This window comes from Embleya sp. NPDC005575 (genome assembly GCF_040605455.1).
Classification (GTDB): domain Bacteria; phylum Actinomycetota; class Actinomycetes; order Streptomycetales; family Streptomycetaceae; genus Embleya.
The window spans coordinates 1-57,671 of record NZ_JBEXCV010000027.1 but is presented as its reverse complement, the minus strand read 5'-3'; the positions used below and the strand labels follow the sequence as shown (position 1 = coordinate 57,671).

The window sequence follows — 57,671 nt, the reverse complement described above, 5'->3', positions numbered from 1 at the left end:
GGTCGGCCGGCATCCGGGTGCTCTCGCCCGACGTCAACGAGTCCGTGGCCGACTTCACCGCCGTCGGCTCCGATGTGCGGTTCGGCCTGCGGGCGATCCGCAACGTGGGCGACAACGTCATCAACGACATCGTCGAAGCACGCACGAGCAAGGGGAAGTTCAACTCCTTCGCCGACTTCCTGACCAAGATCGGTCTGCCCGCCTGCAACAAGCGCGCGGTCGAATCGCTGGTCAAGGCCGGGTCGTTCGACGCGCTCGGGCACACCCGCCGGGCCCTGGTCGACGTGCACGAGCAGGCCCTGGACGCCGTGGTGGGCCTGAAGAAGCAGGAGGCGGCGGGTCAGTACGACCTGTTCGGCGGTGGCGACGAGGCCGCTGCGGAACCGGCCGTCGGCCTCGACTTCACGCTCACCGACCAGGAGTGGCCGCGCAAGCTCAAGCTGGCCACCGAGCGCGAGATGCTCGGCCTGTACGTCTCGGCGCACCCCCTCGACGGCGCCGAGCACATCCTGTCCCGGCATCGCGACACCTCGATCACCGAGCTGAAGAACTCCGGCCGCACCGAGGGCCAGGTGCAGCTCGCGGGCCTGATCACCGGCATTCAGCGCAAGGTCAACAAGAGCGGTTCGCCGTGGGCGATGATCAACCTCGCCGACCACGACGGCGAGATCGAGGTGCTGTTCTTCCCGCAGTCGTACACGCTGGTCGCGCACGCGCTGGAGGAGGACGTCGCGGTCAGCATCAAGGGCCGGCTCAACGAACGCGACGGCGCGCTGAGCGTGTTCGGCTCGGAGCTGGTGCCGTTGGACATCGGTTCGGCCGAACACGGCGGCAAGGCTCCGGTGTGCCTGCGGCTGCCCACCACCAAGGTCAACGAGAAGCTGGTGAAGGACATCAAGCGGGTGCTCTCCTCGCACCCGGGGGACAACCCGGTGCACCTGATCCTGGAGAGCGCGCGCATGCGAACCCGTTACAACCTCGACTTCCGGGTCAACCCGGAGGGTGGCCTCGCGGGCGAGATCAAGTCGATGCTGGGCGCGGGGGTCTGGAGCATCTGAGCCGGGCCACGGACCCGCCGGATCGGATGCTCCGGACCGCCGACGAGGGGTCGGGCCACGAGAGTGCGTCTCGTGACCCCGACCCCTCGGTCGCTTCCAGTGCCGTCCACCGGGCGGGCGGCACTCGGGCGGGCGGCGCCCAAGCACGCGGCTCTCAAGCGCGCCGCGCTCAGGCGTGCGCCCGGTCGTACTCCTCGCGCGCAGCCAGCACCTGTGCCATGTGGCCCTCCAGGTGCTTGATCAGATCGAGCAGCTTGGCCGCCGTCGCGGTGCCCAGCCCGGTGAGCGTGTACTCGACCCGGGGCGGGATCGCGCTGTGCACCTCGCGAAGCACGAATCCGTCCCGCTCCAGGGCCTGAAGGGTCTGCGACAGCATCTTCTCGCTGACCCCGTCGATCCGACGGCGCAGCGCGTTGAAACGCATCGGGCCGTCGTGCAGCCCGCCCAGGACCAGCACGCCCCAGCGGCCGGTGATGTGCTCCATGGCCGCCCGCGAGACGCACGCCTTCGCGAACACGTCGAACTCGAACTCCGGGGTCGGGTCCGGCCCGGTCTCGGTCACGGTTTCCATCGCTGCCCCCTTCGTCGTCTGCGTCTGCGGCTGCATCTGCATGCATCGAGGCTACCTCCGAGTCAGCACTTTCGAAAGTACTGCACTCTCCAAAAGCTTGCGCTTTCGAAAAGTTAGTGCCATCGTTTGGGTAGCGACCGGACGACGGGTTCGGCGCGGAGGAAAGGAACTCGTCATGATCGTCGTCACCGGAGCCACCGGGCAGTTCGGCCGCCTCGTCATCGACGCCCTCCTGGAGCGCGGCACGCCGGCCTCGGAGATCGTCGCGGCGGTACGGACGCCGGCCAAGGCCGCCGACATCGCGGCCCGCGGAGTCGAGGTACGCGAGGCGGACTACACCCGGCCCGAGACGCTGGTACCGGCCTTCACCGGTGCGGACAAGCTGCTGTTCGTGTCCTCCAACGGCCCCGAGGCGGACCGGATCGCGCAGCACACCGCCGCGGTCGCCGCCGCCGCCGAGGCCCGGGTCGGGCAGCTGCTCTACACCTCGGTCTACGCCGCGAGCGAGAGCCCGCTCGGCCTGTCCCGGGTGCACCGCGACACCGAGGCCCGGATCGCCGCCACCGGCCTGCCCACCGTGCTGCTGCGCAACGGCTGGTACACCGAGAACTACACCGGCTCGCTGGCCGGCGCCGTCGAGCGCGGTGCGGTCGCGGGCTCCGCGGGCGAGGGTCGGATCGCGTCCGCCTCACGCGCCGACTACGCCGAGGCCGCAGCCGTCGTGCTGCTGAGCGACGACCAGGCCGGGAAGGTGTACGAGCTCACCGGCGACACCAACTGGAGCCTGGCCGAGCTGGCCGCCGAGGCGGCGAAGCAGTCCGGCAAGGAGGTCGCGTACGCGAACCTGCCGGCCGAGCAGTACTCCGGGATCCTCGGCGACGTCGGCCTCCCGCCGTTCCTCGTCGAGTTGCTCGTGGACGCCGACCTGCAGGTCGCCGCCGGCGCGCTCGAAGGCATCACCGGCGACCTGTCCGGTCTGCTCGGCCGCCCGACCACGCCGCTCGCGGACACCGTCGCGGCAGCCCTGAAGGGCTGACCGGACACTCGACTCGGGCAACGAGGAAGCGCCCCCGGGCACGGCATCGAGCCGCGCCGGGGGCGCTCGGGGCGTTGCGGAGGTCGTGGGATCGGTTCCCGTCCGGCGCCGCCCAGCGTCGGTGATCCCCACGACACGTCACCGCGCTCACCGCGAATGTGGGCCGGGCGACGAGTTCGACGAAGGACAGCACCTTTTTCACGTTACGCGCGAGGTCCGACAGCAGCGCCCGCGAATCCGCCGACCCGCGCACGTGCGCTCGGGCACCCCCGCGCAAGGATCTTCAAGACCCGGCGACACCCGTCGGGCAGGCTCGGAGTGGGCGCGCACCGCGTCGAAGGCCCTATTCCGACCGGAGAATTCCCGTGACGCACATCCACGAAGAACGCATCGTCGAGGCCGACCCTGGTCGATCGCGCGGACGCCCTGGCCTGGCCCGACCGGCCGCAGCCACGGCCACGGCGTCCGCGGCGACCTCCGCCTCCGTCGAGCCGCAAGCGGCGACGGGTTGGTTCAGGACTTCGGTTGGGTGAACCGGATCCGGTTGCCGAAGGGGTCGCGAAGCCCACAGTCGACGCCGTACGGACGCTCGGTGGGCTCCTCGGTGAACTCCACGCCCTTGGCCAGCAGCGTCTCGTACGTCTTGCGGCAGTCGGCCGTGTGGAAGATCAGCCAGCCACCCATCGCCCCCTTGGTCACGAGTTCCCGAACCTGCTGCGCGGTCTCCTCGGACATCGCCGGAGCCCCCGGCCGCTCCAACAGAACCTGCCGCTCCGGCTGCCCGGGAACACCGACGGTCAACCAACGCATGAATCCCATGTCGACGTCGGCGACAACCTCCAACCCGAGCTTGCCGACATAGAAGTCGAGGGCCTCGTCCTGGTCGAGGACGTATATCTGCGATTGTGCGATGGCGTTGAACATGACCCCAACGCTAGCGACCGCCCCACCCGCAAACTTATCCAAAACTGCTGGACTCCCGGCCGACCCGGCACACGAAGAGCCGGGCACGGGCGGTGCGACGAATCGCATGACGGCGCGGCAGCGGGCAGTGCGGCCGGCGCGGACGGACGTACCCGCCGTGCGCACCGCCCACGCTCAGCCGCTCGGCCGCATCCAAGCCATCGTGAAGCACGTCGGCACACCCGCAGCCACCGCTTCCTTGCGATACGCCCGCGGCGACCGCCCGACGATGCCGTGAAACGTGCGGCTGAACGTCCCGGGGCTACCGAACCCGACCTCGAAGCAGATGTCCGTCACACTCCGATCGGTCTCCCGCAGCAGGAACATCGCCCGCTCGACCCGCCGCCGCTGCAGATAGCGATGCGGCGTCTCTCCGAACGCAGCCCGAAACGTCCGCGTGAAATGCGCCTCCGACACATGCGCGACCCGAGCCAGAGCCGGCACGTCCAACGCCCGCGCATAGTCCCGGTCCATCACATCCCGAGCCCGAAGCATCCGCCGATTCGTCTCTTCCACCCCACGACTCACCACCCCATCCCACCACGCCCCGACGCCGGCGGAAACGGGGCCGGCGCGCTACCGACCCGAGGGCTCTGCGGCGAAGGCTTCGCCTCGGAATGACGGGGTGTGTTCGGCCACGTAGCGGCGGGCCTTGGCGCGGTTTCCGCATACGGCGGAAATCGGCGACCCCCCGCCCGCCCTACCGCGGCGGCTCCGGCCACATCCGGCCCGCCGGCGTGTCCGGGCCGTCGACCACCGCGGTGATCATCCGCAGGTGCGCCGCGAACACTTCGGCCTGCTCGGTGCCGATCGCCCGGCTGATCAGGCTGTCGGTCTCCTTGACCACCCGTCGTCCCTCGGCGACGCCCGCGTTGCCCAGCGCGGTCAGTTCGAGCAGGACCACTCGCTTGTGCACCGGATGCGGCCGGCGGACGATCCAGCCCGCCCGCTCCAGCGCCGCCATCGCGGTGGTCACGCTCTGCGGGGTGATGTGGTGGGCGCGGGCGAGATCGGCGGCGGACATCGCGCCGTTCTCGTCGAGCCGGCCGGCCAGGCCCAGCTGATTGATCGAGACGCCGATGCCTTCGAGCCTTTCGTTGAGCAGCCGCTGCATGGACTGTTGCGCACGCCACAGCAGATGTGGCAGTTGCTCGCTCCACGCGGGCTCGACGACTTCGTGGTGGGCGGGCATCGCGCGTTTCCCTTCTCCGAATGACCGGGGTCTGCGCCGCGTGGGCGCCGCACCCCGTCGTCACCGTAGGGCACGTCGATCGGCGGCCCGGCATCCGACACCTCGGCAGGCAACGAGCAATACGCCAGCTCTCGAACATGTTCTAAGTCTTCTGATAACTTAACAGCCTTCGGATAACTTGGAAGGCTGTCGCATCATGCCCACGACCCCCCGGTCCGCTGCTTCGTCCGCCGCGAGCTCGCCGCCGACATCCACCGTGGCCCGCCCCACGCTCACCGTCGTACTCGCATGTCTCGGCGTATTCGCCTCGTACGTGCCGATCGGCGGAGTGGCGGTGTCCCTGCCGACCATCCAGCGCGGCTTGGACGCGTCCACGAGCGACCTCCAGTGGATCAGCGACATCTTCATCCTGCCGATGGCGGCGCTGATTCTGACCTTCGGCCTGATCGGTGACCTGTACGGGCGCAAGAAGGCGTTCCTGGCCGGCCTCGTCCTGCTCGCGGCCGGCTCGGCCACCAACCTCACCGCGCACAGCGTCGCCCAGGTCTGGGTGGGCCAGGCCCTCTCCGGCGCGGGCGGCGCCGCGCTGCTCACCTCCAGCCTGGCGCTGATCAGCCACGCCTACCCGGACTTCCGGGCCCGCGCCAAGGCCATCTCCGCATGGGCCGCCGCGCTGGGTCTGGGCATGTCGCTGGGCCCGCTGCTGAGCGGGGCGATCCTCGAACATGCTTCCTGGCGCTGGATCTTCGCGCCGATCGTGGTGGTCTGCCTGGTCGGTGCCGCGGTCGCGGCGGTACTCCTGGAGGACTCGCATTCGCCGCACGGGCGGGCGATCGACGTGCCGGGCCAGATCGCCGCGATCATCGCGATCACCGGCTTGATCTACGGCGTGATCGAGGGCGGCACCACCGGCTGGACCGACGGCCCGGTCCTGGTCGCCTTCGCGCTCGCGATCCTCGGACTGGCCGCGTTCATCGTGATCGAGCATCGCTCGGCGACCCCGATGTTGTCGCTCAAGCTGTTCTCGTCCCGCTCGTTCACCGGCGCCGGCGTGGTCACCGTGATCACCATGTTCGGCCTGGTCGGGATCGTCTTCTCGCTCAGCCTGTTCTTCGGCAACGTCCAGCACCTGAGCGCGCTCGACATCGCGTACCGCTTCCTGCTCATCAACGGGCTCACCGTCGTGATCGGCCCGATCGTCGGCCGACTGATGGGCCGGATCCCCTCGGGCGCGCTGCTCACCGTCGGCCTCGTGGTCACCGGGATCGGCATGCTGACCCTGAACTCCCTGGAGCCGGACACCGGATTCGCCGCGCTGGTCGGCCCGCTCGTGGTGATCGGCGTGGGCTTCGCGTTCGTGATGACGCCGATCACCTCGGTCGCGGTGAGCAGCGTGCCGCACCACCTGGCCGGCATGGCCGGCGCCGGCAACAACACCCTGCGCCAACTCGGCGGCGCGCTCGGCCCGGCCGTACTGGGCGCGGTGCTGACCAACCGCATCGTCGCAGCCCTGCCGGACAACCTGGCCGCCTCCGGCCTGGCCCCCGCCGACCGCAAGCACGTCACCTCGGCTGTCTCGGACGAGGGCCTCTCGGCGGCCGGCCATCTGGGTCTGGCCCCCGAGGCCACCGGCAAGGCCCTGTCCGCCGTCGGCGACAGCTTCGCCGACGCGCTGCACCTGTGCATGACCATCGCGGGCCTGGGGATGTTCGTCGCCGCCGGGGTCGCCGTGCTCATGATCGGCGTACGCCGACCGAAGACACCCGCCGACGCACCCGCCACGCGGATCCCGGCACCGGCGCCGGCGTCCGCCCCCTTGGCCGACTCGACCCGAGCCTGAGCCGGAGCCGCTCGCCGATCCGGTGCTCGTTCGATGAAGGGCGGCGGGCCGCCGGCCGTGCCGGTCAGTCGACCGTGCGTGCCCGGTCAGCGCGGCCGGCCAGGATCGGTGTCGTCGGCAGGGGCGAGCCAGGCCGAGGACGCGGGGAGAACACCATGGGCAAGAACGTACTGATCTCGGGCGCGAGCATCGCGGGTCCGGCGCTGGCCTACTGGCTGCACCGGTACGGGTACGAGGTCACCGTGGTCGAGCGCGCCCCGGAGCTGCGGCCGGGTGGTCAGGCGGTCGACTTCCGCGGCGAGGTGCACATGACGGTGCTGCGCCGGATGGGCATCCTGGACGAGATCGCCCGGCACCGCACCGATGCCGGCCGGCTGCGTGTGGTCGACGCGGCCGGTGACGATCTGGTCGCCCTGCCCGCGTCGTTCGCGGGCGGCGAGGTGGAGATCCAGCGCGGTGACCTGGCCCGGATCCTGTTCGACCTGACCAAGGACGACGTCGAGTACGTCTTCGACGACTCGATCGCCTCGCTGACCGAGACCGCCGCCGGAGTGGATGTCACCTTCGAGCGTGCCGCGCCGCGCTCGTTCGACCTGGTGGTCGGCGCCGACGGGCTGCACTCGAACGTGCGCGGATTGGTCTTCGGCGAGGAATCACGGTTCGTGCGCGAATCCGGCTACCGGGTGGCCCTGTTCGAGGCACCGGAGCGCCTGGGGGTCGGACCCGACAGCATGCTCTACAGCGAGCCGGGTCGAGGGCTGGCGGTGTTCCCGACCCGGGCGGGCCGGGCCAACGTGATGTGCGTCTACGCCGACGCCGGAGCGGGCGCGGACCGGCGCGACGTCGAGGCACAGAAGCGGGCGGTGGCCGCGACCTACGCCGACCTGGGCTGGCGGACCGAGGAGTTGATGGCGGACCTGGCCGGCGCCGACACGTTCTACGCGGACTCGATCGGCATGGTCGTCATGGACTCCTGGACCAAGGGCCGGGTGGCCCTGCTCGGCGACGCCGGTTACGGCGCCACCTGCGGCGGAATGGGCACCGGCCTCGCGATCGTCTGCGCGTACGTCCTTGCCGGCGAACTCGCCGCGGCCGACGGCGACCACCGCACCGCGTTCGCCGCGTACGAGCGGGCGGTCGGGAAGTTCACCAAGGCATGCCGGCAGGTGGCGGGCGGAGTCGGCGGGTTCTTCGCGCCGATGACCGCGGGCCGGATCAAGCGGCGCACCCGGATCTACCGGATCCTGACGGCCGGTCCGTTCCTGCGCTTCCTGAACAAGATGACGACCAAGGCGGCGACTTCGATCACCCTGGTCGACTATCCGGTGCCGGCGCGGCTCTGACGTGCGCCGCCCGCTGTCGGGCGCGCCCTCGTGGGTGATCAGACCCGGAGGCCGCTGGTGAGGATGTGCAACTGGCGGTCGTACAGCCCGACCAGGTCCTCGATGCCCTCGTGGTCCACCCAGTACCGCATCACCGCGGCCGAGACGCCGATGATCGCGGCCGAGGCGCACTTGAGTTCCAGGTCCTCCGGGTCGCGGCCGGTGCGCTCGGCCAGCAGTGCGGTGATCCCGTCCTGGGTGCGCAGCAACTCGTCCATCGCTCGGGCACGGAGTGCCGGGATGGTGAAGATCATCCGGTTCCGGTAGAGGAGTTCGTCCCGGTCGGCGGTGAAGACGTGGGCCAGTGACTCGGTCATCGCGTGCCGGATGGCGGCCACGATCGGTTCGTCCGCCGGCCTCGCCGCCAGCACCTCGCCGAACACCGAGTCGTACTCGTCGGTGAGGACCACGTCCTCCTTGGTCGGGAAGTAGCGGAAGAACGTGCTGCGGGAGACGTCCGCGGCGGCGGCGATCTCGTCGACGGTGGTCGCGTCGTAGCCGTGCTCGGCGAACAGGCGGTAGGCCTCACGGCGGATGCTCTGCCGGGTCTTGAGCTTCTTGCGCTCCCGCAGCCCGGGGGCCGGGGCTGCGGGCGCAGGCCGTGGTGCGGACGCGGGCGCGGGCACAGCCGCGGTGTCGGACACGGGCTCGGACGCGGGCTCGGACGCGGGCTCGGTCGAGGTCTCCTTGGGGCTCATGCAAGCAATTCTCCGGGGCGGGGAGCGGGGGTCGGCAGCGTGGGTGCCGGCGTGTCCTGGGGCTCGCCGGGCAGATAGACCGCCGCGAGGGCTGCGGCGACCAGCGCGATCGCACCGCAGACCACCAGGACCAGGTCCATACCGTGGATGAACGCGTCGTGCGCGGACGCCTGCAACGCGGGGTCGTCCACCTGCGCGGCCACCGCGTTCGCACCGGACAGTGAGTCCCGGGCCGCGTCGGCCGCCGGTTGCGACAACCCGCTCACCGCGAGTCGATCCAGGTAACCGGCACCCAGCACGCTGCCCAGGACGGCCACCCCGAGCACACCGCCGACCTGCTGCACGGTCTCCAGCAGGCTCGCGCCCGAGCCGGTGTTGCCGGTGGGCAGCGACCCCATCACCATGCTGGTCGCGGGCACCACGGCCATCCCGAAGCCGAGTCCGGCCAGACCGAGCCACGTAGCGGTGAACCCGTACCCGTTGCCACTGTCGGTGCCGGCACCGAGCAGCGCACCCGCGCCGAGCAGCGCCAGGCCGACCGAGATCACCACGCGGGCACCGAACCTGGGCACCAGCGTCTCGCTCAGCGTGGCGGACACCAGCAGCCCGCCGATCAGCGGCAACACCCGCATCCCGGTGCCGAGCGCGTCGTTGCCGAGCACACCCTCCAGGTACTGCGGCACCACGAACAGGATGCCCATGACCGCGAAGTTGACGAACACCGCGATCAACGTGCCCCACCGGAACCGGGCGTTGGCGAACAGCCCGAGATCGACCAGCGGATGCGCGAAACGCCGCTGCCGCACCACGAAGCCGACCAGCGATGCCGCCCCGCCGAGCAACGCGCCGAGCACCAGCGGGCTGCCCCAGCCCTCCTGCGGCACCAGGATCGTCCCGTAGACCAGCGCGGTGATGCCCAGCGCACTCGACACCACACCGAGCACGTCGACCGGCGCCCTCTCGCCCGCCGCCACCGGCATCCGCTTCGGGTCGGCGGGCAGGAACACCACGCTCACCACCAGGGCGAGGGCCACGACCGGGATGTTGAACAGGAAGATCGAGCCCCACCAGAAGCGGTTCAACAGCCAGCCGCCGACGACCGGCCCGATCGGCATACCCAGCGCGGTGGCCGCGGTCCAGGTGGCCACCGCCTTCGGCACCTCCTCCGGCCCGAAGATCCTGGGCAGGATCGCCAACGACAGCGGCATGATCATCGCCGCCCCGAGGCCGAGCACGGCCCGCACGGCAATCACCTGCCCCGCCGAATCGGCCCAGATCCCGGCAGCCGAGGCAAGCCCGAAGACCGCCATCCCGGCGAGCAGCATGCGCTTCAACCCGTACCGGTCACCCAACAGTCCGATCGGCAACATGGCGGCCGACAACGCGAGCAGGTAGCCGCCCCCGATCCACTGCAACTGCGCACTGTCCGCCCCCAGTTCGCCGGAGAGCGTGGGCAGCGCCACGTTGATGATCGTGCCGTCGAGCCCGATGATCAGCGCGCTCAGGACAAGGGCGCCCAGGGCCCACCAGCGGCGGGGTGAAAGAGCGGAGTTCGACATGCCGTGCTCCCGTCGTGTCGATGACGGAAGAAATTAAGTCACAAACGAACCACAGGTTCAATAGAACCTCAGTTTCACTTTTTCTCGGGCGCATTCAGTCATCGCTCGAAGCTTCGTCGAGCGCGACGCGGAAGCGCCTGATGTCGCGCTGGAGTTCGCGGTCACAGGGGGCGGTCAGCGTCTCTTCGATGCGTTCGGCGGCCAGCTTGTACAGCGCGATGAGCCCTGTTCGCATCAGGTCACCCAGATTTTCGCGGAAGCCGTCCTCGTCGTTGCGCCACTGCGTGGCCGCGGAGACCAGTTCCGCGTGCGCGTCGTAGTGGCGTGCGAACCACCCGGCGGCCGGGTCGTTGCCGTCCACCTTGGACGCTCCAATGGTATAGACCATTCGCACCGGGAACAGGACCGCTTTGGTCGTGGCCCTGCGGCCCTGCGCAATCAGACTGTCGGGAGTGCGGAGCGTTCGGATGTACTCGTCCGTCCCGAACTTCGTGAGCAGGAACCGGCCGCTGTCCCGAGCCATGTCCGTGCTTGACGGCCGCGTGCACCGACTGCGCAGATCCTCGCCCCGGTACAGGAATCCCGAGTCGAGGAAGTCCGCCCGGTCGACGGCGGGGAACCGGCCACCCTCGCGGTTGTCGGCGAGGTTGGACCACGAGTCCCAGAAGAAGGACAGCCGTTGGCCGGCACTGTCCTCGACCTCGAGTAGGCGCGTGTCCTGATCGATGGCCTCGATGTCGGCGGCGGTGACCGCCGACACGTCGGAGACGATCAGAGCCACGTCGATATCGCTGACCCCTGCGGTGAATCCGCCGTGCGCGAGACTCCCGATACAGAAGGCGGCTTGAAGCCGGTTGCCGAGGCGCTTGTCGGCTGCGGTCACTGCATGACCGACTATTCGGTGGGCTTGGGCGTCGCCATGGGGGATGGTCACGGCACTCCTCGACAGTGGTGGTTTCCCGCACGCGGAGGCGTGTCGGATCCTCGCGGCCCGCACTCGTACGAGGCGGCCGACGACGTGCCACGTTATTGGCCGACTACAGGCCTGGCGCGCCGCGTCCGGGAAGGCCGCCTGACGAGCGCGGTCCCGAAGGAGCCGGGGGCCGACGGAGTACGCCCGAAACCTGCACCGGTGGCCCTGAGGGCATTTGAAGCTCGATGGTTGAGTGTCGGTGTCCGGGCGGCGTCGGGTCGGGCCGATATCGGGCGCCGACACCACAACGAGGGCTGCCCGTCGGCCGGGCGGCCCTCGTTGTGGTGTCGCCTGCGGATACCGCTACGGGCGCGCGAACGCGTAGGCGCGCGTGACGGTTTGGGTCAGGCCGTTTCCGTCCGCGTCCCGGACCGTCGTGCGCAGGGCGACCGCACCGTCCCCGGTTCCCGGGGCTATCGGCGGAACCACCGCGACGTACTTGCCCGCACCTGTCGGCAGAGCCGGCAGCGCATGTCCAGGGTCAGTTCGTACATCTCGCCCTCGGCGTACGCGCTCACCGGTACCCGGATCGCCGGCCTGGCCGGGCTCGTCGCGAGCAGCGTGCCGCCGCGTGGGCCGGCGGCGACGGACGGATTCGCGGACAGCACGACGTCCGCGCTGCCGTGCGCCGGCACGGTGATCCGATCGGCTCCGAGCGTGGTCACGGCCGCCGCGTCGCCGTCGACGCGCAGGTCGAGCGCGACCGGCTCGGCGCCGTCGTTGCGGTAGGTCACGGTCTGGGCGGTCGGTTCGGTACGACCCCACTTCGCGTACAGGTTCACGATGCTGCGGGTCGCGTACACCGACTCGGAGGTTGGGCAGCGAACGCGCTGCCACCGGCCCCCAGTCCTATCGCGAGGGCCAGGGCCCCGATCCGAATCCGGGTGGCCACCCCTCGTCGTCGGGTGCGGCGTGTGGGTCGGTACACGATGTCCTTTCGTCGGCCCGGTGCGGGGCGACACGAATCGCCCGACGGGGACCGGTTTGTGAGGGTCGTGAGGGTCGTCGGTACCTGTGTGGCTGCCGGAAACGGGCAGCACACAGCGCCGGGGCGCCATGGGGACGCGTCCGGTGTCGAGGGGGATGACGTGGCCTGGGGTCGCGGACGTGGAGTGGGCCCGCGCGGTCGTGCCCCTTGCTACTTGCCGGAGCCGAGACGTACGCGCGTCATGGCGTCGAGCAGTTTGCCCTGCGCGTCGTAGAACTGCAGGGAGCCCGATTCGCCGAAACCGGCGCCGTTCGCGAACGGGATCACGTAGAAGGACGCGCCGTTCGGGCCGTTGTTCGTCGGTGTCACGGTGATCGGCGACGCGCCGTTGTGGAACGTCGCAACCACCTTGACCACCTCCGGGGGCACCACTCCGTAGGTGATGGTGCCGAGCGACCCGACGCCGGGCTTGTACAGCGCCGTGTCGCCAATGCCGATCGAGGTCATCCTGGAGGACGCGCCGGATGAGGCCGACGAATCGCCCGGGCTTGATGCGCACCACGTACCGCCGCGGTTGGCGAGGTGCCCGTCGAGTAGCGCCTCGACCACATCGCACGGGGGCTGCCGCACCGCATCGGCGCGGAATGTCTCGGTCGGTCGGGGCGGGGGCGCGTGCACCAGTTCCCAGCGGTGGCCGGCGAGCTCGCCGGAGGCAATCGGGGGCGACTTCGGTGCCGCCTCGGTGGATGTCGCGGTGGTGGACGCACGGTCGGTGGGCGCGCCGACGGTGGGCGTGGCCACGGGCGCCGCGGCCGCGGGCCCGCTCGCCCGGGTGCTCGACCCGGACAGGGATGCCACCGTCAGCGCCAACGCCACGATCACGGCCGCGACCGGCACGCCGATCAGCGTGGCGCGCCTGCGGCGGGCCCGGGTGCCGTCGCGCACGATCCGTGCGTACGGTGCGACCGTCGGCGGCAGGTGCTCGACCTCGGCGGTGAGTTCCGCACGCAGTCGATCTGCGGCGTCAGGCCCGGTCATCGGCAATACTCCTCGACTCGAAGGCGGGCCCCGATCAGACCGGGGTGTGCCCGCAGCTTGGCCAGGCCCTTGGCGGCCTGGCTTTTGACGGTGCCCAGCGTGCAGCCCAGGATCCGGGCCACCTCCAACTCCGGCAGATCGTTCCAATAGCGCAGCACGACGACCGCGCGCTGCCGGACCGGCAGATCGGCGAGCGCCTCTCGCAGCATGTGTTGTTGCTCAAATCGGCCGTACGGGTCGACCCCGATCGACTGCGGCAAGTCGGCGCCGAGTTGCTCGGCCACCCTCCGCTTGCGAAAGCGTTCGGTGTTGGTGTTCACCAGTACTCGATGCAGGTAGGCGTCCGGGTTGTCGGCCCGCTGAACCCGCCGCCAGTGCACATACGCCTTGGTCAACGCGCTCTGCGCAATGTCCTCGGCGATGCCGTGGTCGCCCGTCAACAAGTAGGCGGTACGCACCAGCCCGGTCCAGCGTGACTCGACGAACGCCCGGAAATCCGCCGCCTCTTCACCTTTCACTTCGGCACCTCCGATCACACAGACCGCAGGATCGGCGGCGAAAGTTGCCCGACGTACGATCTTTTTCGCGCACGCGGATCCGGGTGGGGCGGTATCACTCGGGCGTTCACGGCATGGCCGGCCACCCCATCGCGTACGTGGCTGATCGTCCTCGACGACATCGCCGACCCCGACGCCATCCAGCCCTGGTGGCCACCCCCGCCCCCACCCGACCTGACCTACTCCGGTCCGTCACCTTCGTATCCGGGGGTGGCGGACGGCCGTTTCCGGTCCGGGAGCGGACGTTCCCCGTCTGTGTTCGCGGTATGACCTTCGCGCCGCGCTGGACGCGCAATCCCGACCCGTGACCCCGGAGAACTGCCACGACCTCGACTACGGCCTGGTGGAAGTCCCCTACATCACGCGGCCGTTCGGCGCGATGCTGCGGTGGTGGGCACATCCCGATACGGGAACCGCATGCGGACCGCAGGTCGCGGCGTTCACCCCGGGCCCGGTGCCTCCAATCGGACGTCTTCGAACGGATCGCCCGCGACGAAGACCGTGTTGTCCAGCTCTTCAGGTGCCCGCGGCGTCGATCCCGGTGACCGTACTCGCGTCGCCGACGTACACCATGCCGCCGCCCGCCGCCCACGGCACCATCCCCAACATCGTGCCGTTCTGTCGTGCATCGCGGTATTTCCACCGAGTCGTCCCGGTTGCCGCGTCCACGGCCCACAACGTCCCGGCGGAGTCCATGAGGTAGACGTTGCCGAAGTCGTACCGGATCTCCGCGAACATCGCGGACGTCTCCTTGGGCATCGTGCTCTTCCAGCGCAGATCGCCGCTCTTGCCGTCCAGGCAGTACAGGGCCTTCGTGGACCCGGCGAAGACCGTGCTCCCGTCGGTGTCGGACACGCAGTTCGTGAAGGACTCCCCGGCGACCGGGTACGTCCAGGCCTCCTCACCGGTATCCAGGTCGAGCGCGTACACCTTGTCGGTGGCGTAGACGAAGCGACCGGCCGCCCAGCAGGCCGGGCTCTTCACATAGGCGCCGCCGACGGCGCCGTGCACGGGCTTCGTCCAGCCGCGCGCGCCCTTGTTCCCGGCGTCCACCAACTGGAGCGACCGCTGGGTGAGTTGCTCGGCGCTCATCAGGATCCTGGTCCCGGCCGGTGGGATGAACAGGCTGCCGACGTCCGGACCGCTCGCCTCCCAGACGGTCTGCCGCGAGCCGATGTCCAGCGCCCACACGAACTTCGCCAGGAACTGCGCCGGATTGCCGATGTCGTCTCCCGCGACGAGCAGCATTCCGCCGACCACACCCGCGACCCGCGTCGGCGCCCACGTGGTCCGCGGGATCCCGGCGCGCCACTGCTCCGCCCCGGTGACGGGGTCGGCCGCGATGACCGCGTATCCTCCCCTGATCGTGTCGCCGCCAACGAAGTAAACACTCTTGTCGTTGCCGGCGGAGCCATCGGTGCCGCCCTGGTAGCGGGTAATAATCGGTAAATTCCACCGCGAGTTGCCTGTGGGGTCGAACGCGTGCCGACCACCGAAACCGGCGGCGATCGCCATCCCCCCGTAGGAGGACAACGAGACAACCGTGTCGGGAGTGGTCGACGTCCACTTCGGGACAGCGGCGGGGCCGTCGAGGGACCCCTTCTTACCGGTCGGGGCGGGCAGCGGACCATGTGGGGCGGGCGGGGCGGCGGGCGCGGCACTCTGCCCGGTCGGTACGCCGGTCGTCTTCGCGGTGGGGCTGGGACTGCCACCCTTCGCGGCCGAACCACCCTTCCCCGAGCGGGACATCGCGATGGCCGCGCCACCACCCGCGACCGCCACGGCCGCGGCCGCCGACAACCCGATGATCAGCTTCCGCCGACTCGGCGCGCCGGGCGGCGCGATCGGCGGTGGCGCAAAGTCGGGCTCGGGCGGCAGGTATGGCGGCGTCACCTCGGTCGGTGCCGAATGCAGCGGTGGCACGACACCGACCGGTGGCAGCGGCTGCGGCACACCCGTGCCCTGCATCACCTGGTCCGCCGCCATGATGTCGCCGGTCAGCTCCGCCGGTAGCCAGCTCCCGCCGCCGTCGACCGGCCCGTCCCCGACGAAGTCGATCAGCCTGCGCGGAGTCGGCCTTCTCTCGGGCGACTTGTCCAGACACGCCTCGACGGCGTCGCGCATCGAGGCCGGTACCGAGCCGAGTTCGACCGGATCGTTGACGACACGTCTGAGTACGGCCACGGGATGGTCGTCACCGAACGGCCGTATCCCGGAAGCCGCGAACACCAGAGTCGCACCCAGCGCGAACATGTCGCTCGCCGGCGTCACGGCACGTCCGAGCGCCTGCTCAGGCGACATGTAGCCCGGCGACCCCAGCACCGATCCGGTCGTCGTGAAGGCCGTACCGTCCACTGCGCGCGCGATGCCGAAGTCGACGACGTGCGGACCGTCCAGGGCCAGCAGGACGTTGCCGGGCTTGAGATCCCGGTGGACCAGCCCGACCGCGTGGATGCTCTCCAGCGCCTCGGATATCCCGCCCAGCAGCATCCGCAGCGCGCGCTCCGGCAGCGGACCGCGCCGCGCCACCGCTTCGCCCAGTGCGAGGCTGACGACGAACCTGGTTGCCATCCAGGGCAGTTCGCCGTCAGGATCGGCGTCCACCACCGGGGCGGTGAAGGCCCCGGAGACCGCGCGCGCGGCGCTCACCTCGGCCCGGAACCGCGCCCGGAAGCCGCTGTCACCAGCGAGTTCCGGCCGGACCACTTTGACCGCGACCGTGCGTCCTGCCGCCGAACGGCCCAGGTACACCTTGCCCATGCCGCCCGCGCCGAGCCGGCCAAGCAACCGATACGGGCCGATCCGGGCCGGGTCGGTGGAGTCGAGCAGTTCCAATGAGGTCTCCTGGGGTTCTCGGATCGCTCATGATCCGGTCACTCGTGGTCCTGCCGTACAGGGTCCGCTCGCTCATGGTCCCGCTGTACAACGTCCGCTCGCTCATTTTCCGGACGCGTCGAACATGCGCAGGTTCCGGCCGTCGGCGACCCAGACCTTGCCGCCGCCCTCCGCCCGGACCATCCCACCCACCACGTCCTGCCGGGGACTGGCGTACTTCCAGCGCCCGGCACCGGTCACCGGGTCGACGGCCCACAGGCGTGCCGCGCTGTCGGTCACGTACAGCGTATCGTCGGCGATCCGAATCACGCCGGTACCGACCCCGGACAGGGAACCCGTCTCCGGCGTGGTGTTCCACTTCAGTGCCCCGGTTGCCGCGTCCAGGGCGTACAGGCCGGACATCCCGGTGACGTACACCGTGCCGCCGTCCGAACTCGCCACCGGCGAACCGAACTTCTCGGTCCGCGTGGCCGACTTGTAGACCCAGACCTCCTGCCCGGTCGCCGGGTCCACCGCGGTGACCCGGTTTCCGGCGTACACGAACCTGCCGCCTGCGAAGCAGGCACTCTCCAGTCCCGAATACGTCTTGGAGAATGTCGCGCCCGGCACCGGATGCCGCCAACCGGGCTTCCCCGTCGCGGCATCGAGCACCGTCACCTGGCCGTCCCCGGTGCCCGGAACCACCGGCGAACTGCCGACCAGGAGCTGCTTGCCGGTCGCCGGCACGGCCAGCAGCATGCCCGCGTCCGCCCCGGCGTTCGCCCAGAGGGGTTTGCGGGTACCGGTGTCGATGGCCCAGACGGCCTCCTCCACGCTCGACATCCCGCCGGTGCTGCCGATGCGCGCGCCGCTGACGTACATCCGATCGCCCAGCACACCGACGACTGCTTTCCCCGTCCAGGTGAGTGCCGGAGGGGGAGCGACCCACAGCACGTTCCCGGTACCGACGTCGATCGCGACGCAGCCGCTCTTGAGGTCGACCGTGCCGCAGACGTACAGCGTCCCCCCGACGACCAGGCCCGAGGCGATCAGCCCCTGAGGCACCGACGACAGCGACACCGGCCCCCACCGCCGCGCCCCATCCATGTCCAGCCCGGAGATCGATTGCGTGCTGAACGCCACGAGCACGCCGTCGCCGAAGACGAGGCCGTTGATCGAATCATCCACAACCGTGTCGAACCGGACGCTGGCGTCCGGCGCGGCGAGCACCTTCGGCCCGGTCACCGCGTCGCCGGCCTGCTTCGATGGGCTGGGACGTCGCGGGGATTCGTTGTCGTGGAGGAACACCGCCGCCGTACCGATCCCGGCTACGGCGACGGCGCCGCCGGTCCCGATGAGGAGATTGCGGCGACTGATCCCGCGATCCCGCCCGGTCGTCGCTCCGGGCCCGAGCTCGGTGACCCGCTCGTCCCAGCGGGTCGTGTCGACTCCCGGGTCGAGCTGGTCGCCGGACCGCACCGGGGGCAGGGCCGACATCGCCGCGCGGGTAGCCGCGATGTCGGCGGTGAGCGCGTCGGGCAGCCAACCGCCCGCGGGCACCTCCACGCCCAGCCGCTCGATCGCCTCGACCACCTGCGTCGGAGTCGGCCGGTGCGCCGGATCCTTGGCCAGGCAGCTCGCCATCAGGGGCCGGAGCACATTCGGCACGGGGTCCAGATCCGGCTCGGTGCCCACCACCCGGTACAGCAGTGCGTGCCCCGGTCCCTCACCGAACGCCGGCCGACCGGTTGCCGCGTAGTAGGCCGTCGCGCCCAGCGAGAAGATGTCGCTGACCGCGGTGAGCGGGTTCCCGAGCGCCTGCTCCGGCGACATATATCCGGGCGACCCGATGATCGCCCCGGTCCGGGTGTACGAAGTCCCCTCCGCCGCCCAGGTGATGCCGAAGTCGATGACGTGCGGACCGTCCAGCGCGAGCAGCACATTGGACGGCTTGAGGTCGCGATGGATCAACGCGGCGGCGTGCACGCTCTTCAACGCCTCGGCAAGCCCGGCCACCAGCATGCACAGCGCATCGTCGGGCAGCGGCCCATGTGTCGTGATGGCATCGCTCAGCGGTACGCCCGCTACGAACGCCGTTGCCATCCACGGCACTTCGGCATCCGGATCGGCGTCCACGACGGCTGCGGTGAACGCTCCGGACACATTCCGGGCCGCCGCCACTTCCTGGTGGAACCGGGCCCGAAAGCCCGCGTCGCCCGCAAATTCGGGCCGCACCACCTTGACCGCGACCGTGCGGCCACCCACTGACCTGCCGAGGTAGACCCTTCCCATTCCGCCGGCACCGAGCCGGCCGAGCAGAACGTACGGCCCGATCCGTCGCGGATCGGATGCGTCGAGCGCGTCCACGATTCCCCCAGTTCATCGCGGTGGCTGGGAAGCATATGACACCCGACGCGCGAGCCGAGGAAGGACAGCGCGGGCCCGGCCGGACGGCGCCAAGAGCAACTGCCCTGGGGAGTGCGGCTCCATCGCGCCGCGGGCCCGCGCGAGCCGGGTGCACCGAGGGCGGTCCGGAAACGGCTGACACCGGCTCTTGGTGAACCGCGCCACGATCAGGGCTGGCGCGGTGAGCGAGGAGTTCGCTACATCCAGGACGACGACCCCAGCGCGTTTACCCTCATCGTGGAGACGCCGAACGGGCCCCACGGCCTCGCGCCCATGGCGTCGTGCGGGGGCGGAGCAGCGGCCGGCGCACGAGCGCCGCCTGCTCCGGCTGCGCGAAGCGGGGGTGACGGAGGCCGAGTTGGCGCGCCTGCGCTCCCCGATCGGCCTCGACCTGGGCGCACGCACCCCGCAGGAGACTGCGGTGGCGGTACTGGCCGAGATCATTCAGGCCCGCCACGGCGGCACCGCCGGCCCACTCTCCCTCACCAACGGCCGCATCCACCGCTGACCACGAACCGCCCCGGAAGACGCGCATCCCGTGCCGCGCGCCGTGAGCCTTCAGTCACCGACGGACGCGGCCGACGGCCCGGCGCCGTGAGCGGCCCGGCCCCGGAGTGCCAAGGCTCCCCCGACGAGGGCGCCGGTGGCGAACGCGGTCAGTCCGGGGTCGGGAACCACGTCACCCACACCCGACCGGACCGGGCCGCAGCCGCGTTGCAGGCGATCGAGCGGTGCGAACGGGCCCCGGGTGCTGATCCTGACCACGTTCGGACTGGACGAGTACGCGTTCGGGGCGTTGCGCGCGGGCGCGAGCGGATTCCTGCTCAAGGACACCCGCCCGGCCGAACTGCTGGCCGCGATCCGGGTGATCGCCACTGGCGAGGCGCTGTTGGCGCCGCCGGTGACACGGCGGCTGATCGAGGAGTTCGTCAGCCGCCCGGCCGTGCGGCGGCAATCGCTCGCGAGTCTGGAGAGCGTCACCGACCGCGAGCGCGAGGTACTGTACCTGATCGCCACCGGCCTTTCCAACGCCGAGATCGCCGCGCAGTTGTACCTCGCGGTCGGCACGGTCAAGACGCACGTCAGCCGACTGCTGACCAAGCTGGGCGCGCGGGATCGGACCCAACTGGTCATCGCGGCCTACGAGAACGGGCTGGCGGGCGGAGCGGCGACGGCTCAGGCGTGAGCCGCAGGGGCGGCGGGGGCGTTTCGTGCCGCGCGCATCCTCGTCCCGCCGGCGTGTGGCGAGCGTTTCCCGACTGGCGTCGACCGTCAACGTCGACGGCTAGCGTCGGGCCTCCGCGCGGGACGACGGTGACGAGGGAGTGGGCGCGATGGCCGAGACGTGCCTGACAACGAAACGCTGGCGGTAGCGGTGTGGACGGCAATGTGAGGCCAATGTGAGTCCGGCGGTCCCGTTGCCCTCGCGGGCGAAGCCGCAGCCTCTCGCCGTCGCGGCCCGCCGGTGTCACGTTGTGTGAGACGACGAGGGCGATCGTGTCATCGAATCTGCGGCCGGCGCGGACCCTTTCCCCGCGCAACCCCTCGCCCCTCGCCCGGCAACCCGACCAGGTCGTGCCGGGCACTGCGACAGGCGCGAGGCAGCACGATGAGGGGTGCGACGGCGATGACGCCGGCACTTGGGAGCCGAGCCGGCGTGTCGACGACGCCCGCACGATGCCCCACACCCTGCGCACCCTCGAAGCCACCGACGAGACCACCGCCACGCTGACCGTCCTGACCGGCTTCGACCGGGACCTCGCCGCCGAGGCCACCCGCACCGGAAATCGCGTCCGCGGCCTCCTCACCAGTTCCATCCCGACCTTTGCATATGTCGCAGACGACATATATCGTCGGTCGAGCGGACACGCTCTTCACGATCGAGCTGGAGCCCGAGGTGCGGCACTGGCTGGAAACGCTTCCAGCGAAGCACTTCCTCAAGGTCGACGAGTACGTCGGGCTGCTCGCCGAACACGCCACGGCCCTCGGCGAACCGTACGCGAGACACCTCGGCGACGGCCTCAGGGAACTGCGCCCCACCCTGGACGGCGCCGCCATGCGCATCACTTACTGGCTCACCCCCGGCCGCACCGCCGTCCTGCTCACCGTCTTCCGCAAGACGCGGATGCGCGAGGAGGCCGAGGTCAAGCGCGCCAAGGTCGCGCAACAAACCTGCGAGGCCCACCACGGCCCAGCGCACGAGGAATTCGTCCGCACCATCGAGGAAGGCGAGGCAGAGCGATGAACCACAGCCGCTGGAAGACCCTGCGCGAGCGCAAGCTCGCCGAAGGCTTCACCGAGCCCGCCGACGTGACCGAGGCCCGCCACGAGATCCGGCTGTCCATGGCCCTCGCCCAGGCCGTCCACGAACGGCGCACCGCACTCGGCCTCACCCAGAGCGAACTGGCCGACCGCGCCGGGCTGACCCAAGCGAAGATCTCACGGATCGAAGGCTCCGACACCGTCCCGACACTGCCCCTCCTCGCGAAGCTGGCCAAGGCCATGGACGCCTCGCTCAACATCGCCCTGGACGGCGACAACACCCAGGTGACCTTCACCGCACACCACAGCGACGTAGCCTGAAAATCGCAAGACCACACCCGGGCAGCGGCCTGACGAGTGGTCAGTGCCGAGTGCGAGGCTCCGACGCCGCCGCTGCACGATATGGCGGCGGCCGTACTGCCCCGCCGCGCCATCTCATGCGCGTCAAGCCCGGGCGGGCGCTCCAGCGGATGCACTTGTCGCCGGTGCGGGGGTCCCGGGGATCTCGACAAAGGGCGTCGAGGACATCGCTGCCCACGTAAGGCCCTCACCATCGCCAGGGGCAGAGGGAGCGCGCACACCCTGGCGGTCTGCGTCCGGCGGGATCCTTGCAGGCGTCACCCGGATCTTCGCCGTCACGGCGCGTGACATGGACGCGCTGGGCATGTTCGACGGTCTCGGCGACTCGCTTCGAGTTCTTCGACAGGTCGGAGAAGGCCACGGCAGGAGTGGACATGGCCCCCCGAGTAGTTCGGAATATGTTCCGAAGTCAAAGCTTGGGCGTGATCTCGCCAACCCGACGAGGGAGCCGATGGAGCCCACTGCCGACTACCACCATCGACCGCCGAACTGCGGGACGGACTGCGGTGGTCGGGAATCTCGCTGTGCCCGTGCTCCATCCGCGCGAGGCGCGGAACGGCGACCGGTCAAGGCCGTTTCCCGGCCGTCAACCGCGCGAGGGCGGCCAGGGCCAGGGCCAATTTTGCTTGCATGTCGGCGGTCGCGTCGACAGTTAGGCCGGGCTCGTCCGGCTGCAGTGGCTGTAGCGCCTCGTACTGGGACTCCAGGAGCCATGGCGGCATGAAGTGGCCGGTCCGGTCGGAGAGTCGGGAGCGGGCGGCCTCGCGTTCCAGCTCCAGATAGAGGAACCACACGCCTGGCCCGGCGGCGCGAAAGATGTCCCGGTATCTGCGCTTGAGGGCGGAGCAGGAGAGGACCGCCCCGGTTCGCGCACCTGCGGTTTCGGTAATCCAGGCGGCGAGGTTCCGCAGCCACGGCTCGCGATCATCGTCGTCGAGCGGGCGCCCCGACGCCATCTTCTTGATGCTCGCGAGCGGGTGGAAGTCGTCTCCCTCGGCGAAGGGCACCTTGAGGCGCCCGGACAGCCGCCGCGCGACGGTGGACTTCCCCGCCGCGGACACGCCCATGACCACGACAATTGCCGGAACTCGGCCCGATGTCCCCATTGCCCTCTCCCGGGCGGCGTGACGCGGCGGCCCCGCCGCAAGCCACAGCGCAGCTCGGCCGTTGACGCCGTCCGGCGCCACCGGAACAACCTCGTCCCGCCCACCCATATTGCCCCTTCACCAATTGTTACCTGCGCGCCACGCCAGGCCAGGCACCGTGGTGCACCCGCACGGCGCCCTCGGCTGCCACGGAGCGGACGCGTCCGGGGCCAGAGCGCGGTCCGCACTGCGCTGAGGGGCGACGCACGCGACTGCTCCGAAGGAGCGAGTCGCGTGCGTCGCCCGAGACAGGCAGGGGAGTGCACCGGCGATCGTGGTGGCTCGGTGCCCTTTCGGCCGAGGACGGGAGAGCGTGATGACCGCAGGTGCAGACGCGGCAGGTGCCGCCGTCAAATTCCCCAAGGCAGAAGGCCCTGGTGACCGGGGGGAATTCCGGCATCGGCAAGGCAACCAGCGATCGCCCTCGGGCGCGCGGGGCGATGTGGTCGTCGACTACGTCTTCGGCTGCGAGGACGCGGACGCGGTGGTCCAGGAGTTCGAGTCCTTCGGAGTACGGGCCTACGCCCACTAGGCGGATGTCTCGCAGGAGGACCAGGTCGTCGCGATGGTCGCGCGCATGGTCGAACTCGGGCACGAGGCAATTGCCCTCGAGGTCCCCCGATGTGCTGAGAGCGGACCGGTTCACGTCGCGCGGCGGCCGATCGGATGAACGGCACCGCGGCCGGCACCCTGTTTCACCGGCGCGCGCCGGACGGCTGCCTAGCATGACCGACGTCGGATGTCCTCATTCGGGCGTGTGGTCATGCCGTCGCGGCGGACCCGGTCCCGTCCAAGGCGCTCGCGGCGGGCCCATGGCGCCGCCACACCGACCGCACGTCGGCCCCCGCCGGGTCGGCAACGTCGATGCTCGTCACCAGGAGGCCGGGATGGACCTGACCCACTTCAGGATGGTGCTGCCGCCTGCGCTGACCCAGCCGACCATCGATCTGCTCACCGCGGACGGTCACGTCCTCAACCTCGTGGTCGTGAAGTCGGCGGCGCACTCACCGGACGGTGACGCGCTCGAATGCGATGTGATGAAGGGCGCCGCCAACAGTGTGCTGGACGGTCTGCGCGAACTGGGCGTCGACCGCATGGGGTCGATCGCCGTCGACGACGTCGAGATGATGTTCTCGCGGCGTGCGGGGCAGATGGAGGCCGACGAACCGAGCACACTCGTCCACACGCCGCTGTGGGCCGCGGTCGAGGCCCACATCCGGGCGGAGGGCACCTATCTGCCGTCCTTCTACCTGTTCCTGGTCATCGCCGGGCTCATCGGTTCGGTCGGCATCATGTCGAATTCCCAGATCCTCATCGTGGCCGCCATGGTGGTCGGCCCGGAGTACAACGCGATCGCCGGTGTCGCGCTCGGATTCGACCGCGGCAACCGTCGCAGGGTGCGCGAGGGCGCACGCGCGCTGACGGTCGGTTTCCTGCTGGCCATCGTCGTCACCTTCGGTTTCGCGGTGCTGTCGCGGGCCGCCCACTTCGAGACCGAGGCATTTCAGCGGGGCGTGCGGCCCGTCTCCCAGCTCATCGACACGCCCAACTTCTTCTCACTGGTCGTGGCCTCCCTCGCCGGGATCGTCGGCATCGTCTCGCTCACCGAGGCACGCGCAAGCGCACTCCTCGGCGTCTTCATCTCCGTGACCACGATTCCGGCCGCCTCGGACATCGCCGTCTCGCTCGCCTTCGCCTACTGGTCCGAGGCATGGGGTTCGCTGCTCCAACTCCTGCTGAACGTGGTCGTCCTCGTCATCGTCGGCTTCCTCACCCTTCGCCTGCAACGACGGCTCTGGCGGCGCGCGAGTCGACGGGCCGGTGCGGAGGTGGAGGAGTAGCAGGAGGCGAAAGGGCACGTCAACGGCCGACGGACCGACGGGTCCGGCTCAGCAGGCCGGTGCCGAGTCCTCGGCCTAGGCTGGTCGGAGGCGGCCGCGGCATCCGAATGACGACACGTGCTGAAAGAGGCGCCCCGATGGACAAGTACCCACTGATCGAGAACCACGGTCTGATCGGTGATCTGCAGACCGCGGCGCTGGTGACCACCGACGGAACAGTCGACTGGTTCTGCTGTCCACGCTTCGACTCACCCAGCGTGTTCGGTGCTCTGCTGGACAAGGACAAGGGCGGACACTGCACGATCCGGCCGGCCCACGAGACGTACGCGACCAAGCAGTTGTACCTGCCCGACACGGCGATCCTCGTGACCCGGTTCATGACGGAGGCAGGCGCCGGCGAGGTGGTCGATTTCATGCCGGTGACCGGCACGACGGTCACCCCTCGCCACCGGCTGGTCCGCATGGTCCGCTGCGTGCGCGGCAGCATGACCTTCGACGTCGACATCGCGCCGCGGTTCGACTACGGGCGCAAGCCGCACGAGGTGCACGTCACCGAGCAGGGAGCGGTGTTCGCCTCGGACGGACTGGAACTGACCGTGCACACGGTCCGTGAACCGGACGACGAGCGATTGCTGAACTTCGTCAGGAGCGGGAACGACCTGCACTTCTCGCTGAGCCTGCAAGCAGGCCAGCAGCGCGGACTGGTTCTGGAGTCCGCCGCCGACGGGCCGCCCAGAGAGATCCGGCTCGCCGAATACCAGCAGCTCTTCGACGACACCATCCGGTACTGGCGGTCCTGGCTGAGCAAGTCGCGGTACTCGGGACGCTGGCGCGGGATGGTGGAACGCTCCGCCGTGACGCTGAAGCTCATGACCTACGCCCCCAGCGGCGCCGTGGTGGCCGCCCCCACGGCGGGGCTGCCCGAACAACTTGGTGGCGAGCGCAACTGGGACTACCGGTTCACCTGGATCCGGGATGCCTCCTTCTCCGTGTACGCCCTGCTGGGCATGGGATTCACGGAAGAGGCGAAGGCGTTCATCGCGTGGCTCGGCGAACGGATCAAGGAACGGGCCGGCGCCGACGGGGCCTCCGGGCCGCTGAACATCATGTACGCGGTCGACGGCTCCTCCGATCTGAAGGAGGAAGTCCTGGAGCACTGGGAAGGCTACGAGCGGTCGGCCCCCGTACGCATCGGGAACGGCGCCGCAACGCAGCTCCAACTCGACATCTACGGCGAGGCGATCGACAGCATCTACTTCGCGCACGGGCACGGGATCCATCCGGGACACCGGGGATGGACCGAGATGATCACCGTCCTCGACTGGCTGGCGGACCACTGGGACCAGGCCGGCGAGGGCCTGTGGGAGACCCGTGGCGGCCGCGAGCACTTCACCTACGGCCGCGTGATGTCCTGGGTGGCGTTCGACCGCGCGCTACGGCTCGCGGACGCCAGCGGCCGCCCCGCCGCGGCCGAACGCTGGAGCCGCGAGCGGGACGCGATCTACGAACAGGTGATGGCCAAGGGGTGGAACGAATCGCGCGGAGCCTTCGTCCAGCACTACGGCGGCGACGTGCTCGACTCCTCACTGCTGCGCCTGCCGACGGTCGGCTTCATCACCCCCGAGGACCCGATGTGGGCCTCCACGCTGGACGCGATGGAGCAGGAACTGGTCACCGACAGCCTGGTCTACCGGTACAACCCGGAGGCATCGCCCGACGGACTGCGCGGGTCCGAGGGCACTTTCTCGCTGTGCACCTTCATGTACGTCGACGCGCTGGCACGCGCCGGGCGGACCGACCAGGCCAGGCTCGTGCTGGAGAAGATGTTCGGGTACGCCAACCACCTCGGCCTGTACTCCGAGGAGATCGCCCTCACGGGTCGGCAACTCGGCAACTTTCCACAGGCATTCACCCACCTGGCGCTCATCGACGCGGCCATCACCCTGGATGCGGCTCTGAACCGGCGATCGTAGTCGGCCCGGGCTTCTGTGCGCCGGTGGACTACGCGGAGCCGTGCGGTACCGGTCCGAGGAGCACGAGCGTGTCTCCTGCGGCCGAAGCGACCTCCTGTGCTGCGATGACCGGTTCGAGGCGGCCGTCGACCCGTACGACGAAGAGGGTTTCGTGTCCCGGGGGCCTCGGGTCGGAGGCCGGCTGCACGACAAAGCGGGCTCCTCGTTCATAGAGGGCCGCCAGGGTGTTCCGGACGAGGCCGGGGGTGAAGAGGATGCCGTCGCCGGTGTACGGGGCGACGATGCCCTGGCCGCCGGGGGGCGGGCCGATGCGGTAGACCCCTTCATCGAGTCTGTTCCGCACGACCACCGAGGCAAGCGCGTTGAAGTCGTCGTCGTCCGTGAGCAGGAGGACCGCTGTGATTCCCTCCAGTCGGGCTTCGGGATCGGTTACCGTGGCCAGGAGTTCTCCTGCGGCCAGCTCGATCCCCGCTTCCCTGATCCGGTCTCGTTCCTGCGCGAGTCCGGCCAACATCAGCACATCCAGACCGGCCGCGCGCAGCGACCGCGCGAGGTCGATCACCCAGGGGTCGCCGCCCACCAGCAGGGGCCGGGCCCGCGCCGGCCGGACGACGCCGAGCCTGGCGGCCACCGGCCTCGCCGTCAGCGCGTAGACGAGGACAGTACCGACAATCACCAGGAAGGTGATGGGCAGGATCTTGTCGGCGCCGTGCACTCCCTTGTCGGCCAGCGTGGCGGAGAACGTCGAGGCAGTGGCGGCGGCAACGATACCCCGGGGCGCCATCCAGCCGATGAACCTCCGCTCCCCGGAGCCGACGTCGGTCCATGCCGCCACGCAGACGGCGACCAGTGGTCTCACCACCAGGACGAGTGCGGCGACGAGGGCCAGCGAGGGAAGAAGCACGGGCACAACGGATTCCGGCGCGACCCTGGCCGAGATGGAGACGAACAGCAGACCGATGACCAGTTCGACGACGGTTTCGAAGAAGGGCCGGCGTGCCGGCATGTCGAATCCGGGCAGGTTCGCCAGCGCCATACCGATGACGATCGCCGCGATGAGCCCGGTGTCGTCGAACACGATGTCGCATCCCGCAGACACCGCGACGACGGTCGCCAGCTGCGCGAGCGTCCCCAGTGGCCCGCCGAGCCGCAGCCTTTGCAGTGCCAGCCACAACAGTGCGACGCCGACCGCGCCGCCTGCCAGCCCGACGGCCATGCTCTCCGAGAAGGTGCCGAACCGGAATCCTTGCCTTTCCTGGGATCGGACGATGCCATGGAAGACGACCGCACCGAGGATGCCCCCGAGGGGGTCGATCAGGGACCCTTCCCAGATCAGGATCCTGCGCACCCGGTCGGTCGGTCGGACATGGTCGAGCAGGGGGCCGACCACGGTCGGTCCGGACACCACGAGGATCACGCCGAGCATCACCGCCACCGCGAGCGGGACGTCGAACAGCGCCATGACCAGTCCCAGACAGGCTCCCCAGGTGATGAAGACCCCCAGCACGACCAGTCGTGCCACCACCTGCCGCGTCTCTCCCTTCAGATACCGCAGGTCGAGGCCCAACCCGGCGTCGTAGAGGATGATGGCCACCGTGATCGAGACCAGGGCCGGGAAGTGGGGTGCCAGCCGGTCGGGGTGGATGACGTCGGTGAGTGCTCCGGCGGTGAAGCCGACGGGCAGCAGCACGACCAGTGAGGGAACACGCAGCTGATGCGCCAGGATCTGGGAACCCACTGCGAGCACGACGATCAGGCCGATGCCCAGCAGGAACCGCTCTTCGCTCACGGCGTCTCGTCCCTGTCGAAACGCCGTTGCGCAGCCGTCACTCTCCCCACGGCGTGATCCCCCACCGGATGGTGTGCTGTTCGCCGGGGCCGAGGCTGATCAACCCGGTACCACTCCGGAAGGCGTCCCCCGGGCAGGTCATCGGCTCGATGGCGATCGCGCGCCGGCGCTCCCCCGGCGGGAGGGTGTCGCCTGTGTAGAGCTGTACGTAGTCGGCGCCTTCACCGAGCCACACGTCCGTACCGAACGCACCCGACGGGTGGGCGAGGCGAACCACGGCCAGCCCGTCCGCCCCCCGGTCGAGGTCGCCGAACGGGGTGTCCAGCCGGCGAGCTCCGACGGCCTGCGGCGTACAAAAGTCGTACGCAGTCCCGGCGACCGGCTCGGCGGCGACCGGCAGCCCGCGCTCGTCGGTGCGCAGCCACGTCCGGGCGGGGACGGTCAGCACCGCCTGGTCGACGACGGCGGTGCCCGCCGTGAAGTAGGGATGCTGGCCGAAGCCGTAGGGTGCGGCACTCGCGCCGAGGTTGCGCGCGGTGACGGCGACCTCGAGCCCGCCCTCGCCCAACGCGTACTCGGCGCGGACATGGAGGTGAAATGGGTAGCCCGGTTGCGGCCACAGCGGAACGTCCAGGACGACCCGGCTGTCGCTCGTTTCCACGACCCGCCACGCCACCCACCGAAGCAGCCCGTGGATGGCGTTGCCGGCCGTCGGCTCGGTGAGCGGAAGCTGCCGGTCCTGCCCGTCCCAGCGGTAGCGGCCGTCCCGGATCCGGTTGGGCCACGGCACCAGGATCTGGCCGCGCCCGCCGGTGATCCGGTCCTGTTCGGCGAATCCCTCGACCACGGCGCGTTCACCGACCCCGTACGACCGGAGCGCCGCGCCCAACTCGACGACGACGGCACGGTGCGGGCCGTGGCGGAGGGTTAGTTGTCGTCCTGTGGGGCTCTCCTGCACTCGTGGCCTCCTCCGGTCCGCCCGGCAGGCGTCCTCGGACGCGGGCGTAGTGGCGGCCGGCGGTGTCGGCCCTCGTCAGGAGCGTGCGGTCCCGCGCCGGCCCGGTCAAGCACGACACGTACCCGCGGGCGGAATCGGCCGGCACGTTCGCTCACTGGGCCCACCGGCGGCAGCCGGACGGGTGGTTGCCGAGCACCGCCACCTGACGGCTTCACCTGCCGCCCGATCGCCCGCCGCGCCGGCCGATACGCCGGCCGTGGGTGAGCGGTCGTCGACCGCAGCGGCCTGGCACGGGCCACCGAGTCGGCCGATAGTGGATGTAGGGGGCTATTTCCGAGACTTCGGAGCAGCCATGGACCGCTACCCTCCCATCGTCGGGCACGGCTTGGTGGGCTACCTCGTCATGCCGGCCGCCACCCTCGACCAGGCGCTCGACGCCGACCAGGGGCGCTGACCCATGGCCACGCACGCCCGTCCGGCAGGACCGCCGGGGCTGACCGAGGACGAGTTCGGTGCGCTGTATCGGCGCCTGCTCGCGCGCGCCGCCTGGGCCGCGGGTGCCCGGGGTGCTCTGGACGCGCTCACTCCCGCCCGGGTGGTGGCCGCCACCCGGGAGGTGCGGACCGGCCGGACGATCACGCTTGCCGCACCGGTGGAGATTCGGCCCGGTCCGGACAACCCGGAGCCCGCGAGGCACACGATGAGTGGGCCGGCCGGGAGCGACGCCGCGCGCGGTCTCCACTTCGCGCGGGACGGCTTCGCGATGAACGTGCACGGTGACGCCGACAGTCACCTCGACGCCCTATGCCACGTGATCTACGACGGCACGCTGCACGGCGGCGTGCCCGCGAGCACCGTCATGGCGGGCGGGGCCACAGCGCTCACCGTCGAGGCGGCTCGCGACGGGATCGTCGGACGCGGCGTGTTGCTGGACATTCCGCGGCTGCGCGGCGTGCCGTGGCTCGAACCGGGTGATCACGTGACCGCCGACGACCTCACCGCGGCCGAGACCGCCCAGCACGTCCGCGTGACCGACGGCGACCTCCTGTTCGTCCGGGTCGGCCACCGCCGACGCCGCGCCGAACTGGGAGCCTGGCACGCGGCGGGCGAGCGCGTCGGGCTCCATCCGTCCGCGCTGGAGTTCCTGGCGGACCGGCGGGTCGCCGTGCTCGGCGGCGACGGGAACAACGACACCGCGCCGAGCTCCACCGAGGGCGTCGACTTCCCCGTGCATGTGCTGGCGATTCACGCCATGGGCCTTCACCTGTTGGACTACCTGCAGTTCGAGGACCTGGCGCCGGTCTGCGAGGCGGAGGGGCGCTGGTCGTTCCTGTGCGTGATCGCCCCGCTGAGGCTGCCGCAAGCCACCGGCTCACCCGTCAATCCGATCGCCGTCCTGTGACCCCGGCGCCCATGGTCGTGGTTCACACCTGTTCGGCTCCGTCGAGTCGCCGCCACTCGTCCCGCCCGATAATTTGAGATTTGGCGGCAAATGCTCCGATTGTGTGAGTTTCACCCGGAGCAACACCGCACCGGGCCTTCCGGGCGACCGCTACGGCCAGGACAGCCAACGACGCCGAGAACGACGCCTAGACAGGACCTCACATGGCCGACGATCAGCACTACGACGTCATCATCATCGGTACCGGAGCGGGCGGCGGTACGCTCGCCCACCGGCTGGCCCCCACCGGCAAGCGGGTGCTGATCCTGGAGCGCGGCGACTATCTGCCGCGGGAGCGGGACAACTGGGACTCCACCGCCGTCTTCGTCAAGGGCAAGTACCGTGCCCCCGAGTTCTGGTACGACAAGCACGGCGACCAATTCCCACCCGAGGTCAACTACTACGTCGGGGGCAACACCAAGTTCTACGGCGCCGCGCTCTTCCGGCTCCGGCCCGAAGACTTCGGCGAGCTGCGCCACCACGACGGCGTCTCACCCGCCTGGCCGATCCGCTACGAGGACCTGGAGCCGTACTACACCCAGGCCGAGCACCTCTACCTGGTGCACGGCCGGCACGGCGAGGACCCCACCGAGGGGCCGACCAGCGCGCAGTACGCCTATCCGCCGGTGGAGCACGAGGCGCGAATCCAGCAGCTCAACGACGATCTGGAGAAGGCCGGGCTGCACCCCTTCCACCTTCCCATCGGCGTGAACCTCACCCAGGACGCGACCGGCCGGGCCACCCATGACAGCGTCTGCATCCGCTGCGACCGGGTCGACGGCTTCCCCTGCCTGATCGGCGCCAAGTCCGACGCGCAGGTGATCTGCGTCGACCCGGCACTCAAGCACGACAACGTCACGATGGTGACGGGCGCCCATGTGCGACGCCTGGAGACCGACCCGACCGGACGCACCGTCACCAGGGTCGTCGCCGAACTCGGGGACGGAACGACCGAGGGATTCCGGGCCGACATCGTGGTGGTCGCCGCCGGCGCGGTCAACTCCGCCGTCCTGCTGCTCCGTTCGGCCAACGACAAGCACCCCGGCGGCCTGGCCAACAGCTCGGACGTGGTGGGACGCCACTACATGCGGCACAACAACCTGGCGCTGATGGCGGTGTCGAAGGAACCAAACCCCACCAGGTTCCAGAAGACCCTGGCCCTGAACGACTGGTACCTGGGCGCGGACGACTGGGCCTACCCGCTCGGGGGCATCCAGATGCTCGGCAAGTCGGATACCGACCAGATCCACGGCGAGGCGCCGCGCTGGGCCGGTGCGGTCTCGCCCGACCTGCCGTTCGAGGTGCTGGCGCACCACGCCGTCGACTTCTGGCTGTGCGGGGAGGACCTCCCGCTGCCCGACAGCCGCGTCACCCTCGACAAGGACGGCGACATCCACCTGGCTCTCGACGAGAAGAACAACATCGCCGGGTTGAAGCGCCTCCAGCACAAGCTGCAGAAGATGCTCGGGCGTCTGGGCATGCACGAGCACCATCTGCTGCCGCACAGCATCTATCTGCACAAGGGCATGCCGATCGGCGCCACCGCGCACCAAGCCGGCACCGTTCGGTTCGGGGACGACCCGAAGAGTTCGGCACTCGACGTCGACTGCAAGGCCCACGACCTCGACAACCTGTACGTCGTGGACACCAGTTTCTTCCCCAGCATCGGTGCGGTGAACCCGTCCCTGACCGCCATCGCCAACGCCCTGCGGGTGGGCGACCACATCGCCGCCCGACTGAGCTGACAAATGGCCTCGTACACGGCGACGGAGTCGGCCGATCCCCACTACAGGTTGTCTCCGGGTGTTCCGGCGGCCCGGGTGTCGGCGTCGGTGAGTTCCTCCAGCTCGCCCATCGTGTCGAGTCGGTAGAGCAGCACGAGCGCCGGGCCGACCAGGATGATCGCGATGACCGTGACGATCACCAACCAGCGCAGGGTGTGGGGGGCGCCTGCCGCCTCGGTCACCGTCAGGGAGGTGGGCAGCACGTAGGGCCGCTGCGCGAAACCCCAGGCGCCGATGGCCAGGGCGACGCTCGCCACCGAGGTGTAGCGGGACCCGCCGTAGGACCGGCGCACCAGAAGCAGCACCGTGGCCAGGCCGCAGACCGCAGCCAAGACGATCAGCAGCAGACCCGCGCCCTCGGTGAGGCCGTCCCAGACGTACCGGGCGTCATGGTGGGTGACGGGCAGGGCGACGAGGGCGAGGACGACGACGCCGGCGAAGGCGAGCAGCGCGCGCAGGCGGAAGTAGTCGACCAGGTCGTGCGCGCCGAACCGTCGGGCGTCGGAGCAGAGGAAGACCGCCCCGAGGAAGGCGGTGGCGGCGATGGCCAGCAGACCCGCGAGTACGGAGGTCTCATTGGCCCAGGCGTCTGCGGACGCGGTCGTGCCGACGGCGACTCGGCCGGAGGCGATGCCGCCGAGCACGGCTCCGAGGAAGAACGGTGTGAGCAGCGATGAGATGGCGAACATCGCGCCGTAGATCCTTCGTTGGGCCAGGCGACGGGAGGGCTTGCGCAGGGCGAAGCCGGCGCCGCGGAACACCAGGCCGACGGCGGCGAGGGCGAGCGGGAGCCACATCGCGGAGAAGACGGCTTGGAACATCGTCGGGAAGCCGGTCCACATGACGACCAGGACGAAGATCAACCAGACGTTGTTGGCCTCCCAGACCGGCGCCATGGCGTGGTCGATCAGCCAGCGGGGCCGCTTGCCGCGCTCCGCCCCTCCGGCCACCAGGTCCCAGAAGCCCGCGCCGTAGTCGGTGCCCCCGGCACACGCGTAGGCGGCGATCACAACCAGCAGTACCCAGGCGATGAGTTCGGGCATTACGACACACCACCGGAACTGCTCCCGGACCCGCCACCGGAGCCGACCTCCGCGGGTTCGGGCTCGCTTCTGGGCCCGTAGGGCGTGTCGGTCTCCGGGGGGAGTTCGGCGCGGGCCACAGCCGAGCCCTCGTCGGCGATGCGCCAGCGGGTGCGCATCTTCAGGACGACCGCGAGGAACGCGCCGAAGACGGCCGCGTAGACGACGATGACAATGCCGAGCATCGTCCACAGCGACGACGCGCGGGTGTCGGTCACCGCCTCGGAGACCCTCATGTGGTTGTAGACGATCCAGGGCTGGCGGCCGACCTCCGTGGTGATCCAGCCGCACTCCACGGTGACCAGGCATGCGGCTCCCGCGATCGCGGCGCAACGGTAGAACCAGCGGGTGTGGGGGAGGTTCCGGCGGCGCCACCAGGACCAGGCGTACCAGAGCGCGAGCAGGATCAGCAGGCTGCCGACGGTGACCATGATGTCGAAGGCCCAGTGGACGATGGTGGCCTGGACGACGGTGGGGCGGTCGGCGGCCGGCACCGAGGTCAGCCCGGTGACCTGGGTGCTGGGCTTGAAGCCGGCCAGGATCGAGTCCAGTTGGGGGATCTTGAGTCCGCCGGAGATCGCCCCGTCGCTGTTCAGGCGCCCGAACATGTACTCGGGCACGTGGGTGTCGGTGTTCCAGACGAGTTCCGTGGCGGCGAACTTGATCGGCTGCTTGTGGAACACGGCTCGGGCGGTGGAGTCGCCGAGCATGAGCTGGATGGGTGTGAGGATGGTGGCGACGGTGAAGGGCACGGTGAAACCGAGCCGGTGGTAGCGGTCGCGGCGCCCGCGCAGCCAACCCACCGCGTAGACGCCGGCGACCACGTAGCCGGCGGTCATGAGCATCGCGACCGCGAAGTGCCAGTACTCCGGCCCGAACATCGGTGTGAAGATCGCCTGCCGCACATCGACGTCGACGGGCTTGCCCTGGGCATCGAGGTCGAACCCCTGCGGGGTGTTCATCCAGGAGTTGGCCGCGATGATGCCGAACGCTCCCAGCAGTGCGGTCAGCGGCAGCGGTACGGCCAGCCAGAAGTGCGTCCAGGGCTTGAGCCGGCGCCAGCCGTAGAGGTAGATCGCGATCAGGACGGCTTCCAGGAAGAACGCCCATCCCTCCACGCCGAACCCGAGGCCGAATACGTCGCCCCAGCGGCCCATCATGCCGGGCCACAGCAGGCCGAACTCGAAGGACAGCACCGTGCCGGTGATGATGCCGATGGCGAACTGGACGGCCATCACCGCCGACCAGCGCCGGGCGAGCAGGAGCGCGACGGCATCTTTGCGGCGCAGCCCGCGGTGATGCATCACCAGGGTGATGAACGGCAGTGCCACGCCGAACGGGACCAGCAGGATGTGCATGGCCAGGGTGAAGGCCATCAGCTCGCGAGCCGGCAGGAGTTGGGCCGGGGTGTTGGTTGCCAGAAGGGCAGTGGTGCTGAGCATGTGCGCCTCAATGGTCTGCCCTGCGGGGGCTGAGGAGGGACAGGATGCGAATGGGCGCCCATGGAGGGTCGGCGGGGCGCGTTCTCAGGGAGGAGGCGGGGGTGCCTTCGGTTCGGGCGCCCGGGCGGCCGGCGCGTCTGTGTCGGGCAGGGTGAAGGCGCGTTCGCGGCGCGAGCTGGTGGTGAAGGCGACGGACCAGCTGAGTACCGCTCCCAGCCTGCTGCGGAATCCGGTGAGGAAGGCCAAGTGGACGAAGAGCCAGGCGAGCCAGCCGGTGAAGCCCGACAGGTGCAGCCGACCGACCTTGACGACGGCCCGGCCGCGGGCGATGTAGGCGGCGCTGCCGAGATCCCGGTACTTGAAGGGCTTCGGCTTCTTCGTTCTGCCTTCCACGGCGTGACGCACGCTCCGGCCGGCGTACGCGCCCGACTGCATGGCGACCTCGGCCAGGCCCGGCAGCCGGTTCAGGCTCATCACGTCGCCCGTGACGCGGATCTCCGGATGGCCGGGGACGGTGAGGTCGGGTTCGACGAGGATGCGTCCGGCCCGGTCCTGTTTCGCGCCGGTTGCCCGGGCCAGGTCGGCGGCGATCGGCGGCGCCTCGACGCCCGCCGTCCACAGGACGGTGCGCGCGTCGAACCGGGTGGTCTTGCCGTCACGGTCTCGGACCGTCAGGCCGTGTGCGTCGACGTCGGTGACCATCGTGCCCAGGTGAATCTCCACGCCGAGGCCCCGCAGGGTTCGGGCCGCACGGTGGGCCAGTGGAGGGCCGAACGCGCCCAGCACCGCGTCGGACCCCTCGAAGAGCAGCACCCGGGCCTTGGCCGAATCAATCGTCCGGAACTCCCGGTCGAGCGTGTGGCCGGCGATCTCCCGGATCTGACCGGCGAGTTCGACACCGGTAGGCCCGGCACCGACGAGCGCGAAGGTGAGCCACTGCTGCCGTTCGCGGTCGTCCGCGGCCGTTTCGGCCGCCTCGAACGCCCGGTAGATCCGTCGGCGGATGTCCAGCGCGTCCTCCAGGGTCTTCATCCCGGGGGCGTGCGCGGCGAACTCGTCGTGCCCGAAGTAGGACTGGCGCATGCCGACCGCGACGATCAGATCGTCGTAGGGCAGCCGGATATCTCCGCCCTCGGGTCGCCGGGCGTGGACCAGCCGGGCGTCGGCATCCACGTGGGTGGCTTCGGCGAGCACGCAGCTCACGTTGTCGTGGCGCCGCAGGACCGCGCGGAGCGGTTGCGCGATCTGCCCCTCGGACAGGATGCCGGAGGCGCACTGGTAGAGCAGCGGCTGGAAGAGGTGGTGGGCGCGGCGGTCGACCACGGTTACCGCGACCGGTGACCGTCGCAGGGCGCGCGCGGCGAACAGCCCGGCGAACCCCCCGCCGAGGATCACCACCCGGCGGGGCGTGATGTGATCCTGCATCGGGGATCAGCCTCCGGTGGCGAAGCCGGGGAAGAGCGTCATTCCGCCGTCGACGAAGAGCGTGGTGCCCACGACGTAGTCGAGCAGGTCGGACGCCACGGCGACGACGGCGTTGGCGATGTCGTCCGGGTCGCCCACGCGGCGGTACGGGATCAGGCGCAGCAGGTCGGCCTCGGCCTCGGGGGTGGACCAGGCGTCGCGGTTGATCGGCGTGCGGATGGCGCCCGGCGCAACCGCGTTGACCCTGATCCGCTTGGGTGCCAACTCCTGGGCGAGGGTCTGCATCAACATGCTCACGCCGCCCTTCGAGGAGGCGTAGTTCACGTGCCCCGACCACGGGATGATCTGGTGCACCGAACTCATGCAGATGATCTTTCCGGCCGACCGGGACACCTCCTCCACCACGCCGCGTCGTACGAACTCCTTGGCGGCCTCCCGTGCGCAAAGGAACTGGCCCGTCAGGTTGACGTCGATGACCTTCTGCCACTGGGCGAGCGTCATCTCCGCCACCGGCGCGTCCCGCTGGAGGCCCGCGTTCGCCACCATGATGTCGATGGTGCCGAACTCCTTGACCATCCGCGCGACCATGGCGGTCACCTGGCCCTCGTCGGACACGTCCGCCTCGTGGGCGTAGGAGCGGACCCCGAAGCCCTTGATCCGCGCCACGACTTCCTCGGCTTTGTCCGCGCCGACGACGTAGTTCACCACCACGTCCGCGCCCGCCCGGCCCAGGGCAACGGCGGTCGCCAGACCGATACCCGAGTTGGCACCGGTCACCAGCGCCTTTTGACCCTTCAGAAGCTCCGCGGACGTCGCACTGCGGTTCTCGTCGGTACTTCCTGCGACCACGATCTCTCCTTCGGCACTGCGGACCGGCACCCCCGCGGGGAGCGGGCGACGCGCATGAGGAAGGCCGGAAGTCGGCCGGCCCGCCGGGACAAGACACAGGTGCGTGTCGCATTACCCGGCTCCTCAGACGAAATCACCCGTGCGACGGGCGGCACGGACTGGCGCGCCACGCCGCCGCATTTCCGCCGGGATGTTCACACGGTCGGGCTACAGGCTGCCCCGAACCTTCCCCTTGTCCGCGCAGGTCCGAGGTTGCCCACCCGCTATGCGCATGCTCTGACCGGCATCCAGGCCACGGCACCGTCTCGATCGTCGCCGCCATGGACGTGGCCACCGGCCAGGTGGTCGCCGATCGCGTCGAGCGCAACGACTCCGCGCACTTCATCCGCTTCGTGGCCATGCTCGACCGCAGCACCGACCCCGCCCTGCGCATCCACCTGGTCAACGGCTCCTCCCACACCTCCAAGGCCACCCGCGCCTGGCTCACCCCCCACCCCCGGTTCACCGTCACCCACACGCCCAAGCACGCCGGCCGGCTGAACATGATCGAGCAGGCGTCGGCGTTGTAGCGCCGTCGGTAGGGGCGGGCGGTGCGGTTGTGCCTGACTGTGAAGGCGGTGATCTTGGCTTCGAGGTCGTCGCGGGAGGGGAAGTCGCCGCCGCGCAGGACGCGGCGGGTCAGAGCGGAGCCACGCCCGCTACCTCGCCCGCCACCCCCGGCACCACAAGCCCGCCCGGGACAGCCTCACCACGGCCGCATGACCACCACACAGCGTCACCAGCAACCCGAACAGGACTTGCGACCTGCTGCAACTAGACCATCCGGTGGAGGAGACCGGGACTCGCCGAGACGCGGTCGTGAACAGGACGGCTGTGCAGGTGACAATGCCCGGTATGGGCTGTCGTGGGCGGGGCCCATACGTCGTCTGTCCGGGGCCTTCATGAGGAGGGGGATCAGTGACCACCGACCAGATTCTGTTCGGGTTGGGGCTCACCGTCGTGCTCGCGGTCGGCTCGCAGTTGCTGGCCGGCCGGCTGGGCATTCCCTCTTTGGTCATCTTGCTGCCTGTCGGCTTCACCGCCGGGGCACTGACCGACTGGATCAACCCCAACCGGCTGTTGGGGGCCACGTTCCAGCCGCTCGTAGCTTTGGCGATCGCGCTCATCTTGTACGACTCCGGCTGCTCGCTCGATCTGGCCAAGCTTAAAGGCGACACCCGGCGTGTGGTGCTCCGGCTGATCGTGATCGGGGTGCCCGCCACCTGGGTGGTCGCCATGACCGTTTCGGTGCCGCTGTTGGGCATGTCCCACGACGCGGCACTCATGCTCGGCGCCATCCTCATCGTGTCGGGACCTACGGTTGTCGGCCCGATTCTGGCATTCGTCCGCCCACCCCAGCGGCTTCACGACGTGCTCAGCTGGGAGGCATCGCTCATCGACCCGATCGGAGGCATCGTCGGGGCAGTCGTGTTCGTCGCCCTGACCGAGGGCAGAGAGCAAAGCTTCTGGAGCCACGTGGGGACCTTTTTCGCGAGCGTCGGTGTCGGACTGGTCGGCGGCATGGCCGGTGCCGCCCTGCTATGGCTGCTGAACAAAGTCCGACGTGACGCGCCGATGACCGGTGCCCTACAGGTCGCCGTAGTAGTCGGCGTCGCCGCCGCGTGCGACATCTTCCGGGAAGACACCGGGCTTGTAGCAGCGATCATCATCGGGCTGGCAGTGGCCAACCGGCCCGGAGCGGATCCGGCAAAAGAACGGCCCGCAGCCGATGGGTTGATCCAGTTCATCCTCGGCTTGTTGTTCGTGTCCATCTCCTCGACCGTCACACCGTCCTCCGTACTGCCCGTCATTGGACCCACGCTGGGGCTGGTCGCAGTGCTGGTGCTCGTCGTCCGTCCAGTAGTGGCGTGGATCGCCACCATCGGGACGGACTTGACAACATCCGAGCGCTGCCTGATCAGCTGGATGGATCCGCGCGGCATCGTGGCCGCCGCGACCGCATCGGCCTTCTCTTCCACCCTGGTGGCTGACGGGATCGGTGGTGCGTCCAAGATCCTGCCGGTCACGTTCCTGGTCATCGTCGCCACCGTGACGCTCTACGCACTCACTGCTCGTCCCGTGGCCCGCCGACTGGGAGTGGGGCCGCCATCCAAGCTGAGCTAGTGCCGTGACCGGAAACGTGGACTGCGGCTCCTTCGGCTACCTCGCAGCCTCCTCCAAGGCGCGTGCGGGGACGTGCGCGTCCTGCTGTACCGCATCGAGTACCCCGGCGCCGAAGACCAGCGGGAGTTCGCCCTGTACGACCCGGCTTCCGGCTCTTACACCCCCAACTCCTGCACACCGGCGAGTGGAAGGGCACCCCGACGAGGCCTTCGAGACCGCCGCCCTCGTCCACCTCGCCGACTACGAAGCGCGAACCCAGCAGCCGACTCCAACCCGAACAGGACTTACGAAACGCTGCACCATAGCTGGAGGCCGGGCCGGGCATCCGCCCTGGCCGGACGGATGCCCTCCGGCGGCGCAGCCGGAGTGCCTTACCTGCCCGCCTTCTGGCGCGACATCGGGCCTTACCTGCCACCCCGCAACGCCTACGTCCTGCTGCACCACGCGATCTACTTCGACGGTCACGGAACCGGCCAGGCGCTGACCACCCTGCTCATTTACCTGGGCGTCGCCGCGGTCGTCCTCATCGCGCTGGACCTGCGTCACCCCGAGGCCGCGGTGCCCGTCGACGCCACCGAAGCCGCGGCCATGGCCGTTCCCATCGGCGCCACATCGTAAGTGCTCTGCCCTCGACGCGTTCGACGAGCAGCCGACGTCCGTGCACGGTCAGCCGGGCGTCATCGCTTTCCCGCGTGGTGCCGGGCTCGCGTACGACGGCTTTGTCCAGGCCACCGGTGTGGACTGCGTCGGGCTCGACTCGACGGTTCCGCTGGAATGGGCTGCGCAGAAAGTACAAGGCGAACTGGGCCGGTGTGTGCAGGGCAACCTCGATCCTCAGCTTTTGGTCGCGGGCGGCCCGGCGCTGGAAGCCGAAACCCACCGTATCCTGCACACTCTCGGCAGTGGCCCCTTCGTGTTCAATCTCGGACACGGCATCGTCAAGACCACGCCTCCGGAGCATGTTGCTGCGCTCGCCCAGCAGGTACGGTCCTGGGCCGCACCCCTGGCGTATCAGGAGTGAACGGGGTCCGGTCGCGGCGGCATTGGTAGGGCTGTTGGGCCGGCTCCAGGCGATCATCTCCTGCCTGGTACCGGCGAGCCGGTAGGAGTCGGTGCCGCCACGGAGCTGAGACACGGGCACCCGGACACGGGCTGAGACAGCTCAGAAACTCGCTGGTCAGGGCTGTGCTCTATGACACGAGCCGCGAGATCCTACAGGCCGGTGTAGGGTCTCGGATTCCGCTTCACAGTCATGTCACACAAGACCTCGACCTGCGCAGCGATGACACCCTGGGGCTCGGTCAACAGCACGCGCCAATACGGTGGCCCGATGACGTCGATCAAGAAGTTCCAAGTCACCTTCGACTGCGCAGAACCTGAGCGCCTCGCTCGTTTCTGGTGCGAAGTGTTGGGGTACGTCGTACCGCCGCCCCCGGAAGGGTTTGCCACTTGGGACGATTTCAAGCGCTCGCTGCCCTCCGAGCAGCAGGACGCATGGTTTGCCTGCAGTGATCCCTCGGGCGTGGGTCCGCGACTGTACTTCCAGCGCGTTCCCGAAGGGAAGGCCGCCAAGAACCGGCTGCATCTTGACGTGCGGGTCGGTACCGGACTCGTGGGTGAAGAGCGCCTCGCCGCACTTGAGACCGAGCGCGCACGACTCGTCCCGCTCGGCGCGGTACACGTGCGAACGCTGTATGACGGCAATGATTCGTGCATCCCGATGCAGGACATCGAGGGCAACGAGTTCTGTATCGACTGAGGGGCCGCGAGCGCTGTCCCCATTGGCCGAGACGATGATCCGCCCCCGACCTCTCAGGGCGCTGTGGCGCAGTTCGCCGGATCAAGCGCTCGGGACGAACGAGCCGTCCGGCCGGTTCGACAGATTACGACGCGCAGTTGGGGGAGGATGTGGCCATGAGAAGTAGCGGCCGGTCCCGTCGACTTGCCGGTTACGGGGTCGGCGTCCTGATCGCCGTCGGCATCGTGGCCTCTGCCGCATTTTGGCCGGGTGGCGTTCCTGTGACGATGCTGGTGTTCCTCGCCCTGGGGATCTTCACCTTCGGGTATCTGATCTGGCGCCTGGTCACTGGCCGGGACGGCCTTTGGCACCGGGGTCCGACCCGTCGGCGCCTTGACCGACTCCGTCAGCGTGCGTCGGACAACTCCGCAACCGCCGATCAGGACCGGCGGTAGGTGGGGCGCAGCTGTCGACACGCTGACCGCTCACATCGCCGGGCAACTCGGCCGCCCTTGGCGGCGCGGCATGCGCGCCAACCCGCCACGTCACGGCTGCCCCCTGGCAGGCGCGCGACATACGGAGAGTCACCGAAATCCCAGGTCAAGCGCCGCTGCTGAAGGCCGGCTCTGAGCGCATTCTGAGCGCGGATCCCCACGGACAGGTCATCTCCGCGGCGGATTTCGCGGGCTCACACGGATTCTGTTGGCCCCGCTGATGTGCGCTCTGGCCTACGAGGACCGCTCAGGATGCCGGATTTGCGCAACTTACCAATCTCGTTGAGGCCGGAGCCCAACAACCCAAGCCACGTACATTCCCGCAGGTCACGGCGTGTCCGGGGATACTCGCAGCATGTTCGATCCGATACCGGTACTCTGCCGGTGGGCAAAACGCGGATCACCGCCGGCGCCCAACCGGGCCGTTAGCTCAATTGGCAGAGCAGCGGACTTTTAATCCGCTGTCCGGGGTTGGCGAGAAGCACGCTACGGCGAATCAGATTTGCATCGCAGCCCCTTGACCTGCGCCTTCACGCCACCCGAACTCAAGCGGGGCGCTACCCACGAGCGCTACCAACGCGATGTGAGCCCGGTGTGAGCCCGACTCTCCGGCCTCCACCGCGCGTGCAGCCAAAGCCCTCTGTCTGCTCACCCATCAGCGTCACGCTGTGTCGCAGACGTGCTTCAGGCTTGACGCACCGTGGCCGTTAGTCTAAGGCTTGTCCCGTAACCCATGAGGCAGCGTGAAACAGCCCTGGCGTGCAGGTCAGTTGGGGGCTTTAACCATGTTCAGGAGCTGCTGGTGGATGTCGGGTCTGGCGAACAGGGCAGCGCCTGTGTCGGTTCGCCGTTGGCCGGAGAGGTCGCTGAAGGCGCCGCCGGACTCCTCGACGATGGGGATCACTGCGGCGATGTCCCAGGGGCCGGCACCCAGCAGGAGGAAGGCATCGAGTTTTCCTGTCGCGACCAGGAGGGCTCCGTGACAAGTGCCGGATCCGGTGGACGGTTTACTCGGTGGCGGCGTGGTGTGGTCTGCCGTCGACCAGTCGAGCACGGGGAGCACAGTCGCAATGCCTGCCACCAGCCTTGCGGCGGCGTCGCGTTCGGTTGCGCTCAGGCGGGACGGTGGAGGCCAGATGCCCACGGCGGCATCCTCGGCGTTTCCTCGTGCCGTGAGCGTCAGACGGATCGGAGGGACTGACGGATCGGAAGGGCATGGCCCCATCCAGGCCCCAGTGCCTGGCGTTGCCCACCAGCGGCGCCCAAGTGCGGGGGCGGAGACCATACCGAGCGTCACGTCACCGTGGTCTTCAAGGGCGATGAGGGTGCTCCATTCCGGATCACCCACGATGAAGCTCGCCGTCCCGTCAATGGCATCGATGATCCATCGGCGGCGGCTGCGCCCCTGGGCGCCGAACTCCTCACCGACGAACGCGTCGCCGGGATGTTCGGCGCGGATCGACGCGCGCAGAACGCGTTCGATCTCCCGATCGGCCTCGGTAACCGGACTTCCGTCGCCCTTGCGCTCGGCGCCCAGGTCGGGTGCACGGAAGTAGCGCCGGGCGATCTCGTCCGCCTGATCGGCCAGGCGGAGCGCCAGCGCCAGGTCTGCTGAGTCCGTCATACCGCCCACTTTTCCCGCCGCCACCCTCGTGAATCAAGTCCTGGTCCAGGTCCACCACCGCGGTGAGACGATCACCGCATGGCTGGTGTGATCACGGCGTCTGAGCCGTCCTGGATATTCCCGTTCACAGGCGTGAATCCGCGCCAGTTCCGCAAGACAGTGACCGCGCTGCGCCGCGAGGGCGCGGACGTGGTACGGCGGGGCCGGCCCTGGGGTCTGCCGCTGGAGGACCGAGTGCTGCTCGTTGTGGCCTACTGGCGCACGAACTTGACGATGCGCCAGCTCGCCCTGCTGTTCGGTGTCTCGAAGTCCGCAGCCGATCGGATCATTGACCAGATCGGCCCACTCCTCGCGTTGAAGCCCCGGCAACGTTTTGCGAAGGACACCGTGCTCATTGTGGACGGCACCCTGGTTCCCACCCGGGACCACTCGATCGCCGAGCAGTCGAAGAACTATCGCTACTCCACGAACCACCAGGTCGTCATCGACGCCGACACCCGCCTGGTCGTCGTGGTCGGCCAACCGCTTCCAGGCAACCGCAACGACTGCAAGGCATGGGAGGAATCCGGGGCCAAAGTCGCCGTCGGCAAGACGACGACCATCGCCGACGGCGGCAATCCCGGCACCGGACTGGTGATGTCGCACCGCCGCCGGCCCGGCGACGAACTCCCCGACTGGAAGCAGGAGCACAATCGCTCGCACAAGCAGGTCCGTGCCCACGTCGAGCATGTATTCGCCCGCATGAAGACCTGGAAGATCCTCCGCGACTGCCGGCTCAGGGGCGACGGCGTCCACCACGCCATGCTCGGGATCGCCCGCCTGCACAACCTCAACCTCGCCGGATAAGCGCAATGGCCGCTGGCCGCGCCGTCACGCCTCCAGCGAACCAAAGATCATTACGGGACAACCCTTAGCGCGAAAGAAGCTCGTGAACGAGCCCAACGACGACGACCGCCACTGTCAGGGCCACTCCCAGTGAGGGGTCGCGCCACGCGGCGTAGCCCGTGAGCACACCGATCAGCACCAGCAGGAGCGTACGAACACTGATCTCATCCATCGAAGTCCTCCTTGGACTTGGGTGACTTCGACCAGCCTGGGGGCTGTTCTCCGAGCTTTCAGAGTTGCAGACAATCACTTACGGAACATCACAAACAGCTGACAGGCCATCAAGAAAACCGCCATGATGTCATCGATGCCGTCTGACAGATTCTGACAGGACACGCCGTGACGCAGTGGCTCTCGCCAAACCTTCCGAACAGCCCTTTGAAGGAGTTGAATCGCGAGCTTCACGAACAGCACAGGAAAGCCGGCTACCCGTCGGTCAGAAAACTGCACGAAGCCATCGGCGAAGCCGTCAGTCACACGAAGATCCACCATGCCTTCACCAAGCCGAAGGTGCCGTCCTGGGGGATTGTGGAACTGGTCGTCGAGGTGCTGGCCGCACAAGCGCGGCCACGTATGGACCCCGAGGCGGAAGTCGATCGCTTCAAAGCCCTGTGGGACCGGGCCAGTGCCTCCAGATCCGGGACGACCGACCACAGTCAAGCGGATGCTGCAAGCGCTCAGGCCGGGGGGGCGCGGAAGTGGGGCAGCCGGAGCCTGTCGGGCCCGGTGCGACCAGGTTGGAGAATCCGACCAGGAGGCTCCGGGGCGACTTGGCCACCGCGCGTTACGCAGTGGACATCGTCTTATGCATAGACGTCACGGGCAGCATGCAGCCGATCATCCAAGAGGTCAAAGAGGGGGCGTTCTCTTTTCACGCCAGGCTGGCATCCACGATGCATCAGCGAGAGAAGCAGGTGGATCAGATGCGGATTCGTGTGGTGGCCTTCCGCGATTTCATGGACAGCCCCCAGGATGCCTTGCATGCCTCGCCGTTCTTCAAGGTCCCACATGAGGTCCACAAGTTCGAAAAGTTTGTTTCATCGCTTTCCGCTGGCGGGGGCGGAGATGTGCCAGAGTCTGGCCTGGAGGCACTGTCCGCGGCCATCGACTCCGACTGGCAGCGGAACCTCACACGGCAGCGGCATGTGATTGTGATGTTTACCGACGCGCCCGCCCATCCCCTCGGCGGATCGCTACGGCAATCTGACGGATACCCAGAAGGAATTCCTTCGAGCTTTGAGGAACTCAGCGAGAGATGGGGAGCTCAGGGAGACCCGAAGGCTCGCATGGACGAGGTGGCAAAGCGCCTGATCCTCTTCTGTCCGGAGGCTTCTCCGTGGGAGGCGATCGCCGAAGAATGGGAGAACGTCCTCTGGTTCCCCTCAGAAGCTGGATTGGGTCTGATGGACGTCGAGATGAACCTCGTCCTCGACACGATCGCCAGTAGCGTCTAGCCTCGATCGTTCATGAGTCCTCGTCGGTTCGCTGATGGGGACTCCGTGCTGATGGGGTGCGGTGTTTCCGAGGCGGGCGCACGCCGATTGGCCGACTGTCGTGTCGGGTGGGCGCCGGTTTCCACGTTTCCGGTTGTGTCGCGTCTCGTCGGGGCGTTCGGTTCGGTGGTCAGGTGGGTGCGGCGAGGCCGTGGAGCCGGGCGATCCCGTCGAGGATGTGTCGGGTCCAGGGCCATCGGTCGGGCAGGCGGACGACGACGCGTCGGCCGGTGCGGACCAGGCGGGCCGCGGCCGAGAAGAGACGGAAGCGGAGCTTCTTGATCTCCCACCTCCGGGCGTCGCCGGTCAGGGCGAGCATCTGCGTCCACGCGACCAACTCACAGGCAAGCGAGACGAGCTCGCACCAGACCAGGTTCTGTGCGAAGCCGTGCAGGGGCAGGTTCCACAACCCGGTCGCCTTCGCCTGGCGGATGCGGTCCTCGGCGCGGGCGCGTCGTCGGTGGCGGAGTTCGAGGTCCGCGAGCTGCCCGCCGGGCGTGTTCGTGACGAAGGCCACGCAGCCGAGATCGCGTACTACGTGTGCTTCGCGCCCGAGGGCACCACCCTCGACACGTTGCTCCGAATCGCCGGGACGCGCTGGACGGTGGAGGAGTGCTTCCAGACCGCGAAGAACGAGTGTGGTCTGGACCACTACCAGGTCCGCAAGTACCACGCCTGGTACCGCCACATCACCCTCGCGATGGCCGCGCACATCCACCTGACCGTGCTCCGCGCGAGCGAGCTCCAAAAAGGGGCTCCGGACACGATCGCGACGGGCTCGTCCCGCTGAGCCTGCCCGAGATCCGCCGACTCGTCGCACGCCTCGCCGACCGGCGCCCGCCGACGATCGCCCATGTGCTGCACTGGTCCCACTGGCGACGACGATCCCAACACCGCGCACGCATCAGCCACTACAAACGACGAGGTCACAGCCCGTGAGCTGTGACCTCATCACACCAACTGCGGTTGCAGTATTAGCGGGTACAGGGCCCGCTCGCACAGCGGAATCGCCCGGCCCACGTCTCCCGCCAGCCCGTTCGCGCCACACGAAGTGATGGTTGGCGCGTCCAGGAAGGCGAAGGCGGCTCGCGGACGAAGACTCTGGTGTGCATGGCGGATCGGGATTGGGCGGACGCCCTGTCGGCACACATGACGAACGGCTCCGTGATGCTGGACACTTGCCAAGTGGCCGTGCCGACTGAGACTGAACGCAAGGATGAGTTCATGGCGACCGTCCATCGGGCATTCACCGGCGGCCTCATGCACAAGTTGCACGTGGCCCGCCCGTACGACGAAGTCGCTGGCATCCTCGACAAAGACCACTACGACACCATCGCCGGTGTCACCATCACCCCTTGGGGAAGCGGCGCCCTCCGCCCCACTCCGGCAAGCGGTCTCCGCCCGCCCACCACTCCGGGCCCTGGATACGACCGCCAAGCTGCCCGCGCGAATGTCCGCGACAACTATGAGTACCTGCCAACCCTGATCAATCGAACACTTCCACGTGCGCTCGCCCATCCCGGCACCGTGGAAGGGTTCTACGAACTCCGCCGTGAAGGATGGTTGGACTGGCACCTTTTGGTCGCAATCGTCAACGTCACCTTGAACATGCGTGCGAACTCCGCTGGCCTGCTTTCACAAGGGAAGATCGCTCAACAACAGCAGCTCGCCAGGGAACCGGAGAGCGACCAATCCGTGCCCGTCCCACTGTCGGCGCTCACGCCGACAAACCTCAGATCCACAATGGAAGTCGCCGTCCTCGCCATCGGACAACGCCGTTGGCACCTCACGCCTTCGACCCAGACCCCAAACAGCGCGGCTTTCAAAGACCTTCTGGTGGCCCGCTACGGCTATGCCGTAGATGACGTAGCGCACCGTGACCTGCTGTCCGAAGCCCTCACAGCCGATGGGTCACTGCTTCCACTCATCGACGGGTGACAAGTTGCCCCACCCACACAGAGTGCGGGGCGCGGGCAGCACCCACCGCGTCTCCACCCTCGACCTGTGGCGCCTGCTCGGCGTCGACCTCCAACACGTCTACGGCAGCCGAGCCGCCTGAGCGTGCCGCCGCCCGCGTGGACCGGTGTCCCTTCTAGGCTCGACACGTGGACACAGCCGACCAATCACCCTCGCCGGATCGGGGCGACCTCCCGTTCGCGACGCTCTTCCCTCCCCACTTGCCCGGCGACCCCTGGCGGCCGACCGCCCGCACCGCCGCGCTCCTGCACACCAGCCTGAGCCTGCTTGCGGACGAGATCGACGACGACATCCGCACCCACGGCGACCGCCCCGTCGAGGCGGGAGCCGAGGGATCGTGGAGTGTCCTGCATCGCCTTCCCCGGTCCACGTGGGACGGCGGCACCCCGTGGCGGCGGAACATGGCCGCCGCCGTCGACGATCTGATCGCCGACCTCGAACGCGGCAGGCTTCCCTTCCCCCGCTGTCCGGCGAAACACCACGGCCTGGGCCTGGCCCTCGCCGACGCCGAGGCCACACTCGACGAGGACCCCGACCTGGTCGCCGACGAAGCCGCCCACCTCCCCGCCGACCCCCGCGTTCGGGATCGGTGGCGGCCGTGTCCTTGAGGACCACCCGCGCCGCGTCGGCGTTGCCGTCGACAAACAAAGCCACGTACCGCCCTCTCAGTGCCGGTGTCGAGATTCGTGGTATCCGAATCTCATCCGGGGTCTAATCTGCGGACAGGCCGCGTTACCCCCTGCGGCCATGCGAGGAGGTGTTTCCCCGCTTGGTGTTCACGGGGGGAGCTGCGCTCTGCGAGCGGTGCGTCACCCTGGGTTGCCGCTGCGGCCCGGGCTGACCTGCGCTGGACCTGCGCACACTGGAAGCATGCACGGAATGACCGTCGGCGAGACGGCGGAGCGTGAGGATCTACTCGCTGCAGCCGTCGTCGAAGCCGTCGAAGGAACCAGCGCCTACGCGGGGAGCGTCTTTCTCCGTTCCCGCGATCGCCGGTCGGTCGTGCTCGCCGCGACGTGTGGGGTGCCGCCCTCCCTGCTCGGTGGCTGGCGCCTCATTCCGGTGAACAGTCCCATCCCGATTGCCGCGGCGTACAGCTCCGGGCGCACTGTCCACCTGGCCGACGCAGAGGAGACGATGCGCCGGTATCCCCAGCTTGCGGTGGCTCTCCCGTACGCCTTCGGCTCCTGCTCCGTGCCGGTGGGCACAGGCAGGGAGACCTTCGGATCCCTGGCGATCGTCTGGGCGGCATCCCCCGGCAGCGAAGGGCTGTCCAAGGCCCAGCGCCGCCGCCTGCGGAGCGTCGCCAACCGACTTGGTGACTCCCTGTCCGCACTCCGCGCCCGTACCGGCAAGCCTGTGGAATGCGACCCGGGAACGATTGCCGTCGAGACCCCGGCTCCCTCGGCAGCGGCCGTGCGGGTCGGCTTGTTCCAATGGGACTTTGCCTCTGGCGCCTTCATCGTGGACGACGAGCTCTGCGCGATCTTCGGTCTCGACCCGCGTGCTTTCGACGGACGAGCCGAAACGCTTGCTTCCCGCCTTCACCCCGGCGATCTTGCCGCTTTCCGGTCCTGCGCCCGAGAGGCAGCCGTGGAAGGCCGGACCACCAGCAGACGCCTGCGGTTGCGGGACTACGAGCACGGCGGCGAGGGGTACCGCACCGTCGAGTTGTGGGGCCGTGTACCAAAGGCCGACGACATGCGGGCACGTACCCACCTGGCGGGCGCGGTCGTGGACGCCCGCGCCGGCCAGGTGGCCGTCGCAGCGGTCGAGCGGCTGCGGGACGGACTGTTCTCCCTCGCCCCCGACGGGCGGGTCACCTACGTCAACCACAGCGCCCTGCAGCTGTTGGGGGTTTCCGCCGACGAATTGCTGGGCCATTTCCTTTGGGACGTACTGCCGTGGCTGTCCGATCCCGACATCGAGTACCGGCACCGGTCCGCGATGATCTCCCAGGCGCCGGCCTCCTTCGTGGCCTGCCGCTCACCCGACCGGTGGCTCGCCTTCTCCCTCCACCCGGAGGCGGACGGGGTGACCGCCCGGGTCGTGCCTGTCGGTCAGCCGCCCCCGGCATCGACACCATCCGCCTCCCCGCCCGAGACAGCGACCGCCACCGCACCGGCGCGTCTGGGCGTCATGTATCACGTCCTGCAGTTGGGCAGCGCGCTGACCGAGGCGGTCACCGCCCACCAAGTCTGTGAAGTCGTCGCCGACCAGCTCCTGCCTGCCTTCGGAGGCCAGCGGCTGGCAATCTATGTGGTCCGCGACGGAACGATGCACCTGCTCTTTCACACCGGCGGCCACGAAGACTTCCTCGAATGGCTGGAGGGCGTACCGCTGCACGCCCGCCTGCCCGGTACGGAGACCCTGACGTCCGGCACTCCGCTCTTCATCGAGTCGCGGCAGGCTCTTTCCCGGGGCTACCCGGGCATCCCCACGGGCGAGGTGAGTTCCTGGGCGTATCTGCCACTGATCGCCTCCAGCCACCCTGTCGGCACCTGCGTCCTCGGCTTTGACGAGATCCATCCGTTCACGGAGAAGGACCGCGGCGTCCTGACCGCTCTCGCCGGGCTGATCGCCCAGGCTCTGGAACGAGCGCGGCTCTACGACTCGGAGTTCGCCCTCGCGCGCGGCCTGCAGCAGGCGCTCCTGCCGCACCGGCTCCCGACAGTCCCGGGCATCCATACCGTGGTGCGCTATCTGCCCGGCACCAGCGGAATGGACATCGGCGGCGACTGGTACGACGTCATCCCCACCGACAGCGGAGTCTGTCTCGTCATCGGAGACGTGGAGGGGCACAGCATCGCCGCCGCGGCCACCATGGCCCAGTTGCGCAGCGCGGTACGGGCCTTCGTGGCCGTAGGGCATACGCCCGGCGATGCGATGGCGGGCGTCAACCGAACCCTATTCGACCTCGACCCCGGGCTGCTGGCCAGCTGCTGCTACATCCACCTCGAAGCACACAGCCACCACGCCTACGCCGTCACCGCCGGCCACCCCCCACCCCTGCTCCGCCGTCCCGACGGGACGACCGATGCCCTTGACCTGGACATCGGACCGGTCCTCGGTGTGGAGCGCGCGAGCACCTATCCCGAAACCCGGATCGCCCTCCCGCCGGGGTCCGTCCTCGCCCTCTACACCGACGGCCTTGTCGAGGAACCCGGAACCGACATCGACGTGGGCATCGACCGCCTGCGAGCATCCCTGGCCCATGCCCGTGCGGACTCACTGGACGAACTCGCCGACCGGCTTCTGCACAACGCCCGTGGCTCCTCCTACCGGGCCGACGACATCGCCCTGCTGCTCACCGCGATCCGGTCACCACGCCCTGGATGACACGACGGGCAGATCCATCCAGGTTCGAGAACGGGGTGAGCACTGCAAGGTTGACAGCCCTTAGGACGGGAATCGCAACGAGTGCCTCGCGCTGTCACGTTACGCCTTTCGCGTCCACGTGCTGTCAAGGCGGAACGGCTCAACGGGGCGCGCCGAAAGTCACGTCCCAATCCGCCATGAGAAGCCGGCAAGCCAGAGCCTGATGTCTAGTTGGCCAGTGCCCAAGTGACCTGAAGGTGCTCCGAGGTCAAAATGCCTTCGGGGTGAAGCTCCTGAACTGGTACCGCGCCGGAGCTGGGGCCTGGTCAAGTGCCTTGACCCGCCAGCGGGCGCCAGCGCCACCAGGGCAACCGCTTAGCACACCGATGGTGTCCTCATCGAGAGGTATCGGAGATATACGTACAGCGCCGCATCCTGTCAGAGGCGGGCACATCTTCTTCCGCAGGACCTGTCAGTCGTCGAGTCGACGCTGCGCGAGCCCCGTCGAGCGCCGTGCGGTAAGTCACCGTGGTCAGGGGGCACCGACGGTGTGGAGAGCCAGGCGAATCTAGATGAGTGATCAGACACCGCCCGGATCCGATCGCGCGGGCCGAACACCAGGGCACAAAGACGGCTCAGATGACGCACAGTAACCATGCTGGGGGAGCCGAACTGGCCAATTGTGAGCCCGGTGTGAGCCCGGATCTCCACGAGCCTGCCCGTCCGAGCCGGATTTTGACCCCCTCACGCGGATTTCCCGACGAGTACGGGGTCCAGACACAGCAGCACATGGCGTTCGTATTGTCCGATTTGCGCCTTCCGGTACCGCCCCGCAGATGCACCAGCGTCGTGTTCGCCACAACCTCATCCCCGCAGGTCACGGCGTGTCCGGGGATACTCGCAGCATGTTCGATCCGATACCGGTACTCTGCCGGTGGGCAAAACGCGGATCACCGCCGGCGCCCAACCGGGCCGTTAGCTCAATTGGCAGAGCAGCGGACTTTTAATCCGCGGGTTCAGGGTTCGATCCCCTGACGGCCCACCCGCGTCAGGACCGGCTTTGGGCTTCTGACCAGCATGAATACCGCGAACAGCGGTCTTCTTCACGGCCCTGGACCTCTGGTCCGGGGCCGTCTGCGTGAGCGGTGCGTGAGCGGACGTCCCGGCATCAGGTCCCACAGGAGCGGCCGGGGCATCACCGGCGGCCTTGGCGACCTGGTCTGCGGCGGCCTCGACCACGGTCTTCGCGGCGCGCGGGACGATCCGGCCGGCGGCCTCGGCCAAGGCCCGGTCGACCTGCGGCAGCACGCTCGTGTAGGTGTTGGCCGTCAGCACATAGGACGCGTGACCCAGCAGCTCCTGGATGGACTTCATGTCACCGCCGGCCGCGTGCGCGATGGTCGCCGCACCGTGGCGCAGGTCGTGCAGGCGGATCGGCGGCAGGTCGATCTCCTCGCACAGCTTGACGAACCGCCGGGTGACGAAGTCCGGGTGCAGCCAGGAGCCGTCCTCCTTCGTGAACACGCGGCCGGTCTCGACCCACGCGTCACCCCACTCGGCGCGCTCGACGTCCTGTCGAGCACGATGCACGGCGAGCGCCTCGACCGTGGGGGCGTCGATCGCGAACGTCCGCTTCCCCGCGTCGGACTTGGGCGCGTCCTCGTAGACCTCCCAGCCGTGGACGACCAGTTCGGTGACGACGGTCACGGTGGCCGCGTCGAGTCGAACCTGCGCCCAGGGCAGGCCGCACGCCTCGCCGCGACGGAGGCCCCGGAAGGCGACCAGGTGCCAGAGCGCATACAGCCGGTCCGACTCGGCGTGGTCGAGGAACCGGCCGGTCTGCTCCGGGGTCCACACCATGACCGGCGACGGCTTCTCCCCGGTGCGCCGCCACTCGGCGACGTGGTCGTCCGTCCACACCACCGGCTTGGGCCGCGCCGCGGAATCGAGGTCCGCGTGGCGCGCCGGGTTGAAGGTGACCAGCTGCTCTTTGATGGCGTCGTTCAGCGCCTTGCGCAAGGTCGCGCGGATGTGCTGTCGGCTGGTCGGGCCGACCACTTTGCGGAACGGCGGCATGGCCTCGATCGCCGCCTTCATGGCTTTGCGACGAGCCCGGTTCTCGGCGCCCTTCCACGGGACGAGCGCCAGCTCCGCCACTGCGGCCTTCCGCTGTGCGGCGTTTTCCAGGATCTCGGCGTTCTCGTCCGCGATGGCGGCGAACACCTCGGTGAGCTTGCTGACGCGCAGCCGGTCGAGCCGCACATCCCCGATCCGGGGAATCAGGTGGGTGTAGACGTCGGTGGTGTAGCGGCGCACCGTTCCCCGGCGGATCTGGCGCCTGGAGGCGAGCCACAACTCCAGCCACTCGCCCACAGTCATCGCTCCGCCGAGGTCGACGCCGCTGTTCAGCCGACGCCGTGTCTCCTCGACATCGGGGATAGGCGCCTTGTCGGCCGCGACCTGCACCAAGAGGTCGGTGATCGCGGCCACGCCCTCGGGGTCGAGCGCGTCGGGAATGGCGAGCAGGGCCCGGACGTCGTCCAGGTCGGCCTGCGCCTCCTTTGCGGTGGCGTAGCCGGCGCGGTTGAAGGATCGCCGTGTGCCGTCCTCGCAGCTGGGCAGTTCCTGACGGATGGAGTAGGAGCCGTGCCTACGGCTGGTCAGCTTTGGGCACTTGGCGCCGAGCGGCTTGCCGTTGCTGTCGCGGCAGTAGCAGCGGTGGTAGGTGGAACCCTTCATTCATCCTCCGGATCAAAGAACTGCGCGTCGTCGTACTCGGGATAGTCGTCGTATTCGTCGTACTCCCCGTCCTCGGCTGCCTGGAGATCGTCCGGGTCCGGCTCATCGAAGTCCTCCTCGCCCCAGTAGCGCTCGGGGTCGACGCGCTTCATCGAGAACTCAAGCTCCTGGTAGGCGTCGCCCTTCTTCTCCTGGGCCCGGACCGCGCGTCCGAGCTGCTTCGGCATCGGCGGCAGAAGGAGTCCCTCGTGGTGCAGGAACGCCCGGATACGGCGAATCCGCTCAAGCTGGGCGTCCCTAACATGCTTCTGGAAATCCGCTGCCTGTAGCGCTGCGGCCCGGTCGGCTTGGGAGTCGGCCTGCGTGGCCCGGTGTTCCTCGCTGAGGGCTCGTTGTTCGGAGTCCCGGGCGAGCCGAACAGCCACTTCGTGCTCCCTGTACAGGCGAAGCGGGCGGGCGTTCTCGTAGTAGGGGTCGCAGGCCCAGAGGTCCGTGCGTTCGCCTTGCTCGCCGGTGAACCACCGCACGGCGCCCATGAGCGGTTCTCGATCCCTGGCCGGTGCGCGGTGTGTGCCGTGCGCATGGCCGACTGGGAACAGCAGCAGGACGGGAGGTACTTCCAGCGCCTCCGCGACGACAAGCAACTCGGCCACCGAGACCGACTCCTTGCGCCCCGACTCCAGGTTCGCGATCACGTTCCGCGGCACGGGATAGCCCAGCTCCGCGCAGCGGTCGGCAAGCCGCTGCGCGCTCATACCCATCTCCTTCCGGATGCGACGGACCTCTCCCGCGATCAGGCGGGTGAGGTGGGATTCCCATTCTGACGATTCGGATCGTGTCATGACAACACAATAGCGGAATCATTATTGACCTCGCCGGCTGGAAACGGCAGCACCACCTGCACCATCCGCACCAACCAACGTCCACCAGAAGGAGCCCGATGAGCACGCAGGAGTCCACAGTCCAGCCCCTGACTCAGCACGCGATGACCCGCGCGGAACTGCTCGCCCTACCGACCTCCGTGGACCTGACCACGGCGAATCGTGCGCTGGGCATCGGACGGAGCACCGGCTACGCCCTCGTTCGCCAGGGCGAATACCCCTGCAAGGTGTTGCGCGCGGGCAAGCGCCTGCGGGTGGTCACCGCCGACCTGTGGGCAGTCCTGGGCGTCGCCGACGACAGGGCGCACGCGGCCTGACCCCGACGACCGTCAATGCCCTTGTGTATCCGTCACACATTTGGCTGGACTGCGGGCGAACCGTCGACGTACTGTCTGGTCGCGTCGCACGGCACCGCCGCCGCCCGCACACAAAGAAAGCCCCCGGCGCTGGAACGCCGAGGGCCCACATCTCGCCAACGTGGCCGGCCTGCAAGCCCACCGCCACGAGATCAGGAGATCTCCTTGAAGCCTACGCCCACCGACTCCACCGGCGCATCCCCCGATTCCCCCGCCGCAGCGCCCGCCAGCGGGCCCGAGCTGGCCCGCGCCGCACTGCGCGCCCAGCGCCCGGCCTCCGCACCCGCACAACCCGTCCCCGGCCAAGCGCCCGGTGCGGCACCCTGGCAGGCCACGCCCACCGCTCCGCCCGAGGCCACCTTCCGAGCCGCGACGACGGGCAGCGGTATGCCGGACATGCCTGCCCCGCACACCGGCTTCGACCTCGGACACGACGCGCCGGACACAAACCCGCCTGCGGGTGTCGACGACGGCACGGGCGACAGCAGCCCGCACACCCACGCGGCGCCGGAAGGTGCGGCGCTCCTCGACGAACTCCGGTGCGCGGTCGGCCGGTACGTGGTCCTGCCGCACGAGCATGCGCTGGACGCGGTGGTGCTGTGGATCACGGCGACGCACCTACAGCCGGCGTGGCAGCACGCGCCGCGTCTGGCGGTGGTCGGTCCGGCGAAGCGATGCGGGAAGTCCCGACTGCTGGACGTGCTGACCGAGACCGTCCACGAGCCCTTCATCACCATCAACGCCACCATCGCGGCGGTCTTCCGCTCGATCGGCACCGAGGAGCCGCCGACCCTGCTGGTCGACGAGGCGGACACCCTGTTCGGGACGGCGAAGGCGGCCGAGCGCAACGAGGAACTGCGCGGACTGCTCAACGCCAGCCACCAGCGCAACCGACCCGCCACCCGCGTGTCCGGGCCGGAACACAAGCCGGTCCAGTTCGCCACTTTCGCCATGGCGGCCCTCGCGGGGATCGGCGACCTCCCCGACACGATCATGGACCGGTCGATCGTGGTGCGCATGCGCCGACGCGCACCGGGGGAGAGGGTCCAGCCGTTCCGTTCGCGGCGCGACACCCCACTGCTGCACGAACTCCGCGACCGCATCGCGGCATGGCTGGCGCCGTGCACGAACGACGCGGCCGGGATGGAGCCGGTCATGCCGGTCGAGGACCGCGCCGCCGACACGTGGGAGCCGCTGGTCGCCGTCGCCGAACTCGCGGGCGGAGCCTGGCCGGAGCGGGCACGCGCTGCCTGCACGGCGATGACCGCGTACGAGGCCGGCAACGACGACGAGGGCGGACCCAGGATCCGCATCCTCGCCGACATCCGCAAGGTCTTCGCCGCCGGCGGCGACCCCACGGCCCTGTCCACCGAACACCTCCTCACCGCGCTGCGCACCGACCCGGACGGGCCCTGGGCGGAATGGGGCAACGGCGGACTGACCGCCCGCGCCGTGCAGGTCCTCCTCAAGGACTACGGCATCACCTCGGCCACCATCCGCTTCGCCCCGGACGGAATCCAGCGCAAGGGCTTCCACCGCGCCGCCTTCACCGACGCGTGGGAACGCTACTGCCCCGCCGGCCCTGCGGCCGAGCACGGGCCCGACGCCAACACCGGCGACCACACGGCGGCCTGACCAAGCGTCCGCCCCGGGTAGGCCGTCCCCGACTCCCTTGCGGGGACGGCCTACCCGACTCCCACCAACCGCCCGCAGGTGGGCCGTGCCGGTACGAGAGGGCGCCGCGTCGAGCGAGCGGCCACCCTCGGCGACCCGTACCACCCTCATCGACGCAGGTCACCGCGACGAGGGTCGACGCCCCGGTACGAGTCGACCCGTACCAGAGGGACAACCCGTACCGCGCTGACCAGCACCGACGAGGGTGTGACGAGTCGCCGAGCGTGACCCCCGCCAGCCGGCAACCCCCCACCCCCACCACCCCACACCCGCGTGAAAGCGAGCCCTCATGCACCCCACCCCACAATGCGCTGGCTGCGCCTGCCGCCCCCGCCCGTTCGGCTGCCCACCGCCGCCCGTCGCCACCCTGTGCCCCGACGCCCTGTTCACCCTCGCCTGGGACATCACCGCAGCCCTGGACAAGGACATCCCCGGCGCGGAGCGCGCCGCCGCCCACCTGCTCGCCGCCCTCACCAACACCACACCCGACCCCCTCGGCCCACACCACCACGACGCGGCCCCCCTCACCGACCGCGCCGCCCTGCGCCGGGACCTGGCCGAGCACCTGCACGACCTCATCGACCAGTACGCCGACCACGCGCGCGTCTTCAACACCGAAGACCTGCGCGCCTCTCCCGAAGCCGACCGGTGGATGACCCCCCGACGCCACGCACAACTCGCCCGCCTACGCACCGCACTCGCCGACATCACCGGACAGAACAGGCACGCGGCCTGACCGACAACACACGGCCACACCCGACACCCGCCCCACCCTCCACAACCCTCAACACCCTCATCACCGCAGGTCAGCCCGCTGAGGGTCACGCGCGTGTGACGAGTCGACCCGTACCAGACCCCGAACAAACCCCACACCTGGCAACCGCGCCCGCACCGACCAGCTGCCCCCGACCAAGGCTGCCAGCGATTCCACCCGCCCCGCTCGTCCCCGCGCAGATCTGCGCG

General features: G+C 69.2%; 46 protein-coding genes, 2 tRNA genes and 7 pseudogenes (1 of these 55 running past the window's edge). 30 read left to right on the top strand and 25 right to left on the bottom strand.

Annotation, left to right across the window (positions count from 1 at the left end):
- Nucleotides 1-1,058, top strand: partial view of a DNA polymerase III subunit alpha gene (dnaE, locus tag ABZS54_RS12355; protein ID WP_355533929.1) — the 3' portion only. The gene continues 2,491 nt to the left of window position 1, outside the view; 1,058 of the gene's 3,549 nt are visible here — the last part of the coding sequence; the start codon falls outside the window, past its left edge; its stop codon occupies nt 1,056-1,058.
- Nucleotides 1,059-1,227: 169 nt separating this feature from the next.
- On the opposite strand, the gene ABZS54_RS12350 is transcribed toward dnaE, so the two are convergent.
- Nucleotides 1,228-1,629, bottom strand: coding sequence for a helix-turn-helix domain-containing protein (locus ABZS54_RS12350; protein WP_355533927.1), 402 nt, complete (start codon nt 1,627-1,629; stop codon nt 1,228-1,230).
- A 175-nt stretch (nt 1,630-1,804) separates the two neighbouring features.
- Here ABZS54_RS12350 and ABZS54_RS12345 point away from each other — a divergent pair, with 175 nt between their 5' ends.
- On the top strand, nt 1,805-2,665 hold the full coding sequence (locus tag ABZS54_RS12345; RefSeq protein WP_355533925.1) for an SDR family oxidoreductase: 861 nt from the start codon (nt 1,805-1,807) through the stop codon (nt 2,663-2,665).
- A 513-nt stretch (nt 2,666-3,178) separates the two neighbouring features.
- Here the strand turns inward: ABZS54_RS12345 and ABZS54_RS12340 are convergent.
- From ABZS54_RS12340 to ABZS54_RS12330, 3 genes are all read right to left on the bottom strand, one after another.
- The gene (locus ABZS54_RS12340; protein WP_355533923.1) at nt 3,179-3,589 is read right to left on the bottom strand and encodes a VOC family protein; all 411 of its coding nucleotides are present in this window, start codon (nt 3,587-3,589) and stop codon (nt 3,179-3,181) included.
- A gap of 174 nt (nt 3,590-3,763) precedes the next feature.
- Nucleotides 3,764-4,123, bottom strand: coding sequence for an AraC family transcriptional regulator (locus ABZS54_RS12335; RefSeq protein ID WP_355533958.1), 360 nt, complete (start codon nt 4,121-4,123; stop codon nt 3,764-3,766).
- A 205-nt stretch (nt 4,124-4,328) separates the two neighbouring features.
- Nucleotides 4,329-4,820 (bottom strand): MarR family transcriptional regulator, encoded by a 492-nt coding sequence (locus ABZS54_RS12330; protein WP_355533921.1) that lies wholly within the window; start codon nt 4,818-4,820, stop codon nt 4,329-4,331.
- Nucleotides 4,821-5,016: 196 nt separating this feature from the next.
- Here ABZS54_RS12330 and ABZS54_RS12325 point away from each other — a divergent pair, with 196 nt between their 5' ends.
- On the top strand, nt 5,017-6,660 hold the full coding sequence (locus ABZS54_RS12325; RefSeq protein ID WP_355533919.1) for an MFS transporter: 1,644 nt from the start codon (nt 5,017-5,019) through the stop codon (nt 6,658-6,660).
- A 155-nt stretch (nt 6,661-6,815) separates the two neighbouring features.
- Nucleotides 6,816-8,003 carry an FAD-dependent monooxygenase gene (locus ABZS54_RS12320; protein ID WP_355533917.1) on the top strand — a complete coding sequence of 396 codons (1,188 nt, stop codon included), beginning with the start codon at nt 6,816-6,818 and terminating at the stop codon, nt 8,001-8,003.
- Between the two features lie 38 nt (nt 8,004-8,041).
- Here ABZS54_RS12320 and ABZS54_RS12315 read toward each other — a convergent pair whose 3' ends face one another.
- The 8 genes from ABZS54_RS12315 to ABZS54_RS12280 form a co-directional block, all read right to left on the bottom strand.
- On the bottom strand, nt 8,042-8,740 hold the full coding sequence (locus ABZS54_RS12315) for a TetR family transcriptional regulator (RefSeq protein WP_355533915.1): 699 nt from the start codon (nt 8,738-8,740) through the stop codon (nt 8,042-8,044).
- The gene (locus ABZS54_RS12310; RefSeq protein WP_355533913.1) at nt 8,737-10,299 is read right to left on the bottom strand and encodes an MFS transporter; all 1,563 of its coding nucleotides are present in this window, start codon (nt 10,297-10,299) and stop codon (nt 8,737-8,739) included. The genes ABZS54_RS12315 and ABZS54_RS12310 overlap by 4 nt, the downstream gene beginning before the upstream one ends.
- Nucleotides 10,300-10,393: 94 nt before the next feature.
- On the bottom strand, nt 10,394-11,233 hold the full coding sequence (locus tag ABZS54_RS12305; RefSeq protein ID WP_355533911.1) for a hypothetical protein: 840 nt from the start codon (nt 11,231-11,233) through the stop codon (nt 10,394-10,396).
- A gap of 452 nt (nt 11,234-11,685) precedes the next feature.
- Nucleotides 11,686-12,075, bottom strand: coding sequence for a hypothetical protein (locus ABZS54_RS12300; RefSeq protein ID WP_355533909.1), 390 nt, complete (start codon nt 12,073-12,075; stop codon nt 11,686-11,688).
- 335 nt (nt 12,076-12,410) lie between these two features.
- Nucleotides 12,411-13,238, bottom strand: coding sequence for a hypothetical protein (locus ABZS54_RS12295; protein WP_355533907.1), 828 nt, complete (start codon nt 13,236-13,238; stop codon nt 12,411-12,413).
- A complete protein-coding gene (locus ABZS54_RS12290) occupies nt 13,235-13,756 on the bottom strand; it encodes a SigE family RNA polymerase sigma factor (RefSeq protein ID WP_355533905.1) in 522 nt (173 codons plus the stop codon). Before ABZS54_RS12290 ends, ABZS54_RS12295 begins: the two co-directional genes overlap by 4 nt.
- A 555-nt stretch (nt 13,757-14,311) precedes the next feature.
- The gene (locus tag ABZS54_RS12285) at nt 14,312-16,630 is read right to left on the bottom strand and encodes a PQQ-binding-like beta-propeller repeat protein (RefSeq protein ID WP_355533903.1); all 2,319 of its coding nucleotides are present in this window, start codon (nt 16,628-16,630) and stop codon (nt 14,312-14,314) included.
- A 102-nt stretch (nt 16,631-16,732) separates the two neighbouring features.
- A complete protein-coding gene (locus tag ABZS54_RS12280; RefSeq protein ID WP_355533901.1) occupies nt 16,733-18,976 on the bottom strand; it encodes a serine/threonine-protein kinase in 2,244 nt (747 codons plus the stop codon).
- Nucleotides 18,977-19,331: 355 nt separating this feature from the next.
- Here ABZS54_RS12280 and ABZS54_RS12275 point away from each other — a divergent pair.
- The 5 genes and pseudogenes from ABZS54_RS12275 to ABZS54_RS12255 all read left to right on the top strand — a co-directional run.
- Nucleotides 19,332-19,523: pseudogene (locus ABZS54_RS12275) on the top strand (XdhC family protein); the annotation flags it as partial.
- A gap of 237 nt (nt 19,524-19,760) precedes the next feature.
- A pseudogene (locus ABZS54_RS12270) lies at nt 19,761-20,201 on the top strand (response regulator transcription factor); the annotation flags it as partial.
- 476 nt (nt 20,202-20,677) lie between these two features.
- Nucleotides 20,678-20,824, top strand: a pseudogene (locus ABZS54_RS12265) (transposase); the annotation flags it as partial.
- A gap of 22 nt (nt 20,825-20,846) precedes the next feature.
- The gene (locus ABZS54_RS12260; protein ID WP_355533899.1) at nt 20,847-21,260 is read left to right on the top strand and encodes a type II toxin-antitoxin system RelE/ParE family toxin; all 414 of its coding nucleotides are present in this window, start codon (nt 20,847-20,849) and stop codon (nt 21,258-21,260) included.
- Nucleotides 21,257-21,598 (top strand): helix-turn-helix transcriptional regulator, encoded by a 342-nt coding sequence (locus ABZS54_RS12255; protein ID WP_355533956.1) that lies wholly within the window; start codon nt 21,257-21,259, stop codon nt 21,596-21,598. Before ABZS54_RS12260 ends, ABZS54_RS12255 begins: the two co-directional genes overlap by 4 nt.
- 605 nt (nt 21,599-22,203) lie before the next feature.
- On the opposite strand, the gene ABZS54_RS12250 is transcribed toward ABZS54_RS12255, so the two are convergent.
- On the bottom strand, nt 22,204-22,704 hold the full coding sequence (locus tag ABZS54_RS12250) for a gluconokinase (RefSeq protein ID WP_355533897.1): 501 nt from the start codon (nt 22,702-22,704) through the stop codon (nt 22,204-22,206).
- A 404-nt stretch (nt 22,705-23,108) separates the two neighbouring features.
- Between ABZS54_RS12250 and ABZS54_RS12245 the strand changes: the two are divergent.
- From ABZS54_RS12245 to ABZS54_RS12235, 3 genes and pseudogenes are all read left to right on the top strand, one after another.
- A pseudogene (locus tag ABZS54_RS12245) lies at nt 23,109-23,311 on the top strand (SDR family NAD(P)-dependent oxidoreductase); the annotation flags it as partial.
- Nucleotides 23,312-23,669: 358 nt separating this feature from the next.
- On the top strand, nt 23,670-24,623 hold the full coding sequence (locus ABZS54_RS12240; RefSeq protein ID WP_355533895.1) for a DUF389 domain-containing protein: 954 nt from the start codon (nt 23,670-23,672) through the stop codon (nt 24,621-24,623).
- 137 nt (nt 24,624-24,760) lie between these two features.
- Entirely contained in the window at nt 24,761-26,596 is a 1,836-nt protein-coding gene (locus ABZS54_RS12235; RefSeq protein WP_355533893.1) for a glycoside hydrolase family 15 protein, read from the top strand.
- A 28-nt stretch (nt 26,597-26,624) separates the two neighbouring features.
- Here ABZS54_RS12235 and ABZS54_RS12230 read toward each other — a convergent pair whose 3' ends face one another.
- Both ABZS54_RS12230 and ABZS54_RS12225 read right to left on the bottom strand, forming a co-directional pair.
- Nucleotides 26,625-28,385 carry a cation:proton antiporter gene (locus tag ABZS54_RS12230; RefSeq protein WP_355533891.1) on the bottom strand — a complete coding sequence of 587 codons (1,761 nt, stop codon included), beginning with the start codon at nt 28,383-28,385 and terminating at the stop codon, nt 26,625-26,627.
- Nucleotides 28,386-28,422: 37 nt separating this feature from the next.
- Complete coding sequence (locus ABZS54_RS12225; protein ID WP_355533889.1) at nt 28,423-29,343, bottom strand: aldose 1-epimerase family protein; 921 nt, start codon at nt 29,341-29,343, stop codon at nt 28,423-28,425.
- 457 nt (nt 29,344-29,800) lie between these two features.
- On the opposite strand from ABZS54_RS12225, the gene ABZS54_RS12220 reads away from it, so the two are divergent.
- Nucleotides 29,801-30,745 carry a cyclase family protein gene (locus ABZS54_RS12220; protein ID WP_355533887.1) on the top strand — a complete coding sequence of 315 codons (945 nt, stop codon included), beginning with the start codon at nt 29,801-29,803 and terminating at the stop codon, nt 30,743-30,745.
- A gap of 203 nt (nt 30,746-30,948) precedes the next feature.
- Complete coding sequence (locus ABZS54_RS12215) at nt 30,949-32,529, top strand: GMC family oxidoreductase (protein ID WP_355533885.1); 1,581 nt, start codon at nt 30,949-30,951, stop codon at nt 32,527-32,529.
- Between the two features lie 41 nt (nt 32,530-32,570).
- Here the strand turns inward: ABZS54_RS12215 and ABZS54_RS12210 are convergent, their stop codons facing one another.
- From ABZS54_RS12210 to ABZS54_RS12195, 4 genes are all read right to left on the bottom strand, one after another.
- On the bottom strand, nt 32,571-33,611 hold the full coding sequence (locus tag ABZS54_RS12210) for a cytochrome d ubiquinol oxidase subunit II (protein WP_355533883.1): 1,041 nt from the start codon (nt 33,609-33,611) through the stop codon (nt 32,571-32,573).
- Nucleotides 33,611-35,092: a cytochrome ubiquinol oxidase subunit I gene (locus tag ABZS54_RS12205; protein WP_355533881.1), complete on the bottom strand. Its 1,482-nt coding sequence runs from the start codon at nt 35,090-35,092 to the stop codon at nt 33,611-33,613. The genes ABZS54_RS12210 and ABZS54_RS12205 overlap by 1 nt, the downstream gene beginning before the upstream one ends.
- Before the next feature lie 84 nt (nt 35,093-35,176).
- Entirely contained in the window at nt 35,177-36,517 is a 1,341-nt protein-coding gene (locus tag ABZS54_RS12200) for an NAD(P)/FAD-dependent oxidoreductase (protein WP_355533879.1), read from the bottom strand.
- A gap of 6 nt (nt 36,518-36,523) precedes the next feature.
- Complete coding sequence (locus tag ABZS54_RS12195; protein WP_355533877.1) at nt 36,524-37,366, bottom strand: SDR family oxidoreductase; 843 nt, start codon at nt 37,364-37,366, stop codon at nt 36,524-36,526.
- A 320-nt stretch (nt 37,367-37,686) separates the two neighbouring features.
- Between ABZS54_RS12195 and ABZS54_RS12190 the strand changes: the two genes are divergently transcribed.
- From ABZS54_RS12190 to ABZS54_RS12165, 6 genes are all read left to right on the top strand, one after another.
- On the top strand, nt 37,687-37,935 hold the full coding sequence (locus tag ABZS54_RS12190) for a transposase (protein WP_355533875.1): 249 nt from the start codon (nt 37,687-37,689) through the stop codon (nt 37,933-37,935).
- A gap of 388 nt (nt 37,936-38,323) precedes the next feature.
- The gene (locus tag ABZS54_RS12185) at nt 38,324-39,529 is read left to right on the top strand and encodes a cation:proton antiporter (protein ID WP_355533873.1); all 1,206 of its coding nucleotides are present in this window, start codon (nt 38,324-38,326) and stop codon (nt 39,527-39,529) included.
- A 366-nt stretch (nt 39,530-39,895) separates the two neighbouring features.
- Nucleotides 39,896-40,147: a hypothetical protein gene (locus tag ABZS54_RS12180; protein WP_355533871.1), complete on the top strand. Its 252-nt coding sequence runs from the start codon at nt 39,896-39,898 to the stop codon at nt 40,145-40,147.
- A 40-nt stretch (nt 40,148-40,187) separates the two neighbouring features.
- Nucleotides 40,188-40,550 (top strand): uroporphyrinogen decarboxylase family protein, encoded by a 363-nt coding sequence (locus tag ABZS54_RS12175; protein ID WP_355533869.1) that lies wholly within the window; start codon nt 40,188-40,190, stop codon nt 40,548-40,550.
- A gap of 309 nt (nt 40,551-40,859) precedes the next feature.
- The gene (locus ABZS54_RS12170) at nt 40,860-41,288 is read left to right on the top strand and encodes a VOC family protein (RefSeq protein WP_355533867.1); all 429 of its coding nucleotides are present in this window, start codon (nt 40,860-40,862) and stop codon (nt 41,286-41,288) included.
- 893 nt (nt 41,289-42,181) lie between these two features.
- Nucleotides 42,182-42,291: transfer RNA gene (locus ABZS54_RS12165), tRNA-Lys, on the top strand.
- 236 nt (nt 42,292-42,527) lie between these two features.
- Here the strand turns inward: ABZS54_RS12165 and ABZS54_RS12160 are convergent.
- Complete coding sequence (locus ABZS54_RS12160) at nt 42,528-43,385, bottom strand: inositol monophosphatase family protein (protein ID WP_355533865.1); 858 nt, start codon at nt 43,383-43,385, stop codon at nt 42,528-42,530.
- A gap of 78 nt (nt 43,386-43,463) precedes the next feature.
- Between ABZS54_RS12160 and ABZS54_RS12155 the strand changes: the two genes are divergently transcribed.
- Nucleotides 43,464-44,231 (top strand): transposase, encoded by a 768-nt coding sequence (locus tag ABZS54_RS12155; RefSeq protein ID WP_355533863.1) that lies wholly within the window; start codon nt 43,464-43,466, stop codon nt 44,229-44,231.
- A gap of 64 nt (nt 44,232-44,295) precedes the next feature.
- Here the strand turns inward: ABZS54_RS12155 and ABZS54_RS12150 are convergent, their stop codons facing one another.
- Both ABZS54_RS12150 and ABZS54_RS12145 read right to left on the bottom strand, forming a co-directional pair.
- Nucleotides 44,296-44,442, bottom strand: coding sequence for a hypothetical protein (locus ABZS54_RS12150; protein WP_355533862.1), 147 nt, complete (start codon nt 44,440-44,442; stop codon nt 44,296-44,298).
- A 74-nt stretch (nt 44,443-44,516) separates the two neighbouring features.
- A complete protein-coding gene (locus ABZS54_RS12145) occupies nt 44,517-44,747 on the bottom strand; it encodes a hypothetical protein (RefSeq protein ID WP_355533860.1) in 231 nt (76 codons plus the stop codon).
- Nucleotides 44,748-45,097: 350 nt separating this feature from the next.
- Between ABZS54_RS12145 and ABZS54_RS12140 the strand changes: the two genes are divergently transcribed.
- Nucleotides 45,098-45,724: a VWA domain-containing protein gene (locus ABZS54_RS12140; protein ID WP_355533858.1), complete on the top strand. Its 627-nt coding sequence runs from the start codon at nt 45,098-45,100 to the stop codon at nt 45,722-45,724.
- A 169-nt stretch (nt 45,725-45,893) separates the two neighbouring features.
- Here the strand turns inward: ABZS54_RS12140 and ABZS54_RS12135 are convergent.
- Nucleotides 45,894-46,277: pseudogene (locus ABZS54_RS12135) on the bottom strand (transposase); the annotation flags it as partial.
- 9 nt (nt 46,278-46,286) lie between these two features.
- Here ABZS54_RS12135 and ABZS54_RS12130 point away from each other — a divergent pair.
- From ABZS54_RS12130 to ABZS54_RS12110, 5 genes and pseudogenes are all read left to right on the top strand, one after another.
- Nucleotides 46,287-46,553 (top strand): annotated as a pseudogene (locus tag ABZS54_RS12130) (IS701 family transposase); the annotation flags it as partial.
- A gap of 320 nt (nt 46,554-46,873) precedes the next feature.
- Nucleotides 46,874-47,701: a hypothetical protein gene (locus ABZS54_RS12125; RefSeq protein ID WP_355533856.1), complete on the top strand. Its 828-nt coding sequence runs from the start codon at nt 46,874-46,876 to the stop codon at nt 47,699-47,701.
- Between the two features lie 167 nt (nt 47,702-47,868).
- Nucleotides 47,869-48,348, top strand: a complete 480-nt coding sequence (locus ABZS54_RS12120) for a hypothetical protein (protein WP_355533854.1) — start codon at nt 47,869-47,871, stop codon at nt 48,346-48,348.
- Between the two features lie 262 nt (nt 48,349-48,610).
- Nucleotides 48,611-51,079 (top strand): SpoIIE family protein phosphatase, encoded by a 2,469-nt coding sequence (locus ABZS54_RS12115; protein WP_355533852.1) that lies wholly within the window; start codon nt 48,611-48,613, stop codon nt 51,077-51,079.
- 948 nt (nt 51,080-52,027) lie between these two features.
- Nucleotides 52,028-52,100: transfer RNA gene (locus ABZS54_RS12110), tRNA-Lys, on the top strand.
- Nucleotides 52,101-52,420: 320 nt separating this feature from the next.
- Here ABZS54_RS12110 and ABZS54_RS12105 read toward each other — a convergent pair.
- Nucleotides 52,421-52,918: pseudogene (locus tag ABZS54_RS12105) on the bottom strand (tyrosine-type recombinase/integrase); the annotation flags it as partial.
- A gap of 875 nt (nt 52,919-53,793) precedes the next feature.
- A complete protein-coding gene (locus ABZS54_RS12100) occupies nt 53,794-54,639 on the bottom strand; it encodes a helix-turn-helix transcriptional regulator (RefSeq protein WP_355533850.1) in 846 nt (281 codons plus the stop codon).
- Nucleotides 54,640-54,737: 98 nt separating this feature from the next.
- Here ABZS54_RS12100 and ABZS54_RS12095 point away from each other — a divergent pair, with 98 nt between their 5' ends.
- The 3 genes from ABZS54_RS12095 to ABZS54_RS12085 all read left to right on the top strand — a co-directional run bounded on the left by ABZS54_RS12095 (nt 54,738) and on the right by ABZS54_RS12085 (nt 57,444).
- Entirely contained in the window at nt 54,738-54,995 is a 258-nt protein-coding gene (locus ABZS54_RS12095) for a hypothetical protein (protein ID WP_355533848.1), read from the top strand.
- Between the two features lie 204 nt (nt 54,996-55,199).
- Nucleotides 55,200-56,669 (top strand): DUF3631 domain-containing protein, encoded by a 1,470-nt coding sequence (locus tag ABZS54_RS12090; RefSeq protein ID WP_355533846.1) that lies wholly within the window; start codon nt 55,200-55,202, stop codon nt 56,667-56,669.
- Between the two features lie 328 nt (nt 56,670-56,997).
- Nucleotides 56,998-57,444, top strand: coding sequence for a hypothetical protein (locus ABZS54_RS12085; protein ID WP_355533844.1), 447 nt, complete (start codon nt 56,998-57,000; stop codon nt 57,442-57,444).
- Nucleotides 57,445-57,671 lie beyond the last annotated feature (227 nt).

Excerpts from the sequence above, each read along its gene's own strand:
- ABZS54_RS12260 (WP_355533899.1), top strand. The coding sequence starts at position 20,847 with ATGTCGCAGACGACATATATCGTCGGTCGAGCGGACACGCTCTTCACG.
- ABZS54_RS12100 (WP_355533850.1), bottom strand. The coding sequence starts at position 54,639 with ATGACACGATCCGAATCGTCAGAATGGGAATCCCACCTCACCCGCCTG.
- ABZS54_RS12325 (WP_355533919.1), top strand. The coding sequence starts at position 5,017 with ATGCCCACGACCCCCCGGTCCGCTGCTTCGTCCGCCGCGAGCTCGCCG.
- ABZS54_RS12160 (WP_355533865.1), bottom strand. The coding sequence starts at position 43,385 with ATGACGGACTCAGCAGACCTGGCGCTGGCGCTCCGCCTGGCCGATCAG.
- ABZS54_RS12345 (WP_355533925.1), top strand. The coding sequence starts at position 1,805 with ATGATCGTCGTCACCGGAGCCACCGGGCAGTTCGGCCGCCTCGTCATC.
- ABZS54_RS12115 (WP_355533852.1), top strand. The coding sequence starts at position 48,611 with ATGCACGGAATGACCGTCGGCGAGACGGCGGAGCGTGAGGATCTACTC.
- ABZS54_RS12210 (WP_355533883.1), bottom strand. The coding sequence starts at position 33,611 with ATGCCCGAACTCATCGCCTGGGTACTGCTGGTTGTGATCGCCGCCTAC.
- ABZS54_RS12250 (WP_355533897.1), bottom strand. The coding sequence starts at position 22,704 with ATGGGCGTGTCCGCGGCGGGGAAGTCCACCGTCGCGCGGCGGCTGTCC.
- ABZS54_RS12205 (WP_355533881.1), bottom strand. The coding sequence starts at position 35,092 with ATGCTCAGCACCACTGCCCTTCTGGCAACCAACACCCCGGCCCAACTC.
- ABZS54_RS12235 (WP_355533893.1), top strand. The coding sequence starts at position 24,761 with ATGGACAAGTACCCACTGATCGAGAACCACGGTCTGATCGGTGATCTG.
- ABZS54_RS12295 (WP_355533907.1), bottom strand. The coding sequence starts at position 13,238 with ATGACCGGGCCTGACGCCGCAGATCGACTGCGTGCGGAACTCACCGCC.
- ABZS54_RS12140 (WP_355533858.1), top strand. The coding sequence starts at position 45,098 with ATGCAGCCGATCATCCAAGAGGTCAAAGAGGGGGCGTTCTCTTTTCAC.
- ABZS54_RS12215 (WP_355533885.1), top strand. The coding sequence starts at position 30,949 with ATGGCCGACGATCAGCACTACGACGTCATCATCATCGGTACCGGAGCG.
- ABZS54_RS12310 (WP_355533913.1), bottom strand. The coding sequence starts at position 10,299 with ATGTCGAACTCCGCTCTTTCACCCCGCCGCTGGTGGGCCCTGGGCGCC.
- ABZS54_RS12240 (WP_355533895.1), top strand. The coding sequence starts at position 23,670 with ATGGACCTGACCCACTTCAGGATGGTGCTGCCGCCTGCGCTGACCCAG.
- ABZS54_RS12155 (WP_355533863.1), top strand. The coding sequence starts at position 43,464 with ATGGCTGGTGTGATCACGGCGTCTGAGCCGTCCTGGATATTCCCGTTC.
- ABZS54_RS12340 (WP_355533923.1), bottom strand. The coding sequence starts at position 3,589 with ATGTTCAACGCCATCGCACAATCGCAGATATACGTCCTCGACCAGGAC.
- ABZS54_RS12085 (WP_355533844.1), top strand. The coding sequence starts at position 56,998 with ATGCACCCCACCCCACAATGCGCTGGCTGCGCCTGCCGCCCCCGCCCG.
- ABZS54_RS12200 (WP_355533879.1), bottom strand. The coding sequence starts at position 36,517 with ATGCAGGATCACATCACGCCCCGCCGGGTGGTGATCCTCGGCGGGGGG.
- ABZS54_RS12190 (WP_355533875.1), top strand. The coding sequence starts at position 37,687 with ATGGACGTGGCCACCGGCCAGGTGGTCGCCGATCGCGTCGAGCGCAAC.
- ABZS54_RS12320 (WP_355533917.1), top strand. The coding sequence starts at position 6,816 with ATGGGCAAGAACGTACTGATCTCGGGCGCGAGCATCGCGGGTCCGGCG.
- ABZS54_RS12255 (WP_355533956.1), top strand. The coding sequence starts at position 21,257 with ATGAACCACAGCCGCTGGAAGACCCTGCGCGAGCGCAAGCTCGCCGAA.
- ABZS54_RS12170 (WP_355533867.1), top strand. The coding sequence starts at position 40,860 with ATGACGTCGATCAAGAAGTTCCAAGTCACCTTCGACTGCGCAGAACCT.
- ABZS54_RS12330 (WP_355533921.1), bottom strand. The coding sequence starts at position 4,820 with ATGCCCGCCCACCACGAAGTCGTCGAGCCCGCGTGGAGCGAGCAACTG.
- ABZS54_RS12335 (WP_355533958.1), bottom strand. The coding sequence starts at position 4,123 with ATGCTTCGGGCTCGGGATGTGATGGACCGGGACTATGCGCGGGCGTTG.
- ABZS54_RS12125 (WP_355533856.1), top strand. The coding sequence starts at position 46,874 with ATGGCGGATCGGGATTGGGCGGACGCCCTGTCGGCACACATGACGAAC.
- ABZS54_RS12315 (WP_355533915.1), bottom strand. The coding sequence starts at position 8,740 with ATGAGCCCCAAGGAGACCTCGACCGAGCCCGCGTCCGAGCCCGCGTCC.
- ABZS54_RS12350 (WP_355533927.1), bottom strand. The coding sequence starts at position 1,629 with ATGGAAACCGTGACCGAGACCGGGCCGGACCCGACCCCGGAGTTCGAG.
- ABZS54_RS12095 (WP_355533848.1), top strand. The coding sequence starts at position 54,738 with ATGAGCACGCAGGAGTCCACAGTCCAGCCCCTGACTCAGCACGCGATG.
- ABZS54_RS12150 (WP_355533862.1), bottom strand. The coding sequence starts at position 44,442 with ATGGATGAGATCAGTGTTCGTACGCTCCTGCTGGTGCTGATCGGTGTG.
- ABZS54_RS12220 (WP_355533887.1), top strand. The coding sequence starts at position 29,801 with ATGGCCACGCACGCCCGTCCGGCAGGACCGCCGGGGCTGACCGAGGAC.